Genomic DNA, 57671 nt, shown 5'->3' on the forward strand with positions numbered 1-57671 from the left:
TTCCTCCTTAGCTCAGCCGGTAGAGCATGCGGCTGTTAACCGCAGGGTCGTTGGTTCGAGTCCAACAGGGGGAGCCATTTGATGAAGGAACTACTTTTTGTAGTTCCTTTTTCGTTTATTTAGTAATACGAAAACTTAGATGCGATAAAAAAGAAGCGTTCGATGAGAAAACTCTCGGACGCTTTTTTTATACGATTGAGGAAGATGAAGCGGCCATTCGCTCCAATTATCCGGCCTTATTCCTCTTTGTTAACACAATCATATAGATGTTGATAGAGCTGATCAGACACCAGGCCCTTGATGTTGTTTGACCTAGCGACAAAAAAGAATTCTAAAGACATCTCTGGATCGTGGGGATACAGTACCTTTGTATTCGGAAAATGCAGCAACGAAAGTGCATGTTCCCCCAAAAAGCAGACACCGATATCCTGTGCGCATTGGTGCATTGCCGTGAAGGGAGAAAAGGTTCGGATTACTTTTGAGAAGGTCAATCCCCTTTTTGCCATACGTTTCAAAAATTTATCATATGTATTGAATAGGCGTTCGCTTATTATAATAGTTTGCCCTTTTAGGAGTGTCAGGTCAGGAGGGTTACTTTTGGTAATCGGCTGTTGTGCGCTGACGATCAATGCAAGATATTCCTTATAAAAAGGACGAATATACCATTTCCCAGAATTGACCAAATCGCTCACGATCGCAGCGTCGTAACTCCTTTTTTCCAAACCAGAAATCCATTCGTCTTCATCAACTTCTGTGTAGGAAATCGGCCGTCCGGCAAATTGATTCGGCAACCGGTTTGTGAAGATCGCACTTGCGCCATTTGGAACAGAGATTTGAATATCTTGAGATTCGGAATACTGTTTCAAATGATTTTGAGTTGTATCGATCAAATCAAGAATCTGATGTCCCTGTTGCAGAAGATATGTCCCCGCATCCGTCAATGTAACGCCTGAGTGTGAGCGTATAAATAATGTACACTGCAATTCATTTTCCAGGCTATTTATGGCTTTGCTAAGTCCCTGCTGAGAGATAAATAGCCTAGAGGCCGTTTTTGACATATTCATATCTTTACAGATTTCAAGAAAATAATAAAGCCATTTAAGTGTCAAAATTAGATCCTCCCCCATAAAGATATATATAAGTTTACAGTATTTGTATCGTATCACAAAATAATTGCCTGTGTCAAATGCAAGCCGCTATGACCATTGGCAATAATAGACAAAATGACACTGCTATTTTTCTGTATAAAACAAGACTTTGCATGGATCAAGGTATAGAATGAAGGATATGTAAAGATTTATCAACATGCATCCCATTGAAGGCCAGCCGGGGGATTTTTCAGGAAATTTGGAAACCGGAAATGGAATTTTAGGTGTATGAAAGAGTATATGTATTATTTAAAAGCGCGACAATATTATCAGAGTGAAATTACTTTTTAAATATTGGGGATAAATTATTTTTAAGAAAAAATATTCGCGAGACAGTGAGAGAAGCATGTGGCTCTCAGAAAGGAAGAAAAAATACATAGAAAGACTTAGCGAAAATGTCCTATTCCCAATACATTCCATATTTTTATTAGTCCAATTGAAAAACATAACATTATAGAAGAAATTGTACAAATCTTTACGATAGCGGAATAGAAGCATGAAAAGGCAAGGAATCGTTTGAAAGATTCATAATGAAGAAAGAACTTCGATGGAACAAGGGGGATTTTTTTGACTTCCAAGTTGTTAGAGAATATAAAGATAAGATTTATACAATTTATACAATATCATTGTTTGAATAATCTTGTCATTTTTGTTACCAAGTGGAAGTTGTAATTAAAATTCCTATTTGTAATAAATTTAGAAGCCAGTTCAAGAGCTTTTAAAAGAAAATTCCTAATTGAAACAAATTATAAGGATATGATTGCTATAAAACAGATGAAATTGTACTATAGAAATCACATGTTTTATATAATATAGATAAAAAGAAACTGCTTGTTTTATATTCCACAATTTTGTGTCCAGAAGCAACAAATAACAATTGTTTTACAAATTTTTGGAATACTTCTATAATGAAAGAAACTTTGTAACGACAAACACCGAGGCCGCTCAGTTGTGTGAATTTTTAACTGCGGTTTGTTGAGATCAAAACAAGAATCAGTCATTAGGCAGGCTTTATGATGCTGTTTAGGTGTCAAAAGCTTTTGTCTAGTGATGTTTTGTTTTGATCTAATTTCACACATCGGGTGAGATGGGAAAGGAGGAAATGGATTCAGAGAGTATGCGTTTGTTCCAAAGTGACATAAGAAGGTAAATTTTTTGAAAAGAGAAGGAATGTTATTCAAGCGCATCATGGGCGGCGTATTGAGCCTGACCATGACGCTTTCCATGGTAACAAGTACCATGGGGACAGCATTCGCGGCTGAAAAGAGTGAAGAAGACGGCTACCAAATCTATCCGCAGGTGCATTACGCGGGTTACGGTACGGATACCCTGTCGCTCTTGGATGGCGTCAATGTGGTCTTGGAAGATGATTTGGATTCTTACACGGTATCCAAGGCGGAAACCGTATTGGAGGAGCACGGCATAGATGCCACCTTCTCCGAAGTGGCTTCCGAGGATCAGGTAAATCTCTTCGTGGGCGTACATAACGACGAAGGCGAAGACGATGCCTATCTGGATGGAAAATACGATGCCAGCAATTCGGTTGACCAGATTGATGGCTATGTATTGTCCGTCAATAGTGCAGACCAGACCATCGCTATCACGGGTGCGACAAGCGACGCCGCATTCTATGGCCTGGTAACGCTGGACCAGATTTTGAACCAGGCGGACGGCGAGGTCCGCGATCTGTTGATTGAAGACTATGCGAGCATTGCGTTCCGCGGCTTCATCGAAGGCTTTTATGGCACGTGGAGCCATGAAAACCGTAAGAGCATCATGGAGTACTGCGGACAGTTCAAGATGAACTCCTATCTCTACGGCCCCAAGAATGATCCGTATCACAGAGGGCAGTGGAAAGATCCCTATCCGGATGACAAGCTGGCGGAGCTCCAGGAGCTGGTTGAACTGGGCCGTGAGACCAAGGTGCAGTTCGTCTGGGCAGCCCATCCGGGCGGGAGCATTGACCTGGGATCGGAAGAAGACCTCCAGGCGCTGCTTGACAAATTTGACCAGCTGTATAGCATCGGCGTGCGTCAGTTCGGCTTGTTCTTCGACGATTCTTCGACGGATTTCACAAACCTGGCCACATTTGCAGCCGGTGTTCAAGCGTATATTGAAGAGAAGGGCGACGTGAAGCCGTTGATCTTCTGCCCGCAGGTCTACCGGAAAGACGACGGGACGACCGGCACGCAGAATCATCTGAAGATGTTGGACGAAGCGCTTCCTGAGGATGTACAAATTATGTGGACGGGCGACTGGGTTGTTTCGCAGGTTGACCAGGGGATGATCGACTGGTTCTGTGAATATGCCAACCGCCCGGTGTATGTCTGGTGGAACTATCCGGTAAACGATCTGGGCCGCGCAGGTTACGCCCATATGGGGCCGTCCAATGGCCTGTATCCGGATGTGGAAAACATCTCCGGTTTGGTTTCTAACCCGATGAACCAGGCACAGATTTCCAAGGTTTCCCTGTTTAGCGTAGCGGACTATACCTGGAATACCCACGATTATGATTCCGACGCCAGCTGGCAGGCATCTTTTGATTGGGTGATCCCGGATGATCCGGAAGCGGCAGAGGCACTGCGGATCTTCTCCCAGAATTCCACTTACGGCTGGAATCCGTTTAATGCACCGGAATCGGCCTATATTCTGGAGGATATGGAAGCCTTTGAGCAGGCGTATGCGAACGGCGAGGATTGCACGGAATCCGGTGAAATCCTTGTGGATCGCTTCCAGGAGCTTGCCGATGCGGTGGAAACGCTCAAGGCTTATGAGGGGACAAACGGGATTTCAGAAGAGCTCAGACCCTGGCTGGACAAGATGGGCAATATTGCAGTAGCTGCACGGGATACCGTACAGGGCCTGATGGATTTGGATCTGGTTCCCCTCGACAATCCGGATGCAATTGCCATGGCGCAGCAAGCGTTGACAGACCTGCGTGCGCAATACCAGAGCGCAACCGGAACAAACAGCAAGGTTGCCGCATCGAAAGAGATCATGCCGTTTATCGAGAACATCCAGTATCTGCTGGAATGCAGAATCCAGTTGGCCCAGGGAGAGGAACCTGTGCCGCGTGGATTCGGCAGTTTCGCCATCAATTACGCTCCCATGCTCGACGGCAGCCTCTCTACGGCAACGGGCACCGATAAATTCAGCCCGGCCGCAAAGGGCGCGTATTTTGGCGTCAACCTGGGGCAGATGACGGACATTACGGACGTCGTCATTACGATGGATGGCACGCATTATTTCAAGAAGGGCCTGTTGGAATGGTCTGCCGACGGCAAAACTTGGAATGAGATCGGCGAATACGACACGAATATTGTCTCGGTTGAAGGATTGGAGATCCAGGCGCAGTATCTGCGCTATACCGCTACGGACGAGTTTGTGGACGAATTTACCGGTTCGCCCAACCGTTGGATCAATATCAAGGAATTTGCGATCAACAAGTTGAGCGAACAGCCTGACACCAGTAAAAACCTTGCGCTGCACAAGCCAGTGACGGTTTCGACCGATAAGCCGGGCTTCACCCCTGCAGACGCTATGACGGACGGCGATATGAGCACTCGTTGGGGCGCGTCTTCTGGCGCATACGATCCTGTGCAGTATGCGATCGTTGACCTGGGTGAGGTATACGACATCGCAAGCTTTACGTCCTATTTCTATGGCGAAACCTCCCGCGCGTACTTGTATAAAATTTACACAAGCATCGACGGCAATAGCTACGAGCTTTGTGTCGATCGGAGCAATAACACCACGCGCGGCAAGGTGGAAGACGAAGCTCCTGAAGGGACACAGGCACGCTATGTCAAGATGGAAGTCAGCCAGTCCAATCCGCAGGGATATAACGCATCCCTCTATGAGTTTGAGGTGTATGCGCCGGAGGATAAGACGGTCAACTTGGCTCTGAACTGCAACGCGTCTGCTTCGGCCGACAACTATGGCAACACGCCGGAGAAGGCGTTCGATGGGAGAGTCGCCAAGGATTCCCGCTGGGCGCATGAAAATGGCGGCGTCGGCGATTGGCTCCAGGCGGATCTCGGAAAGGTCTGCAAGATCGATTCGGTAAAGATCTTCTGGGAAGGCATCACCAACTATCAGGTGGGCTATAAGGTGCAGCTGTCAAACGACGGCAGCGAATGGACCGACGTAGCGACTGTCCCGATCGCTGAGCACGAAGAGACAAAGGAACTGGTATTCGACCAGCAGCAGGAAGCACGCTATGTGCGTGTGCTGTGCACCGAGCACACCGGTTATCCCTCCGTCTCGATCTATGAACTGGAAGTTTATGGACCGGACCCGGATGAGGAGCCGGTAGATGAGGACGTCAACCTGGCGCTCGGACGTTTTGCAACAGCTTCTAACGACAACTATGGCAATACGCCGGATAAGGCGGTCGACGGAAAGGTTGGCAAGAGTAACCGCTGGGCCGTTGAAGGCGGCGGCGTTGGCGATTGGCTCCAGGTGGATCTCCGGCAGGTCTGCAAGATCAATTCTGTGAAGATCTTCTGGGAAGGCTTCGGTTCCATTGATGTGGGCTACAAGGTACAGCTCTCCAACGACGGCAAGCAGTGGACCGATGCGGCGACTGTCCCGATCAGCGAACATGAAGCGACCAAGACGATTACGTTTGAAGAGCAGCAGGAAGCGCGCTATGTGCGTATCCTGTGCACCGAACACAGCGGTTATCCCTCTGTTTCGATTTATGAGCTTGAGGTTTATGGGCCGAAGCCGGAGCCTTTGCCCGGTGATTACCACCTGGATCCTGCCAACTTTGCATTTGGAAAGACGATGACAGTGTCCGGTGAAGAAATCAGCAAAGGCAACGTAGCGGCCAATATGACGGACGGCGACCTGGAAACCCGTTGGGCAGCGGCAGACGGCAGCTACCCGCAGTGGGCGATGATTGACCTCGGAAAAGAAGAGGAAATCTCCCAGATTGATACGCTGTTCTATGGCACAGAGGAGAGAGCTTATCAGTACACGATTTCCACCAGCACGGACGGCGACACATTTACGCCGTGCATCGACCGCAGCGAAAATGCGGATAGCCAGTGGGTCACGGATGTGGTTCCGGAAGGGACAACAGCCCGGTATGTCCAGTACACCGTCACCGGCCTGACGGGTGTCAGCAGCGGAAACGCCTCCATCTACGAGGTGCGCATTTGGGCGCCGGATGTCTCCAATATCAATAAGGCGGAGAACCGCTTTGCCGAGGCATCCCAGACCACGCCGGAGAGCAGCGCCGACTATGCGGTGGACGGCGACCTCTCCACCTATTGGGCGAGCGGAAACGTTGAGGATACTGCTTCTCTGGAAGTTACGCTTCCCGCAGCAGTCCCGTTCAACCGTCTGAAGCTTCAGTGGAACAACACGGACGCACGTGTGGATTTCCATATTGAGCTTTCCGACAATGGCACGGATTGGAAGTCGATCTATTCTGTAGGCGAACGTGAGATGCAAGCGGAAGAGGAGTTCATCCTGGACGAACAGTATACGTCCAAGTATGTCAAATTGGTGATTGACGCCGTAGAAGGCGGAAATGGCGTAGAACTCTGCGAGTTTGGCCTGTATCAGGACCTGGACTTCGTCGGCAAGATTGACCAGGCGAAGAACCTTCTGAGCTCCATCGAATTGACGGACGAGGATACCAAGCTGGAGATCCCGGAGATGCCGGAAGGCGTTGAAGTGACCTATGGCGGTACCGATTATGAGCAAGTTATCGATGCGAACCGCAATATCCTCAAGCCGTTGGTGGATACCGACGTGATGGTTGAGTACAAACTCGTCAGCGCAACCAACCCGGATGAAACCATTCTGTATGAAGTACCTATGACGGTCCCCGGCCAGTACGACGCGGCTCTCTCGCAGAATGCAAAGCCGAAGGTGCTGCCAGAGCTGCAGCAGTGGTTTGGCCACACGGGTGACTTTGAAATCACCGAAAACAGCCGCATCCTGCTCGATCCTGCATTGGATGAATCGTACAAGGATATGGCGGACCGCTTTGCGGAGGACTATCTGGATATCACCGGCAACCCCATCCAGGTGGAAATCGGCCAAGATTCAGCCGCCGGTGATTTCTACTTCAAGCCGAGCGATATCGAGCTGGAAAAAGAGACCTATGACATGGAGATCGGCGATGCCGTCACCATCCGTATGAGCACGGAGACAGCGGCCTTCTGGTCGACACGTTCCATTCTTCAGATCCTCAAGCAGACTGGCACAACGATCCCGAAGGGCCTGGTGCGCGATTATCCGAAGTACAAGGTCCGTGGGTTCATGTTCGACGTGGCCCGTAAGCCTGTCTCGATGGATTACCTGGAGATGTGGGTCAAGCAGATGTCCTGGTACAAGATGAACGACCTGAACCTGCATCTGTCGGACAACTCGTTTGACTGCACGTATGCCGGATTCCGTTTGGAATCGGACGTACCGGGCTTGTCCAGCACAGATCTCCATTACAAGAAGGATGAATTCCGGAACTTCCTGTTGGATTCCAAGGCGCAGGGCGTGAATATTGTGCCGGAATTTGACACCCCCGGACATTCCCTGGCGTTTGTTTGGGCGCGCCCAGACCTGGGACGCGACGGGCCGAACAGTAGTTACCTGGATGTCAGTAACCCAGAAACAATTGAATTTATCAAGTCCGTATGGGCAGAATACATGCAAGAGGAGGATCCGGTCTTCCTGGAGGATACCGTAGTCAATATTGGTACCGACGAGTACAAGGGTTCTAATCAGGAAGGCAAGGAAGCGTTCCGGAAATATCAGGACGACCTGTTGCGCTTCATTCGCGACGAAATGAACCATACGCCGCGGCTCTGGGGCTCTCAGACGGAGAACGACGGCGTGACGCCGATCACGGCGGAGAACGTACAGATGTACATGTGGTACGTCGGCTACGCGGATGCCCAGGAGATGTACGACAAGGGCTATCAGATGATCAACATCAACGATGGCGATGTCTATATCGTACCTGGCGCGGGCTATTATTGGGACTATCTGTCTAAGAGCCATATCCTCAATACGTACGACCCGACCAAGATCTATGGCGGCAAACTGGTCGTTCCGGCGGGCGATCCGCAGATGCTCGGCGGTTCCTATGCACTCTGGAACGATAAGACCGGTGGATCGGATAATGGCACCACGGATGTTGAGCTGTTTGACCGTATGTTTGACATTCTCCCAACCTTTGGCGAGAAGCTGTGGAGCAGCTGCGAAGACTATGATGTGGCGGCGATCGACGCTTTGACGGAAGAAGTGCTGTATGCGCCGAACACCAACCCGACTTATGAAGTCGAGAGCAATACGCAGACGGTCCTGCGCTATGACTTCGAAGACGGCGTAGAAACACGCGATTCCTCTGCAAACGCATACAACCTGCTGGGCGAAGGCGTGAACGTATCCTATACGGACGGCCGCGACGGCAAAGCACTGACGTTGGCAGGCGGCGAGAGCTATGTAGAGACGCCGATTTCGGATGCGCGCATCAATACCACGCTGGACTTCTGGGTCAAGCGCGATGCCGATAGCGACGACAGCGAACAGATCCTGTTCGAGTCCCCGATCGGTGCGATCAAGGCCGTACAGAAAGAGACAGGAAAGTTTGGTTTCTCGCGCGACTTCCGTGACTATTCGTTTGACTACACATTGCCCAAGGGCGAGTGGGTACATATTACGATGGTCATGGAATTCACAAAAACCACCCTGTATGTCAATGGAGAAAAGGTTCATACCTTGGAGAATACGGCGACCGGCGGAAACCAGTGGGCGTCTTTGATCACCCCGCTGAACCGGATTGGCAGCACGACGGCAGCCTTTAAGGGCCAGATTGACGATGTGGCATTCTACACCTATGCATCAGCTGCTGATCAGCTGAATGCACTGCCGGTTGACCTGCTGGATGCAGCGACAGGCGTCACCGTCCATGGCGATAGCGGCGTTTTGCCGGCAGACAGCGAACTGTTTGTCGAAGACTTGTCCTCCGGGGCAGCCGTGGACGCACTGAAGAATTCCCTCGCAGGAACGCAGGAGCGCTTCAAGGCGTATGCCGTGGATGTACAGTCCGGCGGCGCAACAGTAACACCCAATGGCGTCGCAACGATTTCCGCACCGGTTCCGGCCCAGCTGAATCCGGATACCCTGCGTGTTGTCGAAGTATCCAATGACGGCGTGATCCGGAATGTGGATTGCACCGTGAAGAACGGCGTTGTTGTATGGCAGAGCGACCACTTCAATGCAGACAGCGCCTTTGCAGTGGTGGGAACCGTGGCATCTAGTTCCGTGGTAATCACCTATAACAGCAAAGACGTCACGCTGAAAGTGAATGGCGAGCCGCAGAAGATTGCCGACCTGCTCGGAAAATACGTCATAGAAGACATGACGGATGATATGCAGGTAGAGTTGACGTTTGAACCGCGCAGAGAGGGCGAGCAGTTCCGTGCTGTGACGGTCAACGGCAAGACCGAAAATATCACCGGAAGCTCCTACACGTACACTGTGACGGCAAAAGACGTGGGAACCGAAAGCGATTTCCTGTTTGATGTCACAAACAAGACGATTCTGGAGCAGCTTTATGCATACGCCAAGACTTATGTCGATGATGGCACAGTGGATAAGCTGATCCCGAGCGTAAAAGAAGCGTTCATGAAGGCTTACGATGCTGCTGGAAAGATTATCGAAGACCCGGCGGCAACGCAGGCAGAGATCGACCAGGCGTGGAGCGACTTGCTGGATGTCATCCATTATTTGGACTTCCAGCCGGGCGATAAGAGCGCCTTGCAAGACCTGTACGATATTTTGAAGAACTTGTCCGAGAGCGATTATACCAGCACAAGCTGGGCGCCGTTCGCGGAAGCCCTGCAACAAGCAGCGGATGTCCTGGCGGACAACGAAGCGCTGGAAAACGACATCACCGCGGCATATGATGCCCTGCTGAATGCGGCTCAGGCCCTGGTAAAAGTTGCGGACCGCACTTCCTTGGATGCTGCGCTTGCAAAAGCAGAGACCGTGGCAAAAGATATCGAGGCTGGAAAGTACTTGCCGGATGGCCAGGAAGAATTCCAAACCGCTTATGCAGCGGCAAAAGCTTTGGATCAGAATGCCACGCAGTCTGCGATTGACGAAGCAGCCCAGGCATTGGTGAAAGCCATGCTGAACCTGCGGAAGATCCCGTCGAGAGAAGAATTGAAAGCATATATTGCAGAAATGGAACGCGTAGACCTGGACGCTTATACAGCGAGCAGTGCCGCAACGTTCCGGAGTGCGCTGGCTGCGGCAAAGGCGGTAGCAGCGGACGAAGAAGCGGATGGACAGATGCTGGCGACAGCGTTCTATCAGCTGCAAGATGCTGAACAGGGCCTGGAAAAGGCGGAGACACCCGCTCCGAATCCTGGAAACGGATCGAAGGGTAGCACTTCCCAGAATTCCTCCAACGCATACGGCGCGGCAGGCGTAGTCTCTGCAGGCCAGAGCGTTGCAGCAGCCGGCGCATATGTGCGCAGCGATACGACCGTAAACTTTACGATGAAGCGTGGGCAGGCATACTGCTTTAAGATGACAGTTTGCAACGGTGATAACACCATGGTCCCGAGCTTTACCGTGGGAGACGGCAGCGTGTTTAAGACGCAGTTCGTTGCACGGATTGGAAACGATTTCTACTATCGCATTTGGGCGGTGGGCGAGAGTGGCCAGTCCTCTGGCATCTATACCACCCTGCCGAATGGCGCACCGCAGAAGCACTGTGTGGTGACCATCGGAGCGTAAGCAATTTTCCTTAGATGCGGAATCAGGCAACAGCCTGGCCGCTACTAGGCAACTATTTGTGTTCCTTTTCTAAATCGTCGCCGTCCGGGCAACCTCACCCCGGATGGCGGACGGGAATCCATAAGCGTTTTTTCTTCTTCCTTCCAAAATATAAAAGGAGCCCGGCTTGTGCCGGGCTCCTTCCTTATATTTAAAGAAAACCACGTGATAGTCGCGTGGTTCAAAAGAAGGCTCGTGCCGATGATATAGAAAGAAAAACTCCTTCTGAATAAGTTTGCGGTCTGGAAACTGTAAGAAACAACAGAAGGAGGACATTCAAAAATAAATGACAAGCCGAGTTTCGCACATACAACATGGAATTGCAACCATCACATCGGATTGTCTATCGTAATTTAAACAAATCAGGCCCATGGATTTATCAAAACGGGAAAATCATGTTTCATATGAGCTTGCCTCATGATGAAGTGTGTGATCTGATCGCCATGGCATCCGCGTTGAAGGATAGGAGGAACGTATTCTACAAAGAAAAAAGCGAGAAGTCAGATGGACTCCCTTGGGATTAAAAGGAGGCAACCATTCGAAAACCCTTTGCAGAACAGGGGAAGTACGGCATGGCATAAGGCCAATGAAAGGGAAAGGAATATGAACACCTTTGGAAGGGCAGACGGTAATGGGAATCCCTCTTCAAAGGCTGCAAAAAATAACGGCAAATAAGTCTCCCCGCCTGGACATAGCTACCGGCCAGCGCCTTACGGCGCTGGCCGGTAGCTATGGGCTTTTAGCCCTGTGTAAACCACACATTCGACAGGTGGTTTTGATGGTCTATCATAAATATGGATTTCAAGCGGTTGGAGTGATCGGTCCTGTTTCCTCAGTGGAATCCCCTATGTACTCTCCCTCAGCGGAAGCCACCGGGCCGCCGCCAATCTGCATGGTGGGCCCTGTCACGGTGACGGTGCAGCTCACAGATTGGCCCGTTGGAGTAGTAGCCGAAATTACTGTATCGCCAGCACTCATACCCAATACGAAGCCACCTTGGTCAACGGATGCAACCGCCGGGTTGCTGGAGCGCCAAGTCAAGGTTGGAACTGCCTGGCCGGTTGTAGAAGAGACATTTAAAATAATGGCAGTACCTGTGGAAAGGTTTGCAAAAATACGGTTCATAGAAAGGCCCGCAGCGACCGAAGTACCGGAACTCCCCTGCGCATATGCGTTCACCGCGTCCGCTAAACTTTTAGCCATGGTGTTGATATTGCTCTTAATCCATGTGACGTCCTGCGCGTTATCGTGGAAAGCAGTTTCAATCAATGCATGGGGCATCGTAGGCAGGTACATCTCCATCAGCGCGTCGTTGTAGGCGAGCTTGATGTTGGATTTGTCTGGATAATTAAAATTCGATTGCAAAACTTTTGCAAAACGTAGGCTTTCCGAGCTCTTTGTATAATAGTAAATACGCGTGCCGCGGGTATTGCCGTTGGCGGCGTTGGAGTGGATCGCCAAATAGAGGTCGCATCCGGTATTTTTGGCTTCGTTCGCACGGTTGGTCAGGAAAGCTTTTTGGGTGGAAGAGGACCCCGTTTGCGCACCTGGCAGGACGTAGTCAATGCCGTAACTCTGCAAGTAGGGGATCATAGCGGTGGCAACCTGCCGCATATAGTATTCCTCGCTGCCGCTGCCGTCGCAATAGGGATTCCAAGGCTGGGCAGACGGGCTTAGGTAGACCTTAAAGCGGCCGTTGGGACCATCGTATTGCTGGGTTGCGATGGTACGCTCCTGTGTAGGCTCTGCTGCCGCGGCCGCAGCGCTGCACAAAGATGCGGAAAACAGGCAGACGGTCAGGCCCAGGGCAACTGCGGAAACAAGTTTTTTCAGTATTCGGTTCATCTTTCTTTCGCTCCATCCTCTCTTTAACACATCGGGTTGTTGAACAGTTCCAATTATATTACAAAAATTCTTTCAATACAACAGAAATTTTGTGATTATGTAAAGCAATTGCATTTCCAACGCCAATCAGGTATACTGTAAAAAAATGGATTTTCAGACGGTTTTTTCCGAAGAAAACCGGTCTGTATTTTTGAGAATGGTGGGATGAATGATGATCGGTATTATTGGTGCAATGGCGATTGAAGTAGAAGAAATTCTTGCAAAACTGGAACATCCACAGACGGAAACCATCAGTGGAATGGACTTTGTGCGCGGCGCCATCCAAGGGGTAGAGTGCGTTGTAGCGCGCTGTAATGTTGGGAAGGTCAATGCGGCGATCTGTGCGCAGACGATGATCCTGCGCTATGCGCCCAGCCGGATTATCAACAGCGGCGTTGCCGGCGGAATCGGCGCGGATGTCAAGATCGGGGACCTGGTCCTAGCGGACGGTGCCATTCAGCACGATGTGGATACCACCCAGATCGGCGACCAGATTGGCATGGTATCCGGAATCAACTTGGTTGTCATCCCCACCTCCTCTGAAATGAATCGGGTGCTTGCCGAGGCTGCGAGACGCTGCGCGTACCAGGGAAACGTCCACATTGGGCGGATCGCCTCCGGGGACCAATTTATCAGCAGTGCAGAAAAACTTCATTGGATCGCCTCCACCTTTGGGGCGGTTGCCTGTGAGATGGAGAGCGGAAGTATTGCGCAGGTGTGCTATATCAATGGAACCAAATACACAGCGGTGCGCTGTATTTCCGACAATGCGGATAGCAACGCGGGCGTGGACTATGAGCAATTTTCCACCTTTGCCGCGCATCAGACAACCGAATTGCTTTGCACGGCGCTGCCAATGTTGGAAAATATATAGGAATCGAGCAAGCAGAAATCCCCTACCCATAAAACAAAAGAAACGGACCAGATCTTTCAAAAGATTTCAAAAGATTACAAAAAGTGACAGGGAAAAGGAGGCGGCAGGATATGAAGGTCATCGACATTTCGCGGGAGCTATTTTCTACACCGGTTTATCCGGGGGACCCGGAGCCTCGCCGTGAACTGGTGCGGCGCATGGAGCTGGGGGATTCATACAATCTCTCCGGGTTCTATACCGGGTGCCATTCTGCCACCCACGTGGATGCCCCCCGCCATTTTATCAACGACGGAAAGACGGTGGACGAGCTGGACCTGTCCCGGTTTATGGGGCGCTGCACAGTTGTGTCAGCACACGGGATTGTCACGGGGGCCGACATCGACCGTATCATGCCCTATTGCGAAAAGATCCTATTGTTCAAGGGCGGAGGGGAGGCTTACCTCTCCACAAGCGCTGCATTTGCCTTAGCTGCCGCCGGCGTGACGTTGGTTGGGACGGATGCCTGGAGCATCGGCGCGCCGCATGAGGAGGCGGGGCCGCATGTTGAACTCCTGGGTGCAGATATTCCCATTTTGGAGGGGTTGTGCCTGTCCCATGTGAAGGAGGGTACCTATACGTTGGTGGCGTTCCCACTCTACTTGAAGGGGGCGGAAGCCTCCCCTCTCCGGGCAGTGTTGTTGGCGGAAGACGGCGAAGCGGATTAAATTTTGAAAATCAAACGGCGCGGCTCTGCTAAAAGCAGGGCCGCGCCAGTCTGTTTATAGGGGATGTTTGCTCATTTATAATAGCGGATGCTTGCGACGACTTTTCCGATCACGGTGACGTCGGTCGCATAGATGGGTTCATACTCCGGGTTATCGGGCTGCAAGCGGATGCGGTCGGGCTCCCGATACAGATATTTGACCGTCGCCTCATCCTCGATCAGGGCGACGACCATCTCCCCGTCCTCCGCTGTGGATACTTTGCGGGCAATCACAAGGTCCCCGTCCAGGATGCCGGCGCATTTCATGCTTTCCCCGCGCACGCGCAGTGCAAAGTAGTCGTCGGCATTTTGGTTGGGCGGGCAGAAGGGGACATAACCCTCCACCTCTTCCACTGCGAGGATGGGCTGCCCCGCAGCCACACGGCCAACGACCGGCACCTGTACAGTGGGCTGCTCCCCCACAAGATGGATGGCGCGGTTGAGGCCGGCGTCGCGGCTGATATATCCCTCGCGTTCCAGTGTCTTCAGGTGCGCGTGGACGCTGGACGTGGATTTCAGGCCGGTCGCTTTGCAGATTTCCCGAACGGTCGGAGGAAGGCCGCCCTGTGCCCGGCTTTTTAAATAGTCGTATACTTTCTTTTGGCTTTCTGTCAACATATCGCATCCTCACTTTCCTGGTGGTGGTTTTCGATCCATTTCCGGAGCCATTCGGAAGAGCATGTTAGAAAAATAGATGGGCGCCTGCGAAGGCTTCTATCCATTGCCCCTTTATTATAGAGAAAGGCGGTACACATCTATGAAAATGGTTATTTTAATAATTCCATTATAACACAGGCGGTCAAAAAATGTAAACGTTTGTTTGTGAAACTTTCGAGGGATTTCTTCCCAAAGCGTCCCTTTTTGGCAATTTCTACGGAAATTCGTTCAAAAAATCTACTGAAATAGTTTAAAGAATATTCATAGCATCGTAACAACTCAAATCGGTAAAGTGAGTATAATAAGAACCGTAATCAAGCAATGGAGCCGCACCAGAACTTGATACATGTTCTACCCTCCTCAATATACCCCTCAAGCTAAGAAGAAAGACCGAATCCGTAAGGGTTCGGTCTTTTTTCATTTGTTGTGTACGGTTCCTATTTTTGCAGCTGCCGCATATTCCCCGAAATAGGTGGCAAAAATAGACTCGGAGGTGCAACGAATGACTAACAACCACTATCAGAAGAACCATTCATCCGGAGGGGCTTCCAAAGGCTTTTACATTGCTCTGGGCGTCTGTTTAATTGCAATCGGTGTGGCCGCCTGGACGACGTATGATAGCGTTATCAACTATGCGACGCCGGAGGAGGAACCATCCAGCAGCCAAACAACGGCCTATCCAGCGAATGAAGCGGTGAGCGGCGTGTTGGAGGTCCCTGGAAGCAGCTCGCCGGGCACAACATCTTCCACACCATCCGCACCGCCGAGCACATCCCCCAGCAGCCAGGCGCCGCAATCCAAAGCGCCGGTTTCCTCGGAAGAGCCCGCCGTAAAGACCACGACGGTTCCATTGTCTTTTTCGTATCCGGTCGATGGAACGGTTGTGCAAAAATTTAGCATCGACAATCTAATCTATTCTAAAACGATGAAAGACTGGCGCGCGCATGCGGGGGTGGATTTCGCTGCGGAATTGGGCACGGAAGTGAAAGCGATCGCCGATGGGACCGTGAAAAACGCTTACCACGACGACCTATTTGGGAATGTCGTGTATATCGAGCACGGCGAGACCGGCGGATGCTACTGTGGCCTGGAAACGATGGACGTGAAAGCCGGCGATACGGTCAAGGCCGGTCAAAAAATCGGGACGGTTGGGACAACCCCTTGTGAGAGCGCTGACGACCCACATCTACATTTTGCGGTTAAGAAGTCCGGCAAGTGGATTGACCCCCTCACAATCTTTGAATAGGCGCCCTCGGCAACGTTTAGGGGCATAAAAAGCAGAGTCAAGAGAGGAATCTTTTGACTCTGCTTTTTTGATCTCTGCCTGTAAAGTTTAGAATATATTCATAAAAATTACAAGAATGTTGCTGGAAATATTATTAATTTCGTGGTACACTATATACGAAATGAAAAGGCCCCTTCTTTTCGGTGAAGTGCGTTTCAATTGATGTAACGGGGTGGAGATTAAATTGGATGCGAGTTGTCCGTTCGGGTGAATCCTTAACAGTTTATTCATGAAATAGACACCGAACGTTACCATACCCAGCGGAAATTTTACTATACTTAAATAGACGGGGAAAGAGAACAGACAGGTTTGTATAGCCCGGTTCCCCACGGGCATACGGAATGAGACTGGTAGAAAGGAGGTACATTCGTGAACAGCAGAGGAGCGGTTCTGGTTTGTGTTACAGGCCAGCGCGATTGTGACAGATTGATTAAAGCAGGGAAGCGGATTGCAGAAGAGCGGTCGGTTCCACTGCATGTATTGTGTGTACAGCCGACTTCGGCGGGGTTCGATGCCGACTGTGAGGAGTTGGAGTATCTGCGGCAGACATCGCGCGACGTGCAGGCAGAAATGTCCGTCTATTTTCATGATGACGCAGCGTTGTTGGCAGTCGGGTTTGTAAAACAAATAGGAGCGACTCATATTGTGACGGGAATGGCGGAAGCCCCCGTTAATGGATTTGTGGAAGTCCTTCATAAGCTTTTGCCCCAAATCCCCATTTCCATGGTGGCAAAAGACGGCATCATATATAATATCTGCCCGACAAACAGAAAGGCAGTGCCCGCCAGAATGATGAATGCATAAGCTGGCGGCTGTTCCAGGGGTCCTGGCCTTGTGCCAGGACCCCTTTTTGCTCCCTCTAGATGGCAATTTACATCTCTTAAATTAGCAAGATGGAATTTTGCTTGTCTGCTTGCCATTTCATGGCCAATGCCGTACAATAGACACATCCCTGTGAAATCCGAAGAAAGGAGGGGGATACACAGATGCTCAAAGAAAACCAACGGATTTTTAATGTGACCATGGTGGTGCTGGATGCATGCATCTGCCTGATTTCTATGGTCCTGGCCTTTGTGATCCGTTTTAACGTGTTGGATGGTGGCCATGACCGCATTGGAATCGTCTACTATTTGAGGCTGATGGTCCTGGTAATCCCGTTTTATTTTTTATTGTATCAATATTTTGGCCTGCACGATTCCTTCCGAAGCAAAGCGCTTGTGTCGGAGATCGGAAAAATTGTTCAGGCGAATATGGTTGGTTCGGTCTTTATCTTTGTGTTGGTCTTCTTTTTGAAGGAGGTCAACGTTTCCCGAATGGTCGTTGTGCTGTTCGCGGGGATGAATACCCTGTTCGGCTCCATCGAACGGGTGGCGATCCGGAAAATCCTGCGGCGCTTGCGCGAAAAGGGATATAACCTGAAGCAGCTCCTGATCGTCGGCTGGAACCAGGCGTCCGGAGAATTTTACGATAAGATCATGCTGAACCGCAGTCTGGGATACGACGTCTGCGGCTATCTGAGCGGGCAACCGGAAAATGTGGGGAAACGCAACCTTCCCTATCGGGGGACGTTCCAGGACCTTTCCAACCTTTTGGAAAATAAGGAGATCGACGAGGTGGTTATCTCGCTCGATTACGATGAATTCCCGGAGTTGGAGGAGATCATCGATACCTGCGAAAGGGAAGGGGTCAAATCCAGCCTGCTCCCCTTCTATACGAAATTCTTGCCCACCAGGCCGTATATCGACGTGGTGGAAGGCATGCCGCTCATCAACTTGCGCCGCGTGCCATTGGACAATTTGGTAAACGGCTTTTTAAAGCGGAGCTTTGATATTGTGGCTTCACTTTTGGGCCTGGTCCTTCTGTCCCCCGTCTTTTTGGGGGTGGCGATCGGCGTGAAATGTTCGTCCCCCGGTCCGGTGATCTACCGCCAGACACGCATCGGCCGCCGCAAGAGGGAATTTACTATGTATAAGTTCCGTTCCATGAGTACGGAGAACAATGCGGATATGACCACATGGGGAACCCGCAACGACGGACGCCGGACCGGGTTTGGGGCCTTTTTGCGCAAGTACAGCCTGGACGAGCTGCCGCAGCTCTGGAATGTGCTAAAAGGGGATATGAGCCTAGTAGGGCCGAGGCCCGAACGCCCGTATTTTGTAGAAAAGTTCCGGGAGGAGATCCCCCTGTATATGATGAAGCACCTTGTCCGTCCCGGGATTACGGGATGGGCCCAGGTCAATGGCTGGCGTGGGGATACCTCCATTGAAGAACGGATCAAATGTGACATTTATTACATTGAAAACTGGACCTTCCTTTTGGATATCAAGATCTTGTTCCTAACCATATTTAAAGGAATTGTGAACAAAAGCGAAGATCTCTGAAAAGGAAGGGATTCTGTGCTATAATGATTCCATAAATGCCTGTGAAAACGAAGATTTCCGCGTGGATAGAGCGTTGCGGCTACCCCAAAGCAGCGGGGACTGCCGTATTGCCGTTTGGCGGAAGGGTGTGGAAATAGGGAGGAGACAGCTTTGCTGCCGTATGTTTTGCTGTTGCTGTTTCTTGTTGTGTCTGGATTCCTCTTATGCGAACGGAATCCAAGCAGGAGGAAAGACGCGATTTACTTGGGGATCGCTTCCTTGGGGTTGATTCTCTTTGCTGCATTCCGCGGGGAGACGGTTGGCATTGACTATCCGATGTATCAGACATACTTTGAACAGATGCATCGGGAGGGATGGCAATTTTTGACCGGGCCACAGAATGAATACCGCATGGAGTTCGGCTTTAGCTTTCTCAACTTTGCGATTTCCCGGTTTACCGGGGATGTCCACGTCTTTATGGCGGTTGCGGCAACGATCCTGGTGCTATTGGCGGCCATTGCCATCTATCGGGATTGTTCCATTCCCTGGGTGGGGATGTTTATCTTTGTAAGTTTCCATTTTTTCGGCAATTCCATGAGTTTTATCCGGCAGTCCTTCGCCATTGGGATTTTCTTATTCGCCATTCGCTATCTCAAGGAAAAGCGTTTTGTGCCATATCTGTTGATCGTATTGCTGGCGGCGACGTTCCACAAGTCCATCCTGCTGCTGATTCCCTTCTATTTTTTGGCGCAGGTTCCCATTTGTTGGAAAACCCTTGCGGTGTATGGGACAGGGACGATTCTAATTATGGCCTTCTTCTGGCCGATTTTCGAATTTATCACCCAATTTGTTTACCAGTTCTATGCAACGGAGGAAGGGCTTTATTTCCTGCGTGGGCGCGATTGGCAGACCGCGTTTATCCCCGTATCCTTGGCGGTTGTGGCCCTTTTGTTGAAAGGCCGCCTACTGCGGCAGAACCCACAGAATGGGGCGCTGGTCCATCTGACGGTATGCACGGGTTTGCTCTTTATTTTAACTTGCCAACATTATATTTTTCAGCGGATTGGAAATATTTTCTTTGCCGGCGCGATTTTTTTGCTCCCCGAGCTCCTTAAAGGGATCCGGATCGAACCCGCTGCGGACGAGGACTTGGAGCAGCGGAGGTTCCAGATGCGGTCCGAACGGAAGCAGCAGATGCGGGAGCGCCGGAAGAGGAAGAGTGTGGAGAACTGGCACCGGCAATATTATTATTACAGCCTCGGCGTTACGCTCTTTTTTGGCACCCTATATTATATCTGGTTCCTGCTGCAGAACCGCATCAATCTGATTCCCTATGTGACCTTTTTTTAAAGGGGATATTTGTGCTTAGAGGCGCAATATAAAACGATAAGAAAGAGGGCGACTATATGTGGGCATATGCCATCATTGTATTTAGCATCTTAATTCTTGGCCTGCTTTTGGGGGAATGGAAACCGAGCCGGAAAAAGGAGATTTTATACCTTTGTATTTCCTCGGTGATCCTAATTGTTTTTTCTTCTATCCGGGCGACCAACGTGGGGATTGATTATTTCCAGTTTTATGTGCCGTTTTTTGAGAATGTCCACAGCGGCGGTTGGGGGTATTTAATCAGCGATGCGAACACCTACCGGTCTGAATTTGGGTTCAGCCTGTTGACATATCTGATTTCCTTTGTTACGGGAAACCCCTTTGTTTATGCGGCGGTGATCGCTGTTTTTATGGTCGGCCTGACCGCGCTAGTGCTCTATCGGGACTGCCCGAAACCGTGGGTTGGGATGTTCATTTTTGTCGCCTTCAACTTCTTTGGGAACACGCTGAGCTATCTCCGCCAGTCTTTGGCAATCGCTATTTTCCTATTTGCCATTCGCTATATCAAGGAAAAGCGGATCGTCCCATACATGTTGCTGGTTTTGTTGGCGGCGAGCTTTCACAATTCCCTGCTGCTGATGATCCCCATCTATTTCCTGGCGCAGATTCCGGTCAACCGGGTTTCTATGGGCGTCTATGCGGGCGTTACGGTTCTGGTACTGATCTTTTCCTGGCAGCTCTTTGACCTGGTCACGCAGTTTGTCTATCAATATTATGCGACTGAGCAGAACCTCTACTTTATGAATGGCCGCGACTTCATGACGGGATTTGTGCCAGTTTTGGCCATGGTGATGATCATCGGCTTCAAAAAACTGTTGCTCAAACAAAATCCAAGGAATGTGGTTTTGGTCAATCTTGCCATGTATACAGGGATCTTTTTCATCTTGACCTGGAAGCATTTCCTGTTCCAGCGGATTGGCAATATCTTCTTTACCGCTGCGATTTTGTATATCCCGGAGCTGTTGGCTGCCTTGCAATCCACCGCCACCGAAGAAGAGAAAGAAAAACGCTTTCTGGCGGGCAAAGGTAGCTGGCGCAATTATGGTTATTACTATGGTTTGGCGGCTGTCATGGCCTTTGGGTTGATCTATTACTTCTGGTTCATCCAGCAAAACCGCATCAACCTCTTGCCGTTCTATACCGTCTTCCAGGAGATCCAGGTGAGCGCTCTGCGCGTACAGGCGATTACGACGACCATCCTGAATACTTTGGTGCAAACCTTTGGATAATAAGAAGGAGACGCTCTTTTTACAGAACGTCTCCCGTTTCTTCTATGGACTTCTCAACCGAGCGCTACGTCTAAAATCATCATCACCAGGAAACCAAGCATGACGCCCGCCGTCCCTGGGTGGGAATGTTCGCCGAGGTGTGCTTCCGGAATAAGTTCCTCCACCACAACATAGATCATCGCGCCTGCGGCAAAGGAAAGGAACCAGGGCATCAATGGCGTCACCGAACCAGCGATTAAAACCGCCAATAGGCCGCCAATCGGTTCGACAATCCCGGAGAGCGCCCCGTATGCGAACGACCGGGTGGCCGACAAGCCTTCTTGCCGCAAGGGAAGGGAAATTGCTGCGCCCTCTGGAAAATTTTGAAGGCCCATTCCGAGGGCCAATGCCATTGCAGCCGCCAACGTCACCGGCGCGCCTTCCTGTGCGACAAGCGCAAAGGACAGGCCGACTGCCATGCCTTCGGGGATATTGTGCAGCGTCACGGCAAACACCAACATGGTCGTACGCTTTAGTGAGGAAGAAATCCCCTCCGGTTGGTCGCTGCCCGGGTGCAGATGGGGAAGGAGCCGGTCGAGCAGCATTAAAAACAGGCCCCCCAAGACAAAACCACCCGCTGCGGGAATCCATCCGATTTGCCCCTGCTCCTCTGCCATTTCAATCGAAGGGATCAGCAGGGACCATACGGAAGCGGCAATCATGACGCCGGCGGCAAATCCTAAGAAAATGCGCTGTAGATTTGCCTTTACCCCTTTGCGGAATAAAAAAACCATAGCTGCGCCCATAGCGGTACAGAGGAAGGTGAATCCCGTCCCGATCAAGGCCAGCCATGCGGGATGCAATCCTTGCATGGACGTCCTCCTTTTCCGACTCCCGATATATGGATTATAATCACGAGAATCGTTATTATGATTATAGAGGAGGAACGTTTGAAATGCAATGGAATTTTTCGCAGGCCCTCCCATCTGGTTCCATCGGAGGGAGGTTTCTACTTTTACCGGTTGGAATTGGGCACAGCGGCCAAGGAACCCTTTTTGTATTTCATCCTGGTGGCCATGCCGCCGCGGATATGCCGCTGCGCTTTGTTTACCTCTAGCACATTTTTTACTTCCCGATAGAGCTGTGGATCGACATATTTTAAACGCTGGGCGACATCTTTATGTACCGTGCTTTTGCTGACGCCAAACTTTTTGGCTGCTTTTCGGACTGTGGCCTTGTTTTCGATGATATATTCGCCGAGCTCGACAGCGCGCTCTTCAACGATGCCTTTCATGGTACGCCCCCCTGTTCTAGTTAGGGCATGTTCAGATTGCAAGCTCAAGACATGGAAAACGGTGCGGTTTTCGCTTGAACGCGCCCTATGCTACCAAATATATGTGGGGGGACCCGAGAATATGAAGGGGCCGTCCTCTGGCGGTTGTTCTGGGGTGCGGCCTATGATATAATTCTAAAGAATGAGCTTTACTGTTGGAGGGACAAAGAATGGATGCCCCAAAGGTCAGTGTGATTGTACCGGTTTACAACTGTGAGGACTATATTGCAAGGTGCATACAGTCCCTATTGGCGCAGACATTACGCGAAATAGAAATTATCGCGATCGACGATGGGTCAACGGACAAATCGGGTGCGATATTGGATCGATATGCTGAAAAAGACCAACGCCTTCGCGTATTTCATCAGAAAAACGGTGGGGTGTCCGCAGCACGGAATAAGGGGCTTCAATACGCGCAAGGAACCTATATCGGTTTTGTGGATGGGGACGACTATGTAGAACCTGATATGTACCAAGAGCTCTTGGCCGCTGTCGATCATCGGGCAGAAGTCGCGATATGTGGTTACGACCTGCAATTTGTTGGACATCGGGAAACTCGGCCATGTCAAGGGGCGCCCCTGATCCGAATCACATCTCCATCGGATTTTTATATGCAATATTTTTGGAAGTCTCCAAATCTGTGGGATAAAATTTATTGCAGGCAGATGATCGAGCAAAGGCGGGTATCTTTTTCCGGTGATGTTGGAGAGGATCTTTTGTTTAACCTGGAACTGCTCCCCCATTTAAAGACCGCAGCGATTGTACAAAAGGTTTTATATCACTATGTACAGAGAAAAAACTCTATTATTCACAGAGGTAATTGGAAAATCCTGCGGCAAGGAGATCTTTTCGAAAACTATCTTGTGAAGTTCTGTGGGAAAGCATCTATGGAGGAGGAGCAGAGCCCTCTACTTTATATTTCTTTCTTCTCGGTGTTAACGGGTTATTTGTGCTCTGCGAAGACAGCTTCGAGGCCATTTGGCTCTCTAAAACATCATATTTATAAATTGACTCGGGACACACAATTATGTGCGATTTGCGAAAAAGCCATGCAGAGTGGGGGGTTGTATAAACTGAGAAAGAAATGTTTGATCACGCCAGCGTTTTACCAGATCGAAAAGTGGCTTTGTTTTTTGCTGAAGCACCGGATGGTCCGTGCTTCTTCAGCGGTTATTTGGATGATAAGCCGGTTGTATGTAAAAAGTCACTTGGAGGATGAAACAACACTTTTCGCATAGTGATCAAAAGGACTCGGTTGACGGCAAAGACCGATTTACCTCAAGCGTATGCTTCATTTCGGAATGGCAAAATTGATAGGGATTGGTAAATTATGGGTCTGAAAGGAAGTGGCTATTCGCAGTGAAAACGTTATTATCTATTTGCAGATATTATGGTTTAAAGGGAACAGCCGCAAAAGTTTGGGAAAAATATGTTGTTGACCGAAAGCGTTTTCACACAGACGGGAAGACAGAAGTACCCACTTTTCCACCTTGTCCAGAGAGAGAACTTCCGGTTATAAAAGAGAGGGTTCAACCGTTCTGTATCTATTATTTGGTCCATTATTTTTATCCGAACCGGCAGGGCGGGACGGAGCGCTTTGTATTCAATATGGCGCGGGCCCAACAGGAAAAAGGGCACCGGGTAAAAGTTTTTACTCTGGGTACGGCAGATTGTAACGAGTACCCATTTTCAGTAGGAGATATCCTGTATCGGACCTTCCTCTTTGAAGGGCTTGAAGTGGTAGAGTTTCGCTATCGCAAGACACCTTATGGGTTGTTTTATAAACGCATCGATCCGAATGATCGATCCATGCATCGTTTTGCCATGTATTTTCTGAAGCAGGATTGTCCGGACATGGTGCATTGTGCCTATCCGCAGCCGATGGCGGCGTTTTTGCAGGCGTGTACAGAGCGTGAGATTCCCTATGTTGTGACATTGACGGACTTCAATATTTTCTGCCACTATGCTACAATGGTAGACCGGCAGGGACATTTTTGCCCCGGCTGTAAACAGGGACGGCGATGCGCAGCGGTATGCAAAACGAATACGGTTCCGGACTTTTCCCAGCGTTATAGATATGCAGCTCAACTTTTGCAAAAGGCTGCTGCTGTTTCCGTACCCTCCGAATTTGTGGCGTCCGTGGTTCATCAGGAATTTCCGGAGGTTGTGCCATATGTGATCCCGCATGGGATTGCACCCGAATTTTCTTTTTCCCGTGGGCCGGTCAATCGAGTCAAGGCTTTTGCGTATGTAGGCACCTTTTCGGAATTGAAAGGAATCCATATGCTCATTGCTGCTTTCCGACGCCTGTCTGGAGCTTATACATTGGAGCTGTATGGGACAGGAACGGATGCCTATGAACGGCAATTAAAGCAGCTAGCAGGAAACGATCAAAGGGTTCACTTTCGTGGGCCGGTTGCGTTTAAGCGCATGCCGGAGATTTACCGAACACACGATTGTATTGTTGTCCCCTCCCTGTGGTATGAGACGTATAATTTCGTGGTTCGTGAGGCAATCGCTACAGGATGCTTGGTGGTGGCTTCCCAGATGGGGGCAATGCCGGAAGCGATACAAGAGGGGAAGAATGGCTTTCTTTTTAAAGCAGGGGATGAAGACGCACTGCTGAATGCCTTGGAATGCGCCGCTCATTTCTCCGGCGATGGTTTCCCGTCGAGGCAACCGTCTACGATAGAGGAAGCAAGCAAGTATGAAGCGATCTACAGGCAATATGTTCCTATAAAATAATGTATGAGAGATTTGGTGACGATCATGAAGCAAATTGAAAAGACTCTTTGACTAATGTATAATTCATAGGACTTAAAAGTAAGGTGTACAAAATTTCTATGATATACAATATATCTTAATAATCAGCCGTTTAATTGCGTCTATTCTTTTAGGGGATCTTGTCGCAATGAATTGCTTGTGCATTCTATGGCGTTTTTTATGGTTCACCGTAATGGGGGTTAGACGATGGATACACCAAAGATATCGGTTATCATTCCTGTCTATAATGCGGAGAAATATTTAGAAAAGTGTTTGGATAGTATTTTGCAGCAAACCTTTAGGGAGATAGAAGTGATCTGTGTAGATGATGGTTCTCAGGATGCTTCAAAACAAATACTTCGGAGATATGCTTCCCAAGATGCACGTGTAATTGTTGTTGAGCAGAAAAATATGTATGCAGGAGTAGCTCGGAACCGAGGGATGGAGCTTGCAAAGGGAAAATATTTGATCTTTTTGGATGCGGACGATTTCTTTCACCCAGATATGTTGAGGAGGGCTTACGCATGCAGTGAACAATACAGGGCAGACATTACGATATTTAATGTAAAATGTTTTTCCGACCAAACAAAGATTACTTTTAAAGGAAAGTGGTTATATAATAAAGATTTAATACCGCAAAAGCAGCCTTTTTCAATGCATGATATATATTCTCAAATTTTTCAAATCACAACAGCGGCGCCGTGGAACAAATTGTTTAATAGGGAATTCATACAAAGGGAACAAATCCTTTTTCAGGGGACACGTAGTACAAACGACGTATATTTTGTAAATTTGGCGTTGGCACTTGCAGAGCGGATTGTCACGATTGACCGCTCTTTATTGTATTACCGCGTAGATACAAAAAATAATTTGCAAAACACACAAGAACAATCCCCCCTTGACTTTTATACAGCATGTAGAGCTTTAAAGAAGTCTTTAGAGCAGAGAAAGGCCTTTCAGAATGTAGAGCAAAGCTTTGTAAATTTTGCTTTAAGCTGTACAATGAATGCTCTACGAAAGGTAAAGAACGAAGAGAGCTTTCGGGATATATGCGAATGTTTTCGGAGAGAGATTGCTATGGAATTAGGCATCCATTCTCATATAGAGGATCGTGATTATTTTTACAACGATGAAGATTATAGAATTTTGATCCATTTATGTAACGCATCCATTCCTAGCAATAAGGATTCTATTTTTAATTTAACAGGGTCTAACAACCTTGATAAGAAGCCGTTACCCGGATTACGGAAGTGGCGAGGAATTCTTTTGTGTTTCTATCATCACGGATTGTTCTATACTTTAAATGAAGTATTAAAAACGTTAAAAAATAGATTAGGGTGAACGAACATGTTACAAAAAATGCGGAAATACCAGTTCCTCTTTGAGGAGCTGGTAAAAAGAGATTTTAAGAAAAAGTACAAACGCACCGTATTGGGGATGTTTTGGAGCGTCCTATCCCCTTTGCTGATGTTGTTGGTCATGAGTTTGGTTTTTACGCAGTTCTTTGGGCGGTCTACGCCCCATTATACGATTTATCTTTTTAGTGGACAGCTGGTATTTTCCTATTTTACCGATGCGACAAATAGTGGTATGTCCTCGTTGATGGACAATTCCACAATATTTTCAAAAATTAATGTACCCAAATACATGTTTTTATTGTCGAAAAACGTCTCGTCCTTCATCAATTTTTGTTTGACATTAGTCGTGTTCCTTCTCTTTGTGGCGATCGATGGGATTCCATTCCGTTGGACCTTCCTTTTGCTGCTCTACCCAATCGGATGCCTGGTTGTGTTCAATATCGGCATGGGACTTATCCTATCTGCGCTGTATATGGTTTTCAAAGATGTCAAATATCTCTATACGGTGGTTACACAGGTCATTATGTATTTTTCTGCAATCTTCTATAACATAGAAGCGTTTTCTCTGCACATCCGCTATCTGTTCTATCTAAATCCTATTTTTGTTTATATCCGCTATTTCCGCAAGATTGTAATTGAAAACGATATCCCGGAGCCGAGTTTCCATCTATTGTGCGCCTTTTACGCGTTGGTTGTCTTATTGATCGGTGCATTCATCTATAAGAAATACAATTATAAGTTCCTGTATTATGTGTAAGGAGGCATTACGATGATCATAGAAGCGAAGGATGTCTCCATCCGCTATATCCTAGGGGACTTTAAAGACATCGGGATCAAGGAGTATGTGCTCCGCAAAATCAAGCGGAATTACCATGTGCGGGAATTCTGGGCCGTGGACGGCGTATCATTCACATTGGAACGCGGGGACATGCTTGGGATCATTGGCAGCAACGGCGCGGGCAAATCCACGCTCCTAAAGGCTGTCACCGGCATTATGGTGCCAACAAAGGGCTGGGTCAAGGTCAACGGGTCCATTGCCGCGTTGCTGGAATTGGCCAGTGGCTTTGACGGGGATTTGACCGTGCGCGAAAATACGTATCTGCGCGGGGCGATGCTCGGCTATACCCGCAAATTTATGAACGAAAAGTATGAGGAGATCATCGACTTTTCGGGCTTGCAAGAGTTTCAGGACCGTCCCTTCAAGCAGCTCTCCTCCGGTATGAAATCCCGGCTGGCATTTTCCATTGCCTGCTTGGTACGGCCGGATGTCTTGATTCTGGATGAGGTCCTCTCCGTAGGCGACGGCGCGTTCCGGAAAAAGAGCGAAGAAAAAATGATGGAGATCATCAATGGCGGCGCAACCACAATCTTAGTTTCCCATCTGTTGGAGCAGGTGCGAAGTATGTGCAACAAAGCCCTTTGGCTGGAGCGTGGGAAGCAGATTGCCTTTGGTGACGCCAACGAGCTCTGCGACCGCTATGAAGAATTCTTAAGCCAAAAAAAATAGGCGAATTTTTGGAAAAGTGGCATTAAGAGGCGCATTAGCCTCTTTACTTTATCTCGCTAATCTAGTATTATATTGGTATATCACCCCTCCACACTCCCGGCAGTGGTCCGGCGCGGCAGCGGAGGGGCTTTATCTGATTTTTGAGAGATTTAAGAAGGAGAGAGTACGCATGAAAAAACTGTGGGGAATTTTTCTGGCGGCGCTGATGGTCATCGGCTGCGTGGGATGTGGCAACGGAGCAACAGGGAATGGAGACGACGCTGCGGGATTGGCCACGAATGGCGATATGGCGTCGGAAACCGGAGGAGAGGCGGCTGACGAATCTTGGACAAAGGTCGAAAGCGCGGGCCAGCTCATACTGGGCTTGGACGATGCATTCCCGCCGATGGGCTTTGTCGATACGCAGACCGGCGAATTGGTTGGGTTTGATATCGATGTGGCAACCGAGGTGTGCAGCCGGCTGGGGATTGAGCTGGTCACACAGCCCATCGATTGGGATAGCAAATCCGCAGAGCTCAGCAATGGGAATGTCGACTGCCTCTGGAACGGCTTCAGTGAAACGCCGGAGCGCGCAGAGGAATTTAATCTCAGTATCCCTTATATGAAGAACGACCAGATCATCTTAGTGAAATCCGATTCCACCTATCAGGGTTTGAACGATCTGGCGGGAAAGATTGTCGGGGTGCAAGCGGATTCTTCTGCTGAGGTTGCGCTGAATGAGAACCCTGACTTCAAGGATACGCTTCAAGAAGTCGTACAGATCGACGACTATTCCAAGGCTGTTATGGAAATCCAGAATGGAACCATTGATGCGATTGCCATCGACGAAGTGGTGGCGCGCTACTATTTGCAGAACAACCCCGGCGCCTATACCATCTTGCAGGATGAAAACGGCGACGACGCTTCCCTGGCAGAGGAAAACTATGTCATCGGTTTCCGCAAGGGCGACGACGCTTTGAAGGAAAAAGTAGAGGGCGCTTTGAAAGAGATGTCGGCAGACGGCACGTTGGCGGAAATCTCCAACAAGTGGTTCGGGGAAGACGTCACAACGATTCCGGCGGAGGAATAAGAAGCAATTTCCATGAAAAGGGCTGAAAAGGAGGTGGTTGCAGCGTGAATTACCAGGTATTGCTGTCCCAGATGTTGGAAGGGACGCTGATGTCGCTGCGCATCTTTTTTTCCACGCTGCTTTTTTCCTTGCCACTGGGATTGTTGGTGGCGCTGGGACGTATGTCCAAAAATCCGATCATTAATTTGCCTGTGCGGTTCTACATACTGGTGATGCGCGGTACGCCGCTGATGCTGCAATTGCTGTTTATCTTTTATGGCTTAAAGCCCATTTTTGGTATTCAGCTCGACCGCGTGATTTCCGCGCAGGTGGCATTTGCCTTAAATTATGCCGCCTATTTTGCAGAGATTTTCCGTGGAGGAATCGAAGGAATCCCGCAGGGACAGCATGAGGCGGCAAAGGTGTTGGGCTTTACCAAGAAACAAACCTTCTTCCGAATTGTTTTGCCGCAGGTGGTCAAGCGGATCATCCCGCCGATGGGCAACGAGTTCATCACATTGGTCAAAGATACATCGCTGGCCCAGGCGATCGGCGTGGTCGAATTGCTGCGCATTACGGAAAATTGGGTGTCCTCGGCGGTCGACATGACCCCGTTCCTGATCGCGGGTATTTTCTATCTGGTGATGAATGGCATCGTGACGCGCTGCTTTACCGTGGCAGAAAAGCGCCTCAGCTATTACCGTTAGGAGGGGAAGGACCGTGGAGATATTACAGGCGGAACAAATTCGAAAGAGCTTTGATGGAAATGAAGTATTGAAAGGAATTTCTATTTCCGTGAATAAGGGCGAAGTGTTGGCGATCATCGGACCCTCCGGTTCCGGAAAGAGTACCTTCCTGCGCTGTGTCACCCAGTTGGAGACGGTCGATTCCGGCGCCATCACCCTATGTGGGGAGACGCTGGTCAAAAATGGGCCGGATGGGAAGGCGGTCTATGCGGATAAAGCGACATGCAGCCGCATTGGTCTGCGCATTGGCCTGGTGTTTCAGAATTTTAATCTGTTCCCGCATTTTTCTGTGCTGCGCAATATTACGGAAGCTCCGGTCCGTGTGCTGGGAAAGAAGCGGGAGGAGGCGGAGACAACCGCGCGCGAGCTATTGAAAAAAATGAACCTGGCGGACAAGGCGGACGCCTATCCCTATCAGCTTTCCGGAGGACAGCAGCAGCGGGTTTCCATTGCGCGCGCGTTGGCCATGGAACCGGAAATCCTGTTTTTTGACGAGCCAACTTCCGCGCTGGACCCTGAGTTGACTGGGGAGATCCTCAAGGTAATCCGGGAACTTGCCGCAGAGCATATGACCATGGTGGTTGTTACACACGAGATGAAGTTTGCCCACGACGTGGCCGACTATGTGGTGTTTATGGATGACGGCACGATTGTCGAACAGGGAAAACCGGAACAGCTCTTTGACAGTTCGACCAATGAACGCACCCGCGCATTTTTGGCGCGGTATCACGATATGTAAAAAAGACTCTACAATCACTATCCTAAGCTGTAGAATAGCGATTGTAGAGGATTATTTTTATGTACACATATGGCATCTAAAGTAAGCGATGACTTCTTTAGATGCCATTTTATTATTAAATGATATTAATTAAAAAATATTGACTAATAGTAAAAAATATAGTAAATTTATATCAGAAAGGGTGATTCCAATGAGAAAGATTGATTTATAAATTGTACATAGACAATACAAGGAGGTAATATTATGAAAAAGAGTATATTTACTTTATTGACGATCGCTTTGCTGTTTTGTTTTGTAATAAATACGCAGACAGTATTTGCAATTCCGCAACCTTTTATTAGAAAATTCTCTATAGAGTCGTTGCAGGGAATCCGTCCAAGTGAATATGTCAGTGCGAATGCCGCATCACTTGCAAAGGGGAAGATGTTGCTTCGTTCAAAAGGCAGAGGGGAAATATCCATAAAACGTTGGCAACAAAGCGGACAATCTTACAGCAATGACTTAATGCAGGTACAAAATGTTGATATAGGAACATATGGTTGTATGCTTACAAGTTTTACAATGGTTGCAGATTATCTGAGAAATTTAGATTATGATCCTGGACGGGTCAATAAGATTATTACAACGGCCGCTTGTCCTTTTCAATCTGTCGTCGCAGGTCAACGTTGTAGCTTATCAGTAGATGTGAATGAATTTAAAAACGTATCTGTAGCCGATACAGCGGCTTATGTCGCGGATGGAATCAGTCAAGGCTTGCCAGTGATTATTGGAATGGAAAACAGCTATACAACGCATTTTGTAGTCGCATATGCTTATAGCGGCGAATTAGTTTATATTAAGGATCCAGCATCCGACAATAAAGCAACTTTACAGGACTATACGAATAATGGATATTGGGTGAATCGAATTTTAAGGTATAGCTATTAATCATGCAAAAAGGAGCTTGTTATGAAGTGGACTTTCTTCTTTGGAGCGGTGGTTTTCTTATGCTTTGCGTTGCTTGCTTGCACAACGGCCCCAGGGCCCTCGGATGATCGTTTTGATAAGGGGAGTCCCCTTTCTTCTGCTGGGCCGTCGGAAATCCCTGTGGGAACATCAACGCCGGCAGAGCCGGACGCCATTCAGGAAATCCAAGGATACTCCCTGAAAGATGCCGGATTGACGATCACAGCGGATCAGGTTTTTTCCGACCCCAATACAGATCAAAAGCGCATTATATGGGACACATGGCACATGGAGGATGCGACACAGGAATGGTTTTCTGTAAAACGCGCAGATTATGGAGGAAATCTCACCTTTGTGACGGTTGAAACCACAGAAAGTGGAATCGATTATACCTCCCACGTGATGTTCCTTTTACAATGCTACCGCGGCGAAGATTTGGCAGATGGAAACACCATACAGATTCAAGGGGAACAAGTCCCAGTAGAGGAACTCCGCGAAAAAGAGGTCTGCGAAGTTGATGGGTGGATGGTGTGTGACCTGACCAGCTATGTACTGCCGGAAGGGTTTCCAGCGACTATGGAGAAATGGGAGCAGGAGAATCCAGGAGACTACGATTACCAATGGACATTCGAAGTCTATGATGCGTTTAAACAAAATCTTTCGAATTGGATACAAGTGGGCACCGCATCGGAACCGGCTATGACTTGATCTTTTGTCCGGCAATGTTTTAAGACCCTTCTAACGCTTTTTTCACTGGATACTACGGACATCAAACAGAAAAGCCATGGTGTCTAAAGTGTTTTATCGCTTTAGACACCATGGCTTTCCGTTTCTATAGAATGTTTCGCCGATCAACGGCCGTTGATCGCATCGATGATCGAGATGACATCATCCAAGCTGTCCACCTTGCGCAGACAAAGCTGCAAAACGTCCGGTTCCAATTTGCAGAGGTCGGGAATCAGGATGGAACGGAACCCTCCGTTGTGCGCAGCGCGGATTCCGGCGTTGGAGTCCTCCAAGACCAGGACATTTGCGGGCGGTTCCCCCAACTGTTCTGCCGTCAGCAGGAAAATTTCGGGATTCGGTTTGCTGGCGTGGACCTGGTGCCCGCTGACCACACAATCGAAACGGTGCTCCAAGCCGTGCTGTTTCAGCAGGAAATCGATTTTTTTGGGCTGGGACGAGGAGGCGACGGCTTTTTTTAAGCCGCGCTGTTCCAGTGCATCCAACAGGGGAAACAACCCTTTTTTCGCGGGGATCTGTTCCGTCTGCAACGCCTCAAAAAAGAGCGGCGTCTGGCGGTCGATGACCTTCTGGACAGGGAAATCCGGCCCATAGACGTCCAGCAAGATCTGTGCGGAATCGGCCTTGCTGCGGCCCATAATCAGGCTGTGAATTTCGCGTGTAAAAACCTTTCCCTGTTCCGATACCGCCTGGCCCCATGTGCGTTCATAGAGTTGTTCGGTGTCAAACATCAGACCGTCCATATCAAAAATAACCGCTGTAATCCGTTCCATGGTGATTCTCCTTCCGCTTTGGGGCAATGCGCAACTTCAGATGCTTTGCCGGTGCAATATCTCATGGCTGCCCTAAAGGTCCCGCACGATCGTGCGCTGTTTTTATGCCGGTGGGTCGGCTTTTCCGTATGTATTATACCAACCTGGGGCGTAAACCGCAACTGTGTTGGACGGCAAGACTTTGCGAGGGCGTTTGATCGAAAGGGCACTTGACCAAAAAGGATGCAGGCCAGTCTCCCGCGAAATCCAGGCCGGAGAAAGCATTCCGGCAGGATTTACAGGCGCATCATCCCGGACATAATGCATACGCCTGCCGCGCCGCAGGAAAGAACGCTTTGCATTTGCTCGGAATCAAGGGAGATGCCGCCGATCGCATAGACGGGCACGGACGCTGCGCGGCAGACCTCCCGCAGGAACGCCAACCCCCTGGGGGGAATCCCCGGCTTGCAGCCCGTTGCGAAGATATGGCCCGCGATGAGATACGAAGCCCCGAGTTGTCCGGCGCGGCGTGCATCCTCCACGGAATGCACCGATGCGCCGATACGGGAAAAGCTGTCCAACGGCCGGTTGGCGTCCGCGGCGGCCTCTTCCAGCTTCCACAGGGGGAGCTGGATTTGTTTTACACCGAGACGCTTTGCCACATCGAGGAAGCTGTGAAGGACACAGGGAACCCGGTGGCGGTTGCAGATCGCCAGGACGTCCGCCGCCAGCGCTTCATAGGCGCTTTCGTCCAGGTCCTTTTCGCGCAGGACCAGGGCGGCGGGCTGGAAGGCGCAGACCCGCTCCACCTGTTCGAGAAAGGGCCTGGTACAGAGTGCTCGGTTTGTAACCGCGACGACGGAGCGATTATACGTAGACATAGTCGTTCATCACCGGCTGTAGGCCGAGCTTTTGGAGGTCGTGGAATACTTCGTCCACGCTCCGCCCGTCGGAAATCTCGAATTGGTCGTCCCCCTTTGCTTCGATCTCGTCCGAGTGTTCGCCAATCCCCGTGCTGACACCTGCGGAGATTTTCGTCGCGGCGATCGAGACCAGATTGTCCCGCACGCGCGCGCATTCCCGCGTGGAGATGGTGATGCTGGCAAACGGCATCAGAAGGCGGTAAGCCATCACCACCTGCAAAAGCTGCGGTTCGTGGACATCCATGGGATTGATCTTGTCGTTGTTGATGATCGGGCGGAGACGTGGGCAGGAGAAGGCGATTTCCGCGTGCGGGTATTTGCGCTGAAGCAGCCAGGCGTGGCAGCCGGTGGCGAAGGCGTCCTTGCGGAAATCGTCCAGCCCCAGCAGCGCGCCGAACCCGACGCCGCGCATACCGCCCTTTAGGGCGCGCTCCTGCGCGTTCAGCCGGTACGGGAAAATCCGCTTATGGCCCTGTAGGTGGAGCGTCTCATATTTGTCGCTGTTGTACGTTTCCTGGAAGACCGTGACGTAGTCGGCGCCGCACTGGTGAAGATAGGCGTATTCGTCGGAGTTCATCGGATACACTTCCAGGCCGATCACCTTGAAATACTTGCGCGCAATTTTGCAGGCCTCGCCGATGTATGCAACCGTGGATTTGGAGCGGCTTTCTCCGGTTAGGATGAGGATCTCCTGTAGGCCGGTAGCGGCGATCGCCTCCATCTCCTTTTCGATCTGCTCGGCGTTCAGCTGCGCGCGGTGAATCTTATTGTGGCAGTTGAAGCCGCAGTAGATGCAGTAGTTTTCACAGTAATTGGCGATGTATAGCGGCGTAAACATGCAGACCGAATTGCCGAAATGCTTGCGGGTTTCCTGCTGGGCTACCTGTGCAATTTCCTCCAAAAGCGGAAGGGCAGCGGGGGAGAGCAGCGCGCCGAAATCCTCCAGAGTGCGGTTTTCATGCCGGAGAGCGCGGCGGACGTCTTCCGCGGTATAGCGGTTGTAATCGTAGGCGGCGGTGCGATCCAGAACTTGCTGGCCAATGTCGGAATCCAAAACCTCCATGCCCGGCAGGTATGTCATGTGATCGATGCGTTCCTTTTTCATATCCTGCCGCACTTCGTCGCTCAGGATGCTTTCGTTGATATGTTCATTCTGTGCCATGGCGCGATTCCCTCCTTATTCTCTCAAAAAGCCGGTCAAAGGGGAGGAAGCGCTTGCACCCTTTTCCAGAGTGCGGCCTAGGCCGGAGAGGTAAGCTTTGCGGCCCGCCTCAATCGCCTGCCGAAACGCTTCCGCCATGACGGGGATGTCGCCAGCGGTCGCGATGGCGGTGTTGGCCATCACAGCGGCAGCGCCCATCTCCATCGCCTCACACGCCTGCGAAGGACGGCCGATGCCGGCGTCCACAATGATCGGGAGGTCGATTTCGTCGATCAGGATCTGGATGAACTCCTTGGTGCAAAGGCCCTTGTTCGTGCCGATCGGCGCGCCAAGCGGCATGATGCAGGCCGCGCCCGCGTTGGCCAGATCCCTGGCGGCGTTCAGGTCGGGATACATGTAGGGCATGACGACATATCCCTCTTTTGCCAGGACCTCCGTCGCCTTGATGGTCTCGTAGTTGTCCGGCAGCAGGTATTTGGAGTCGTGGATCACTTCAATTTTGATAAAGTCGCCGCAGCCCAGTTCCCGCGCGAGATGGGCAATGCGGACCGCTTCGTCGGCATTGCGCGCGCCGGAGGTGTTGGGGAGCAGGGTGACGGTTTTGGGGATATAGTCGAGGATGTTGGCCAGGCCGCCCTCGTTTGCGCGGCGAAGCGCCAGTGTGACAATCTGCGCGCCCGCCTTTTCAATGGCAGCCTGGATGAGCTCCAGCGAATATTTGCCGGAACCAAGGATGAATCGGGAGGTAAAGGTATGCCCTCCGATGGTCAAAAGATCCTGTTGTGTATTCATGGTTCTTCTCCTTTTGTTGTACAGATGTATTGTGCGATGCAATTGGCCTCATGCGCTGCGCAGAGCGCTACGCGGGGAGCCATCAGGCCGTAGCCGGGCCCCGTCTGAGCTATCCCATCGCCGCAGAGGTAAAAATGATCGGTGATTTTGCGCGTCTGGATGCGGTTGCTGTCGCTGTATCCAGCCATTCCGGAGGCGGAGACCAGGAAGGCCTGCGGGAAATGCTCCAAGATGCCGTTCACCAGCATCGCCTTTGCCTCCGGGGAATCAAAGGCTTCACAGACAATCGGGTCCTCTGCAAAGAGCTCCGGAAGATTGCCTTCCGTCACGCGGATGCAGTCGGTCCGGATGTCCAGATAGGGGTTGATCTGCAGCAGTTCCTCCTTTAGGGCGTCGGTTTTGTACATGCCCAAATGCCGGAGGAAATACTGCTGGCGGTTTAAATTGGCGAGGTCCACGCGGTCAAAGTCGATCAGGTGCAGGTGCCCGACGCCGATGCGGGCCAGAGCAAACGCGACGTTGGAACCCAAACCGCCGAGCCCTGCGACAGCCACCCGCGCGTGGTCCAGCTTGTCCTGCACGCCTGCGGAATGGCGCTCCCGCAGCGCGCGTTGAATCTGTTCTTTGGTGATGGGGTTGCGCGGTTCCAAATCAGCCACCTCCTACAAAATGGACGATTTCCACTTGGTCGCCGTCCGCGAGGACGGTCGAAGGGTACGCAGCTTTTGGGACAATCGCGCCGTTCCGCTCAACGGCGACACGGGCCGGATTGTACTGGTTTTGGTCGAGGTAGTCCTGTAGGGTCGTCCCCTCCGCAAGTTCGACGGCGGTGCCATTGATCTGAATCATCATGCAGCTCCTTTCTGGAATCCGGCTGTAAGCAAAGAAAAAAGAGTTCACGAAAAAATACACCCGCGGTGGTGTACCCCTTCGTGAACTCTCGTTCACTCTCAACCGTTCCGATTCAATTGTCTTCTCCTGTTGGAGAACCTGTAAAATGTGCGCAGACGGGATGCATACAAAAACGGGAAATGCCAAGCATTTCCCGTAGGGTCCGTTCTTTCCCTACGTTGGCATTATCCAAGTCAGGTTATGGGTCGAAGTTCGCAACTTCCTCTCAGCCTATGTATAAGCTCCCCTGTTCCATTTACGGGTCTACTATACACGATCCACCGGAATTTGTCAAGTTTTGGATAGTGAGTTTCTTGCATGGAAGTGTGGGCAGGGGCTTTGAACAGGGGCATTGGCTGCCGCCCGTGCCGTGCGCCGGCCAGGAGAAAATCCCGGTTTCTCAGAAGATGGCCGCCTACTCCAAACGGAGCTGCATGTCCTTGAGGGAACGGACAGGCCGTTCCGTAATTTGATCCTGTGGCCCAACCGTTCCGCACAAAAGGGGCGCATGTTCCGCATAGAGCCGGACGGTGTCGGCGACTTTTTCCGGGCTGAAATTGGCGTAGCAATAGTTGCATCCGTTCCGGCAGGTGTGATAAGCGCCGATGTCGATGCTCTCGACACACCCGCACGCTGCGCGTTGGTTGCGGTCTTTGCCAGCGCGGAGAGGACAGCCGATGATCCGCTCGATCAGACGAGGGTCGATGCAGCTTCCGTGTTGGACGCCCACCGCCTGTAGGTCGCAGGACTCCGCGCAGCTCTCGATGGCCATGCCGTTCTCAGCGGCGATCTGGGCCATCTGCCCGGCCATATGGAACAGCGTGTCCCCCTCTGGGGGATACAGAGAAAGTCCCGCTGTATTGCGCTTCGTTTTCGCATAGAGGTCGATGAAGCTGATGACCACCCTTTCCGTATACCCGCGCAGGCGCCTGGCAATTTCCGAAAAGGAGGCCAAATGGTAGGAAACGGTGTACCGGCGGTTGAGAAAGATCGGATCGTACCGCCAGACGACCCGCTCTTTGCCGATTTTGGAAGAGAGGGCCTGAAAGGTGGGGATTAGGCGGTTCTTTTTGTCAGGCAGATTGGGTTCGATATCCCGGCCATAGCTGGTCAATGTAAATTGGACATAATAGGGATATGCCGCCAGCTCTCCCAGATGGGGGAGCATGTTCTCCGGATTTTTGGTCCAAAAGACGATGCAATCCACCACCGAAGGCGATAAAGAGATGCGGCTGATTTGATGTGGATTTATCGGGTTGCGGACATACACAAAACCCTCTTGGACGCGGTGCAGGAACCAATCTATATAGTAGTTGGGAATGTCCGTCCGGCGGCTGGCGCTGAGAATCATCGCTTCACATCCTTTTAGAAAGCGGTAAAACGGCGCTTCCTATTCGAGAAGTTGTATCTGGCTGTCCGGTAATAGGATTCAATCGTACGCTGCTAACAAGAATTATTTCCGATATTTATTGCTCCTGAGCATGCTCAAGAAAGCTTGGCGGTTTGTACAGTGGTGTAGCCAATCGTGCTTTTTGGCCTCGTTTCTTGCATTGTCAATGAGATCTAAATGATTATGTAGATTGTTTATGGAAACCGTTTTTCCTATCCATTGCATTGCGGATAGAAATATATTTGCAGGGTGAGAATCCTTCATAAGATGTTGCCTGACTTTCTTTTGAATAAGGTAACACATTCAACTTGCTATTCGTTGTCCAAACTGATATTCATATCTTCCTCGATGATAGGCAGCCGAAACTTGATAGATTTCAACCACTGGCCATTGGGCTGACGCTCCGGGTAAATCTGAATTTCAGAGATCAGTTCCTCAATCAACTGCCGTTTCTCTCTGTCGTTCATCTTTCCATAGAGTTGATCGAAGTAGATCAGGACCTTGTAGATATTATCGCCGGTCAGCTTTTCTGCCTCAATGGACTGTTTTTTGGCTCTGGTTGCAATCAGCAGGGATTCTAATTCTTCAATCTTATCATACATCCCATAGAGCCGATCATCAAGGTCTGATTTCCGCCTGCCGTAATGCCGATCATCCGGGTCAAGAGAGTCGATTTCTTCAATCAGCTTGGATTTGGTGGAATAAGCCTGACGAAGCTGCTTTTCATAGTTGCTGATTTCCTGCTCAATCGCCGTGGTGTCGACTTTCATGTTGATCTTTTCCTGCATCATCGCCGCAAATTTGGGATTGCTGACCAGCTTGCAGATTACCTCCGCCACAGCATCGTCCAGCAGCTCTTTCCGGATTTGCTTCTTGTAATCGCATTTATGCCCACGGGTCATAGAGCGATGTTTGCAGCCATAGTAGTAGAAATCCTTGTATTTGCTGCCGTCCGCTTTCCGTTTTACGCACTTATTACCATACATTCCAACACCGCATACGGGACATTTCACAATGCCGGACAACAGGTGTGTGCATTCGTTTTTCCCTTTGTTGACGTGTTCATACCGTTTGGCTTGAGCAGCCAACTTGACCTGTGCTGCCTGCCATATATCCTCCGGGATAATGGCCTCATGCAGACCATCCACCAACAAGAAGTTTTCCTGTTCTACCAAACGGTACTCGTTTCTAGTTCCATGTACCTTTTCGGTTTTTCGCCTGCCATAGGCAATCTTGCCGCAGTAAACCGGATTTTTCAGAATCATGCGGATCAGACGAGCATCAAAAAGAGGATTTTTCCCGTTCTGGCGCTGGACTTTGCTGATCCCATGATTTTCAAGATATTTTGCGATCCCATTTGCGCCGGAATCGGTTGTGACATACTGCTCATAGATGGTGCGAATCGCCGGAGCTTCCTCCTCGTTGATTTCCAGCTTGCCATCCACCAGTTTATATCCGTAGGGGGCAAAGCCGCCGTTCCACTTACCCTCTCTGGCCTTTTGGATACGACCTTCCATGGTTTGGACACGGATGTTTTCACGCTCAATTTCCGCCACTGCCGATAGGACGGAGATCATCAGCTTTCCCGCATCTTTGGAGGAATCAATACCATCCTCCACGCAGATCAAGTTGACGCCAAAATCCTGCATGACCTGTAAGGTGGAAAGGACATCCGCCGCATTTCTGCCAAAACGGGACAGCTTGAAGACCAGAACAAAGGAAACGCCATCCTTGCCGGTTTTGATGTCCTCCATCATCTGGTTAAATTGCGTACGGCCTTCAATCGATTTACCGGATTTTCCCGCATCCTCATATTCGTGAGCAATCTCATAATCATTAAATTCTGCAAAAGCTTTCATGCGAGATTTCTGGGCATCCAGCGAGTAGCCGTCAATCTGCATGGCGGTAGACACTCGCGTATAGGTATAAACTTTTATCTTTTCTTTCGCCATGGTCCTTCCTCGCTTATACTGCTCAACAGTTCCGTATGTGTTTTCCAAGGGAAGCATTTCTTCCCTTGGAAAATGTGTTTGGACACTTATCTCACGATTATTGTATCATGCTGCTTTTGACGTTTCAATATTTTCTTTGCAAACATTTTTATCTGTGCCGCAGTTTGTGATTTTATCCTCGGGGGACACCGGATCAGGCAAAGAATCTAAGTCCAGCTCCCCAGCATATTTTTCAATCATATTTGCCAGTAAAACGGCGAAGCCGTTCCACTCATCTATCATAGGCATTTATCCTCCATCTGTCCGATTTGTGCATGTACTCCGCCAGCACTTCTTTTGGGATACGATCCAGCACAGCAACGGCGTCTGCATAGTCCCGCCGCAGCTTGGCATCGGCCAGCTGCTTCAAAGTGCTTTCTTGGGTAGCTTTCTTCAGGGATTGCACCAGCTGAGCATTCTCTTGTTTCAGCTTTTTGTTCTCCACAGTGGTTTCCGTAAATGACACCTGATACTTCTTCATAGCCTCGAAAAATTCTGCATTATTGGGAAATGGTTATCTAGCACATAGAACTGCCGATCTTGCCCATCCTTCAAGAAGAATACTTGTTTATCCCGTGCTGAGCTATTTAGGCTCTCCCTATGTAAGCATACAAAATAGTCTAATGTCTTTTCTTCTGGAAGTCGTTCCTGGATATATCCTTTTGTACTTCTGTCATATTTATAACCGAACTCTTTATATAATCGTTGTTTTCCAATACGAGTTTTAAAAGCAAACATCGCTAATTTTATATGTTTTGTTTCATCATGCAATTGGAAAAATTTATTTTTTTCAATCGTTTCTGTTAAATCATCCAAGGTTGCATTTCCCTTGACTTCTATAACCATTATGCAATCATTTGGTTCAACCAGGAAAATGTCTCCGGCTAGTTGACGTCTATAAAAATTTTTCCTACATACGATGATGTCACATTGTGGGCTTTGATGATTGGCCCAAGCAATAAAGCCGGTAACAAATTCTAGCATTTGAAACCGTTCCTGGAGACATTTTTTGAGAATGTTTTCTCCACATCTACCCATCTCAGCATGATGTTTTAACTTTTCAGCTATAAAATATTTGCAAAACAGAAGTTCCTCCGAATATTCCTCATATATCTTTGTAACGTCTTCTTCCATAATAGACCTCTCACTTGCTTAAAACTTTTGTTTAGAAGTCTTTTTGAGCATTTGATAGCCTTCTGTTCCGCCAATTTCAAGCATCGAATATTTCTTTAGCATTTTCTCTAAACTTATACGAATTTGGACAGGGGTATAAGAAGTTAATGCCCCTTGGTTAATGATAGACTTCGTCCAATTTCTTTGCTGATTATAGAGGTTCCAAAAACGATTCATATCAAAATTGGGATTCTGTGCCGCTATTTGTTGCACCATTGCGTTAAGCGTATTTCGATCTGCTTCCGAAACGCCTTGCGGAATCATATTTCCCATAGCAGAAGTGATATTTTGCGCTGTAACTCCGGTGCAAGCATTATTAAGATCGGCCACAATAAACTGCGATTCTATATTTGCCAAAACATTTTGTGTTATCTGAAAAGAATTCTTTTGGAATGCCTTTCCTGCAATATGTAAGTTGCAAGGGCAAAGCTACCTACGATAATAAGCAAAATGTTTGCCCAGTTATCTTTTATAAACTCTAACATACTTTATATTCACCTCAGATACTGGCGTAGTATTTGACTCAAAACCATAACATTTGCTGCTCCAAATAACTCCTCTGCCAACATTTGCTGCTGTTGAGGGGATAATTTTTGAATTGATCTCATTGCCTGAATCAAATCCTGCTTTGCTTTTTTATAATCGTCTGTGGGCTCTATCCCCAGTGTTAATTTATATTCTTCCATTTTATTACCTCACCCAAAGTATTCCTGCATCAGTGCCTTTTTCAACGTTTCCAGCTTTTCGAGGCTGCGGTTAATGTTGGCTTTTGTTTTTTCGGTTTTCTTTACAAACACGGAAAATTGATTCTGTAGTTCTAGTGGTGGGAAGGGAAAGGCCATTTCTGATAGTTGTCCCTTGCTTAGTATCCCTTTAAGTGCCATATTTATGGTGCTATGTATTGCAGGCTTTGATAGTAGCATAAGCCAATATAAATACAGCACATCATCTTGCTTTGGAACAATAGCATTAATTTGCTGATTAAATGCCACCCGACGATCAGTTACTGCTACATTGCCTATACAGTTAATGCTTCCAGCGATACAAGTCATAAGCAAGCTGCCCGCCTCTACAAATCTACACTTATGAAAACCTGTCTCCGATAAGTATTCCTGTGCCTCTGTGAGCAATACAGCAGGGGTATTGATATTATCTGATTTAATCCATTCAATAAAATTCCCATAATTCTCGGGATCAGCACGCGAGGGCGTGTTTCCGGTAACTATATCACATCGTTTTCCCAGTGCAATTTTCTCCCACCCCATAGGGTTTCCCACCGGGTCTCCAAACATCTCCACAAACTTTGCCTTGACTATCTCATCCAGCTTGTCCAGCTGCTGGCGGCGTTTGGCAATCAGGCCGCTGACCTTGTCCAGCACCGCTGCAATTTTGCGCTGTTCGTCAATGGGTGGAAGGGGAATTTCTGTTTCAGAAAGAGTTTTTTTATTGATGGCCTTGAATGTACTTCCAGTACCCTTGGAATTTAGTTCGTCAACCTTACCTGATAACACATGCCATAAATATTCCTGAGCACAAATATCCTCGTTTACCGTTAAAGCGGCTAACCCTCGGCCTATACAGCATTCACAATTTGCGATATTCAACGCACCAATAGGTGCACGAACAGAGATTAAAATATCTTTTTCTCGTGCTATTTTGGTTGGCTCAGAGCACCACATACGAACCGCAGGATAAATCTCTCCAAAATCTGCATTTCCCTGAAAAAACGGAAGGCCGTTACCATCTTCGTTGTATGTAGAAGAATCCGGAGACTGTCCCATATTTATCGCACAAATTTCTTCTAACCTCGCCATTATAGCATTTCCTCCAACTCTGCCAGCCCTGCGGTGATCTCCAGTTCCAGCTCATGCAGGTCTGCCATCAGTTCCGCGGTAGAGGGGTACTCCACCGGCACATACTCCACCTTTTTGTACTTGTTGATGGACAGGTCATAGTCATTGTCCGCAATTTCCTGTTTCGGCACAAAAAAACTCTGCTCAGTGCGCTTGCGGTCAGCTTCCTGGTCTAGATGATGGAACCGCTCGATGATGTCGGGGATGTCATTCTCCGCCACCTCGCTGCGCTTATCGTCCAGGGAAAAGCCGTCGGCCTTCATATCATAAAACCACACGTTTTCCGTACCGCCCGCGCCGGTTTTGGTGAACACCAGCACCGCCGTGGACACGCCCGCGTAAGGCTTGAACACGCCGGAGGGCATAGAGATCACCGCCCGCAGCTGATGCTTCTCCACCAGTTCTTTGCGAATAGCTTTGTGCGCCTTGGAGGAGCCGAAAAGCACGCCGTCCGGCACGATGCAGGCGCACTGACCACCCTTTTTCAGCATCCGCAGGAAAAGGGCCAGAAACAACAGCTCGGTCTTTTTGGTGTTGGTCACGGCTTTCAGGTTGTCGTTGATGCTTTCCGCGTCCACGGTGCCCTTGAAAGGCGGGTTTGCCAGGCACATGGTAAACTTGTCGCTGATCTGGTTCTGCTTGGATACGCTGTCCTTATAGTCGATTTCCGGGTGGCTGATGGAGTGGAGCATCAGGTTCATGGCGGAAATCCGCAACATGGTGCGGTCGGTGTCAAAGCCGGTGAAGGCGTCCCCGGCAAAGTGCTCCCACTGCTCGTTGGTCATGGTGTCCTCGTAGTGGTTGCGAATGTACTCCGCGGCGGAGACCAGAAAGCCTGCCGTGCCGCAGGCCGGGTCCGTTGCCGCACCGAAATTGATACAATGTAACGATGAACCGGATACCCCATTAACGATGAACACGCCACCCTATTAACGATAGTGAACCGGTGCATGGAGTGCGCCTGCCAAAAACAGTCCTAAAAAAGTGCAAATGACTCTCTATCATTTGTACTTATCCATCCCCAAATTTCTAAGCGGAGCGGCGGGCAACGACACCGGGAATAACATAGAAAAACGCCCGGACAGCAGAAAGCTATTCGAGCGCAAAAAATACGGTATTCAGTTACATTGTGACAATTTTCGCACTGGCCGCCAGACGGGGCCTGTTCGGTGGCCGGGCTTTTTTTGACGATAGTGCAAATATCGTCTGAATTTGTCGGCGGTCAGTGTGCTTCATGGCGGCTCCCTCCTAAAGCCGCCGTGTCAGCGTATAGGCGTCACTCCTTTGTCGAGGGCATAAGGAACGGCGGCCTTGATTTTGTCAAAGCCGCCGTAAGTGTGATTAGGGCATGATGATTGCCTGCTGAACGACGGCTTTTTTTCTTTTGCCGTCGTCCGGCAGATTTGTGTATCTGTTATGAAAGTATCATGCGTAGTTGCGCATAACTTTTGATCGAAGTACAAAGAAAATAGCAATCTGAATTATCAGCACCAAACCGCACACACAACCAACTAATTGCATTGTTTCACCAATGTAAATAACGCCGGACACCAGCATAATGCGGTATGTAGTAAAGGCTCCAATGATACAGCCAAGTACGGTGGGAATAAAATAGACGAATAGCATTTGTTTTGTAATAAGTTCTTTAATCTTTTTGCGCTTCATTCCCAATCGCCGTAGATCATTATAGACTTCTGCGTCGTCCCATATCGTGCTAATAAGTTTTAGTCCGATAACCATGACTGCGGACACAAAGGCAACAATGGCGATAAATAACATAAGCATAAGGTAGGTGGCAAAGGCTTCAAACTGCGTAGTCGTGCTGCTTAACTTTGAAAGCGGATATAACGACCACAACCGGGCAATTTTAGTTTCGTTGCCATCAAAGGGAAGATACTCCGCTTGACTTCCTGTTTTCTCGAATGTCGCGCTGTTGTGCCAATTTGTAAAGATTAGCCCGTTGTTGTCAGAGATAACGGCTTCCAGAATATTGTTCTGAAAATCCATCGTGTCTTTCCAATTTTCCACATTTACCATATAGGAAACAGCTCTATATTCGTCGGCAAGTGTAGCCGCAATCGTGCGGTAATCGTCATTGTTCAAAATCAGAAAAGAAGAAAATACAGACCGTGTATTAAAAAGCCCATCGTAGCATATCGGCTCGTTTTGTATGAAGTAAAACTCTTGTTCAGTAGTTGGGTTGTAAAAAAGGCTGCTTTCTGCCGAAAAAGCGTTTAGCTTATATTCCATGCTGCTGTCATAGTAAACCGTGTAGCTTCCCTTTGGTACGGATATTGCCGCGCCGGATAAGATATTAAAGTTATCTTCGCTTACGACGATACGCGAACCCCAATCACGCTCACCGTTTTTATAATTGTTCTGCACACCGAGCAATAGACAGTCTATATGCTTTATGCTGGTAATGACCGTATTGTTTTCCTCGGCTATTTCTTCAATACGGCTTTCGGTCATGGGGTGTTCATAGGTCGCATTGATCGTGTAATCGTATGGCTCGTTCAGAGCGACGTTATAACCGTCAATAAATCCTGCCGCTATAAAGCCAATCCCAAATACGGTAAAGGTAATGAGAAGCGTCGCCACAAATATAGACCGGGTATATTGCCGGATTTTCTGTTTCAGAAGATTGTAAAAGACAATGTTCTTATAATATGCTTTGTCATTGTACTTTTTCAGAATATCCCCGATAGACGCGCATTGAATAATCAACAGATAAACGCCTAAAACCGCTCCTGCCAAGCCTACAAAGGCCAACAAAGTATTGAGAAAACCGCCGATATTCTGCAAGGTGAAAAAGGCAACGATCCCGGCAGGGACAAGTAATGCGCCTAAAATCAACAAGAATAAATTTCCGCTTTTTGCCGTTTCGTTTTCATCAGAGGTCTTAATGATTTTCAAAATATCAACATTTTTGATGTACCTGCGGTTGATCGTCCGCAAAATAAACCAATTAAGCAAGGAAAACAGTACCGCAATGATTAACCCCACCCAGCCGATACTGAATGCTGTTTCCTGTGTTTCCAAAAACAAATTGAGAAGCGACCAGCACAGGTAAGCAAGCGGAACCGACAAAAGCAGGCCAACTAATACAGCAAATTGAAAAAGAAGTGTGTATTCTTTCACAACAATTTTTTGAACGCTGCGCCGGTCTATGCCGAGGGACAGAAAAATTCCGATCTCTCGCGACTTATATTTTAGGAAAATACTGTCTGCATACACAAGAAAGACAATGATACCCAACATGGAGCCGAAAAACATAGCTTGTGAAATAGTTTGTGTTGAACCGCCATCAACCAGGACGTTTGTGACAGTAGGGCTGTATTGCAAAACGCCGTATGCCCCTGTCATTGCTATGGAAAAAACAACAGAGAAGAAGAAAAGCCCGTATTGCTTTCGGCTATTCTTAAAAAGTTTTCTGCTAATATCGTTAAGCGTCATACCCATCACCGTTTACCTTTCTTGTGAAGTCCAGCAATTCGTCAAGAAAATCTCTGGGCTGTCCGTGACGCACCAATTCACCAAAAACGATACCGTCTTTTAAGGCAATCACTTTGTCGGCATAAGAAGCCGCAAACGCATCATGTGTAACCATAAAAATTGTTGCACCGATTTTTTCTTTCGCGTTCAAAAATGCTTCTATGACAGCAGTACTCGATTTTGAATCGAGATTTCCCGTGGGTTCATCTGCCAAGATAATGGACGGATTATTAGACAATGCTCTCGCTATGGACGCCCGTTGTTTTTGTCCCCCGGATACTTCAGCAGGATATTTTTCCGCAATTTCTACAATGCTGAAAACCTCTAACAGAGTATGGGTGTTCTGCTCCATTTGGCTTTTCGGTTTTCCGGCTATGATCTGTGGTAAAAAAATGTTTTCCCGGATAGTCAGCCCGTTCAGCAGCATAAAATCTTGAAAAACAAAACCAAGTTTATGCTGCCTTATTTCTGCAAGTTCATTTTCTTCGCCGGTTAGAATGTCCTGCCCATCAAGAATGACCTTCCCGCCGTCCGCACTTATAAAGCCAGAAATCACATTGAGCAGCGTCGTTTTCCCGCTGCCGGACGGCCCCATAATGGCGACAAATTCCCCGTCGTGAATAGTTGCGGTGATCTCTTTCAAAACAGGATAGTCTATGCCTTTTGAATGATACGTTTTAGAAACCTTTTCAATCTGTAACATAACCTTCACCTTTCTTTTCTGTTAGATTTTGTTTACAAGTTCATTCTAAAAGGCAATTTTCAAATATCTATCAAACGAAAAAATCCCCCTGTAAAAATACAGGGAGATTGCAGAAAGTAATTTATTATTCTATCATTCCAAAGCGGACGGTTACAGACGCGCCCGTTTCTATACCATTCGACAAAATGATATTTCCATTATGCCGCTCACATAGGATTTTGCAGATGTTGAGGCCGAGGCCTAAATGTTGCCCGGTGTCAGACTTTTTCTCTGTTGTATAAAACGGGTTTGTTGCAAATTTCAAAGTGGTATCATCAAAGCCCGCCCCGTCGTCTGTTACAGTGATTGAAAAGGTATCATTTGTGGCGGTGTATTGTATGGATATGGCAGATTTCGCATAACGGGCGGCGTTGGATAATAAGTTTTCAAAAACCTGCAAGACAATTTCCGGGTCAACACAAAGGCTTGTGGCAACGGTTTTATCCGATATAGATAGGTTCTTGTTCTTACAGATTATTTCCGCAGTATCATTAAGCCTTGCGGTAAAATCGCTGGCTGCAAGCTGTTTTCTCACAATCGGTACATCTTCAAGCCGCTGTAATGTATTCATGGAAGAAGCATAGTTTTTCAGCCGTTCAATCTGTCGGGCCATTGCCGCGTAGGTCTGCATAACATCGTCAGCACTTAATTTCCCCTGCGGCGTGTATTTTTGCAAAATGCCTAAATGCCCCTCCATGACCGTAAGGGGGGTTCGCAGATCGTGGGAAAAAGCGGCGTTTAGCTTTTGGCGCTCATTCATCTGCCGCCACATTTCCCGATTGTTACTTTCCAGCGCAGAGCGCATTTTCTCAAACGCTTTGCAGAGCAAGCCCATTTCATCGTTCCTGTCATATACAATCGAAAAATCCAAATCATTTTCGGCTATTCTGTTTGCAGATGTAGTTAAGAACAGTAGAGGCCTTCTAATTTTACTCCTGTAAAAAACAAATCCCGCCAAAATGAAACAGGCAAGATAAGTAAAGGGGGGCAACGTCCACATCCCCATTTCGTACAGCCACATCATTCTCCCATCATGTTCTGAAAGCAAATATACCGATTGATTTCCCCATACCTTTTCAGAATTAAATCCCTCGACCACATCTGAATACTGAAAGGCAATATCTCTCTGTGCATTTGTGAGCAAAGTCCTTTCCACTTCTACCAGCAGCATTGCAAGAAGAAGAAAAACAACTGCAAGTAAAACAAATGTAGAAAGGATTGATAGATCATTCAATTTACGCTTGCTTTTTCCCATTTATATCCCACCCCCCAAACGGTTTCAATGTATTGTTTGGCTCCAACGGCAGCAAACTTTGCGCGGATTTTCCTAATATGTTCTGCTACAACAGAGTTATTCCCCAAACCGTCCAATCCCCATGCCGCTTCGTAAAGCCGTTCTTTATCAAAAACCTGTCCGGGGTTTTGTGAAAGCACTTCGAGTATGTCAAACTCCTTTTTCAAAAGTGGGATTTCTTTTCCGTCCCAATATACTGTTCGCTCTAAATAATCAACCGCTAATTGTCCATCGAACAAAACGCGAGACTTTGTTTTACTGCGATTTTCGCGGCGTAAATGTGCAGATACTCGCGCTCCCAGTTCGTCAACAGAAAAAGGTTTTATAATATAATCGTCCCCACCAGCACCAAAGCCTTTGATTTTGTCGCTGTTCTCAGTATTCGCAGTCAGAAAGAGGATTGGACAGGTAACAAAGTCCCGTATGCTTTTGCAGAGCGAAAGCCCGTCTATATCCGGCATATTGATGTCAAGCAGGATAAGATCGGGTTGCTTTGATAACTTCTGTAAAGCCTCTTTACCTCCGGCAGCCGTAATTACATGGTAGCCCTCAAGGGAAAAATAGCGTTTCAACATATCTAAGATCTCTATTTCATCATCTATTATCATAATCGTCTGCGTCATTTCAACACCTCCAAGAATGATTTTAGCAATCATTTTTCAAATCTCTATCAACTTTACGCCGCTCGTCAATCGCCTTCTCCGCGTCTTTGGGTATCAGCCAAACACCGGCTATCTTCACAGCGCCAGGGATACGATCCTCAACGCAGTAATAGTTGACTTGACGGGACAAAATGCCCCATTTTTCGCTTGCTTCTTTAAGTGTCATGTAGTCCATATTTGTACCTCTGACAACATTTTTTATTATATTTCATTTGCTTAAAGGACACAAGGCAGAAGATATGTCGAAAGCGTAAAAACAAACAGAGGCCGCAAAATAGCAGCCTCCGCTTGTAAAAGAGCTATTGATAAATCAGCTCTGTAAGAACAATTTCCTCCGCCTGCGCTTTCAGCGTATTCATCAGCCCCACCCAGCGCATGGGGTCACGGGCTTTCAGTTCCTCGGTGACGCCCGCCGCCTCCATCATGCGGGGCAGCATGGCATCCATCCGTTCACGCGCCGCCCGGTCAATCTCCAACAGGTGCGGGTACAGCTTTTCGCTCAAAATCATGCTGCTGTAAAGGCCGGGCCGGTGTTCCTTCAGGTAGCGTAGACGTCAACAACCTTTAAACCTGTATCTCCGTCCCATCCTTAAAGGTCACTCGGATGCCCTTCTCGCTGTACACCGTTACGAAATCCACCAAACTCGACCACAGCCGTTCATCAAACTCCGTGACTGGCGCTTGACCCTCAACTGTGTGAAGGAACTGCTCCAGCAACTTTTTGCGGTCAGCTTTGTCGGCGACCGCCTGAGTGACCTCATCAAACTGTGCCTTGACCGCTTCATATCTGCTGACCAGACCATTGTAACGCTGCGTATACTCGTCCTGGTCGAGGGCAACACGGGCGTTCTCCGTCACGCACCGCTCCACCAGTCCAACCACAACCTCCAGTTCTTCCTTCAGTTCTGTCTGTCGCTTTTCCAGTTCTGCACTGTCGCACAGCATGGCGATGACCATCTGCACATTGACAGATAATTCTTCCTTCTCGGAGAGCAGGATGTTGACTGCTCGGACAAATGCGTCCTTGACCTGATCTTCCGTGACATGGGGCGTACTGCAGGGCTTTCCGCCTTTGTACTTGTGATTGCACTGGTAGATGACCCGGCGGTATTTATCTGTGGAGTGCCATACCTTTGAGCCGTACCAACATCCGCATTCGCCGCATTTGATCTTGGAGGAAAACATACTCACGCCGCTGTAGCGGTGCTTATCCTTCATCCGCCGCGCCATCTCCGCCTGGACATAGTCGAAGGTGGCAGGATCGATGATGGCTTCGTGGTTGCCCTCCACATAGTACTGCGGGACCTCGCCCTCGTTCTTTTTTGTTTTCTTCTGGAGGAAGTCCACCGTGAACTCCTTCTGCAGGAGCGCATCGCCTTTGTACTTTTCATTAGTAAGGATGCTGCGGACGGTGCTTTGGCTCCAGACTGCCTTGCCGCCCGGAGTCGGCAGTTTCCGCTCCGTCAGCTCCTTTGCGATGGCGTGGCAGGTCAGGCCATCCAGAAATAACTTGTAAATCAGCTTGACGGTCTTTGCCTGTTCCTGATTGACCACAAAGCCGCCGTTGGGACCCCGGTCGTACCCCAGGAACCGCTTGTAAGCCACGCTTGCCTTGCCATCGGCGAACCGCTTCCGCTGACCCCAGGTGGTGTTCTCCGAAATGCTCCGGCTCTCCTCCTGGGCAAGGCTGGACATGATTGTGATGAGCAGTTCTCCCTTGGCATCCAGCGTCCAGATGTTTTCCTTCTCAAAGTAGATTTCCACACCCTTTTCCTTCAGCGTCCGCACGGTGGTCAGGCTGTCCACTGTATTTCTGGCAAATCGGCTGACACTTTTTGTTACTATGAGGTCGATCTTCCCGGCAAGGGCATCCGCCACCATCGCCTTGAAGCCCTCGCGCCGCTTGGTATTGGTCGCAGAAATCCCTTCGTCCGTGTAGATAGCAACAAACTCCCAATCGTCCCGCCCCTTGATGTAATTCGTGTAATAGTCCACCTGCGCTTCGTAGCTGGTGACCTGGTCTTCGTGGTCGGTGGAGACGCGGGCATAACCGGCGACACGGCGTTTCCGCTTGCTGCCAATAGGAACGGCAGTATATTTGGTGATGGTCGCCGGGATCGCCGTTACTTTTCTCTGCGCCATTTGTCTCCACGCTCCTTCCGTAATTGCTTCATGTGTTCGCTCATCTGCCGGCGCCGCTCTGGCGTATAGGCGCCCTTAATGGATTCCTTAAATTTTGCCCTCTGCTCCTCAGTCCAAGGCCGCCCCACACGTTCCGGCGGCTGCCAGTTGCGGCTTACGGTTCTGCCATCCTTAAAACAGAAGCGGAGTTCTGAAGAGGAAAGCACCTCAACTCGGTCGATCTTCTCACGAAAAGCGGCGGCGTCAAACGCATCCAGCCCAAGTACCTCTGCGGCCATCTGTTCCAGCAAATCCTCCCGCAGGCTGGGGGAATCGCAACCGTTATGCTCTGCGCACCGCCAGTGGCTGACCTTGCTGCCATCTTTGCAGTTCCGTGTTGCCTTGCGGAAATTACAGCCGCAGGATACGCACTTTATCTTCCCCGTGAAGCAGGATGCACCGATGGGATTCGTGCCGTTCTTGCGCCGTTTCATGGACACTTCAGCACGCCGCTCCGGTGTCCAGCAGTCCCGATGCCCCGTGTTCAGGCAGTCCTTTGTTACCACATTGCCGTCCGCCATGTGAAACTCCAGCGTATAGCGTTCTGGCACATCGATATGGTCCACCTTTTCCAAAAAGATGGCTTCATCAAATTCATCAAGCCCCAGAACTTCCGTACAGACTTTAACCATGTTTTTGTGGTTGATGGTGCCGCCCACAGGACAGCCGGTTCCTTTCTTCTTTTTCTTCTTACTGCCACAGTTCCAGAACTCCATATCGCCACGGTCTGTCCGCTTGTTGTGCATATAGCTCTGACCGCAGTATGGGCATTTGATTTTTCCTGTAAAGCAGGATGTGTTCAGACTCTTATTTGCCAGTGCGCCAAGTTCCCTGCGCCTTGCCATCTCCTCCTGCACAAAGTCAAAAGTGGCCTTGTCGATAATGGCAGGATGGGTGTCCTCCACATAGTACTGGGGAAGTTCCCCTCGGTTCTTTTTCCGCTGCTTGGAGATAGGGTCGGAGATAAACTCCTTTTGCAGGAGCAGGTTTCCTGTGTAGGTCACATTGGTCAGCACCACCTTGATGTTGGAATCCCCCCAGCGGCAGCCGTCCCTGGTTGTGATGCCCTCGTCGGCAAGCTCCCGCTCGGTTTCCAGCCTGGATTTCCCGTCCAGGAAGTTCCGGAAGATTCTCTTTACAACCTCCGCTTCCTCTGGCACGATGACCAGTTCATCGCCCTCCCATCGATAACCGTAGATGCGGAAGTGGCCGTTTGGGATGCCGTTTTGCATCCTTTTTCGGATGCCCCATTTCACATTGTCGGAAATGCTGCGGCTTTCCTCCTGGGCAAAGGAGGCCAAGATGGTCAACATCAACTCGCCGTCCCCGTCCATAGAGCGGATGCGCTCCTTCTCGAACCGCACCTCGACACCTAAGTCCTTCAAATGCCGCACCGTTTCCAGAAGGTCCACCGTGTTCCTGGCAAACCGCGAGATACTCTTTGTCAGGATGATGTCAATCTTGCCGGCCTCGCAGTCCGCAAGCATCCGCTTGAACTCATCACGCTTTACTGTGTTGGTTCCGGAAATAAAATCGTCTGCATAGACCCCGGCATACTCCCAGTCCGAGTTCTTCTGGATTAGCCCGCTGTAGTAACTCACCTGTGCGGAAAGGGAGTGGAGCATCCGTTCCGACTGCATGGACACTCTGGCATAAGCGGCCACCTTTTTCTTTTCCCGGATTGCGGGAACTGCCGCTTCGATTTTTCTTAAATTCGGCATGAAATCACGCTCCTTTCCGCTACCATACATCACTCTAAAAGGCTGTAAAGTCAACAGATTTCGGAGAATAATGTGCCGAAAAGAGGGTGGTATTTTTCCAGGAACATTGTATCAATCTGACGGTACTCTTCCTCGGTGATAAGCCCCTCCGCAAGCATCTTTCTGACCATGCTCATGGTCACTTGGTAGAGCTTTTCCTGTCTCATCTGCTCCTTACTCATCCGCGCTGCCTCCGAACCGGTGCCGGATGTAGCACACATGACTGCAGTACTTCCTCGCCGCCTGTCCATAAACCGAAAAAGTCTTACCGCATCCGGCGCAGGTGACCTCCCGAATCACCCTGCGGTCAACCTTATCCAGATGGGCGTTCCACCATTTGTTCCTGCACTTGTCAGAGCAGAACTTCTTTTCCTTCCGGCCGGCGTTCTGCGCCACAGGCGTTCCGCAGCAAAGGCACTGATGCTCGCCCGCACCAGTGACCGGCTTATCCTCTTTCTGTGCGTTCCTGCGGCAGAAGGATTTTACTGTATTTTCTGAGATCCCGACTTTCCGGGCGATTGCGCCGTAGCCCATGCCCTGCGCCCGGAGAGCGGATACGATCATTCTCTGTTCATTCGTCACCGCTGTCCCTCCAATCTGTAACTTTCTACCTCTGAAAGGACAGAAGCCGGGGATTTCAGCGGATAAAAAAAGACCCGTGCGCAGCCGACCATAGAGAGCCGATTGCACACGGGTTTTCTTGTTTCCTTATTCGGTTTTTACTGCATAGTCCAGAGAAATCCAGCCAGCGCCGGACTTCAGCCGTCCCCAGCCAGCAGAGGCCCCCTGGCCGGACTGGACCTCCACGATGGTAAACACGCCTTTGCCGGTAAACTTCCCGGTTTTGGCATAGTCCGTCCCCGGCCCTTTGCGGATGTTCAGATCGGAGATGCTGACCTTGACGGTAAACGGCACATCCGGTGCCGCCTTCGTTGATGTGTTCGGTGTGTAGATGTTTACACCGTTATTATCGAACACGCTATATCCCGGATTGGCATCAGCGCACTTCTTGGCATTAGAGAGGATCTTGTATGCGCCTTTCTGCGATTTACTGTCAGACCATGCCTTACGGACACGGTAATAGCCCTCTGTCAGCTTTTCAGGATACTCAGTCTCGGTGCCCTCGGATGCCCCGTCGCCAAGCTGTGCTGTGACCTTTGCGGCAAGATCACCCATCCGGGCATACATCCAACTGCCCGGACAGGACTTGTTGGCAAACCAGCGATGGACAGTCAGCACCATCTCATCAGACTTCGGCTCATAACTGAGTGTCTTATCCTTATCACCCAGCCAGAGGAGCTTTTTCTTGCCGTTGCGCTTGCAGATATCCACGCAGAGCTTAATGAGCGTCTGGTAGACCACATCCTTAAAGGCATACGGCTCTGTGGTATCGGACGCGCACTCGATGGTGACCGCCCGCTGGTCGTTGGCGCTGGAGGAGGAACACCAGGAGCGGTTTTTCTCCTCCACATACATTCCCACACGACCGTCCACGCCGATGCCGTAGTTACAGCTTGCCTGTCTGGAAGTCGGCAAGAAGATATTGCCCAGCGTCTCCACCGAGCATTGCCCCACCACGCAGTGGGGCGTAATGCGGTCGATGCTGTGCGTCCGCTGCCCGGAGTGGTTTGGGCTGAGTTTCGTATAAGATACCAATGAACTGTTTGTGTAAGTCACTTAATTTTCCTCCTTTTCCGCTCTGTCATGGAGCTGTGCCAGGATGTCCTTCATCTTCTCCGGCACAGGAAGCCCCAGGTGCGCCGCGTTCTCCAAAAGGCTCACACCCTCGTTGGAGAGGTAAAAGAAGATGACCGCCGTGCGAAGGACGCTGCCTGTGCCAATCACCTGCACATCCAGGATGTTGGCGATCCCAACCAGCAGGAAGATCAGCACCTTCCGGCAGATGCCCTTAAAGCCCACCTCGCTGGACAGCTTCTTATCCGAGATGGCGCACATCACGCCCGTGACATAATCCACTGCCACGAACACCACCAGGGCGATGAGCAGCCCGTCGCAGCCGCCCAGGAAGTAGCCCAGCCACCCGCCGATGGCCGCAAAGATCACCTGCGCCGTGTTCCAAAGTTCCTTCATGTTGATACCTCCGTTTCTTGAAATGGTTTTGTGTATGAAAAAAGCGGCCGCCCCGCAGGGCAGTCGCCAGTTCCCGTAAGTTATTCTGTTTGCTTCGGCAGCCATTCCCACAGCCGCATATCCTCCTGACCCAAAGACCACATACACATCCCCCGGAGCTTCCAGCGGTACGCCGCCTGGTTTGCCCAGTAGACCAGGGAATCCACGTCCTGGTAGTAGAGGATGGAAAAGCCGTCCGCGTCTCCAAGGAACAGCCGGGATATCCAGATGTTGATGTCCTTCGGTATGACCTTTGCCGTGTAGTTCCCGCCGCAGGAAATCTCCAGCAGGTCGGAGTGAAAGAAATCATAATCCAGGGAGATGTCCTCGCTCCGGGTGGAGGTTTCCTCCACATCGGAGGTCAGCGTGAATACCTGGAACTCCTCATCCCAGGTGCAGTTCGTGCGGGATATCCTTCCGTAGCTTTTAAAGCTGCCGTCCGGCATCTCCACATCAAACCGCTCATACGGCTCGTAGGTCCAGGCGTCCCCCAGACGCAGAAGTTCGCAGACCGTGGTGTTGTCCGAGCGGTACCCAGCGTATCCGCCGGAAAAGCCGCTGGCTGTCGCCGTGAAGCGCAGGGTGTAGGAAGAACCGGAATACACCCGCACCCGGTTCCCACGGACGCGCATCTCCACCGTGTACATGGTAGGATTGCCCCGCAGGTCCTCCGAGGAAGTCCTTGTGATCTCCTGGCTGTAGCTGCCAAGAAGCGTGGAGCCGTTGTACAGCTCCACCGCCTGGGTGTCGTAGTTTAAGCAGCAGAACAGGCTGCCGCAGAATACGCCGGCCCGTCCGCTCCCGTTTGCCGGGAAGGCCAGCCTTGCCCGCAGATGCAGCTCCGAAAAGCCGTCATACTGCCACGCAAGCTCCCCATGCCCTTCAAGCTGGGAGTAGACACGCTCCATCGAATATTCATCCGACCGCCACACCTCGAAGGAGCCGGAACGCACCGTCCAGTAGTCCGTCTCCAGCACGCCGTAATCCTGGAAATCCTCATACCAGATGAGCGCCGAATCCGGCTTCCTTCGGAGCATCTCCAGCGTCAGCTTGAAGCCTTTGTCAGGGACAGCCATATTGCCGTCCACATCCTTAAAGCTCCTGGGCGCAAGGGCGAAAGTGGCCTCCCCGGCGGTGGGTTCCTCGGAAAAAGCCGAGCAGACGCGGAAGCCGTAAAACTGGACGCCTTTGGCATCCACTGAAATGGTAATGGTGTGTGTCCCGGCCGAAAGCGTTACGCCGCTTGCGAGGGACGCCCAGAAGGTACTCCGCCAGTACGGCCACCACAGGCGGCTTTCCGTGAAGTGCTTTGTGCTGCCGTCCAGCGCCGCATAGATGCCGTTCTTGTCCCAGAAGGGGTAGCAGAGCCGCACCGCCACATCGTAAGTTCCCGCTGCGTCCACCGTAAAACTGTAGGTCACCGAGCCGTTATCGCCCAGGGTTGCGATGCCGTTTTCAATGGAGACAATGCCGGACGCGCTGGAGTAGCCGTCAGCGTCCCGGTCGATGAAAATAGTTCCGAACTCGGTTTTCTGCTCCTTGCCGTAGGCAGTCAGGTAGCGCCTGCGGTTGTATGTGTCCGCAAGCTGAGGGTACTCGCGGGAAACTGCGTCCGCTCCTTCCATGTAATCGTAGACATGGGGAAAGGCGTAAGGCACCTTGTCATAATCATCCCAATAGGCTACGATAGGGAGAAAGGGCTGGGGCGGCGCGTCACCTGTGAAGTTGTACGCTCCCGTCATCCAGTACCTCGCGGCGTAGTAGGTGTTGGAAACGCCCCGGTAGGTTTCGCCCAGGTTCTCCGGCGTGTCATAGATCTGCCAGTTCCAGCCGTAGGCCGGCATCCCCAGGAAAATCTTGTCCGGGTCCATGACCCGGGTGGCGTAATCGTAAATGCCCTCCAGCCAGCTTCTCGGAGAAACCGGCCCCGGCGCGGAGCCTGCCCAGGCCAT

General features: G+C 49.7%; 49 protein-coding genes, 1 tRNA gene and 2 pseudogenes (1 of these 52 running past the window's edge). 19 read left to right on the plus strand and 33 right to left on the minus strand.

Features of this window, described 5'->3' with window-relative positions:
- Position 1: 1 nt before the first annotated feature.
- A tRNA-Asn gene (locus B5F54_RS10640) sits at positions 2-77 on the plus strand.
- Between the two features lie 159 nt (positions 78-236).
- On the opposite strand, the gene B5F54_RS10645 is transcribed toward B5F54_RS10640, so the two are convergent.
- Positions 237-1109 (minus strand): LysR family transcriptional regulator, encoded by an 873-nt coding sequence (locus tag B5F54_RS10645; protein WP_172749693.1) that lies wholly within the window; start codon positions 1107-1109, stop codon positions 237-239.
- 1194 nt (positions 1110-2303) lie between these two features.
- Here B5F54_RS10645 and B5F54_RS10650 point away from each other — a divergent pair.
- Positions 2304-10910: a discoidin domain-containing protein gene (locus B5F54_RS10650; RefSeq protein ID WP_140400362.1), complete on the plus strand. Its 8607-nt coding sequence runs from the start codon at positions 2304-2306 to the stop codon at positions 10908-10910.
- Positions 10911-11750: 840 nt separating this feature from the next.
- Here B5F54_RS10650 and B5F54_RS10655 read toward each other — a convergent pair.
- Positions 11751-12794 carry an N-acetylmuramoyl-L-alanine amidase gene (locus tag B5F54_RS10655; RefSeq protein ID WP_087234019.1) on the minus strand — a complete coding sequence of 348 codons (1044 nt, stop codon included), beginning with the start codon at positions 12792-12794 and terminating at the stop codon, positions 11751-11753.
- Between the two features lie 208 nt (positions 12795-13002).
- Here B5F54_RS10655 and B5F54_RS10660 point away from each other — a divergent pair, with 208 nt between their 5' ends.
- Both B5F54_RS10660 and B5F54_RS10665 read left to right on the plus strand, forming a co-directional pair.
- Complete coding sequence (locus tag B5F54_RS10660) at positions 13003-13707, plus strand: 5'-methylthioadenosine/adenosylhomocysteine nucleosidase (protein WP_242969682.1); 705 nt, start codon at positions 13003-13005, stop codon at positions 13705-13707.
- Between the two features lie 110 nt (positions 13708-13817).
- A complete protein-coding gene (locus B5F54_RS10665; RefSeq protein WP_087234023.1) occupies positions 13818-14411 on the plus strand; it encodes a cyclase family protein in 594 nt (197 codons plus the stop codon).
- A 71-nt stretch (positions 14412-14482) separates the two neighbouring features.
- Here B5F54_RS10665 and lexA read toward each other — a convergent pair whose 3' ends face one another.
- A complete protein-coding gene (gene lexA, locus B5F54_RS10670) occupies positions 14483-15067 on the minus strand; it encodes a transcriptional repressor LexA (protein ID WP_087234025.1) in 585 nt (194 codons plus the stop codon).
- A gap of 541 nt (positions 15068-15608) precedes the next feature.
- On the opposite strand from lexA, the gene B5F54_RS10675 reads away from it, so the two are divergent.
- The 5 genes from B5F54_RS10675 (at position 15609) to B5F54_RS10695 (ending at position 21366) form a co-directional block, all read left to right on the plus strand.
- Positions 15609-16352 (plus strand): M23 family metallopeptidase, encoded by a 744-nt coding sequence (locus tag B5F54_RS10675; RefSeq protein WP_087234027.1) that lies wholly within the window; start codon positions 15609-15611, stop codon positions 16350-16352.
- A gap of 408 nt (positions 16353-16760) precedes the next feature.
- Positions 16761-17195 carry a hypothetical protein gene (locus B5F54_RS10680; RefSeq protein WP_087234029.1) on the plus strand — a complete coding sequence of 145 codons (435 nt, stop codon included), beginning with the start codon at positions 16761-16763 and terminating at the stop codon, positions 17193-17195.
- Positions 17196-17377: 182 nt separating this feature from the next.
- Positions 17378-18772: an undecaprenyl-phosphate glucose phosphotransferase gene (locus B5F54_RS10685; protein WP_087234031.1), complete on the plus strand. Its 1395-nt coding sequence runs from the start codon at positions 17378-17380 to the stop codon at positions 18770-18772.
- 150 nt (positions 18773-18922) lie between these two features.
- Positions 18923-20101: an EpsG family protein gene (locus B5F54_RS10690; RefSeq protein ID WP_172749695.1), complete on the plus strand. Its 1179-nt coding sequence runs from the start codon at positions 18923-18925 to the stop codon at positions 20099-20101.
- A gap of 56 nt (positions 20102-20157) precedes the next feature.
- Positions 20158-21366, plus strand: a complete 1209-nt coding sequence (locus B5F54_RS10695; protein WP_087234035.1) for an EpsG family protein — start codon at positions 20158-20160, stop codon at positions 21364-21366.
- A 53-nt stretch (positions 21367-21419) separates the two neighbouring features.
- On the opposite strand, the gene B5F54_RS10700 is transcribed toward B5F54_RS10695, so the two are convergent.
- Positions 21420-22217, minus strand: coding sequence for a ZIP family metal transporter (locus B5F54_RS10700; protein WP_087234037.1), 798 nt, complete (start codon positions 22215-22217; stop codon positions 21420-21422).
- 143 nt (positions 22218-22360) lie between these two features.
- Positions 22361-22639: a sporulation transcriptional regulator SpoIIID gene (gene spoIIID / locus B5F54_RS10705; RefSeq protein WP_087234039.1), complete on the minus strand. Its 279-nt coding sequence runs from the start codon at positions 22637-22639 to the stop codon at positions 22361-22363.
- 209 nt (positions 22640-22848) lie between these two features.
- On the opposite strand from spoIIID, the gene B5F54_RS10710 reads away from it, so the two are divergent.
- The 10 genes from B5F54_RS10710 to B5F54_RS10755 all read left to right on the plus strand — a co-directional run bounded on the left by B5F54_RS10710 (position 22849) and on the right by B5F54_RS10755 (position 32492).
- Complete coding sequence (locus tag B5F54_RS10710) at positions 22849-23916, plus strand: glycosyltransferase family 2 protein (RefSeq protein WP_087234041.1); 1068 nt, start codon at positions 22849-22851, stop codon at positions 23914-23916.
- A gap of 121 nt (positions 23917-24037) precedes the next feature.
- On the plus strand, positions 24038-25423 hold the full coding sequence (locus tag B5F54_RS10715; RefSeq protein ID WP_195560108.1) for a glycosyltransferase: 1386 nt from the start codon (positions 24038-24040) through the stop codon (positions 25421-25423).
- Between the two features lie 225 nt (positions 25424-25648).
- The gene (locus tag B5F54_RS10720; RefSeq protein WP_087234045.1) at positions 25649-26782 is read left to right on the plus strand and encodes a glycosyltransferase family 2 protein; all 1134 of its coding nucleotides are present in this window, start codon (positions 25649-25651) and stop codon (positions 26780-26782) included.
- A 6-nt stretch (positions 26783-26788) separates the two neighbouring features.
- On the plus strand, positions 26789-27556 hold the full coding sequence (locus B5F54_RS10725) for an ABC transporter permease (protein ID WP_087234047.1): 768 nt from the start codon (positions 26789-26791) through the stop codon (positions 27554-27556).
- 12 nt (positions 27557-27568) lie between these two features.
- Positions 27569-28306 carry an ABC transporter ATP-binding protein gene (locus B5F54_RS10730; protein ID WP_087234048.1) on the plus strand — a complete coding sequence of 246 codons (738 nt, stop codon included), beginning with the start codon at positions 27569-27571 and terminating at the stop codon, positions 28304-28306.
- Between the two features lie 169 nt (positions 28307-28475).
- On the plus strand, positions 28476-29375 hold the full coding sequence (locus tag B5F54_RS10735) for an amino acid ABC transporter substrate-binding protein (protein WP_237966203.1): 900 nt from the start codon (positions 28476-28478) through the stop codon (positions 29373-29375).
- Positions 29376-29419: 44 nt separating this feature from the next.
- Entirely contained in the window at positions 29420-30061 is a 642-nt protein-coding gene (locus tag B5F54_RS10740) for an amino acid ABC transporter permease (RefSeq protein ID WP_087234050.1), read from the plus strand.
- Between the two features lie 13 nt (positions 30062-30074).
- A complete protein-coding gene (locus B5F54_RS10745) occupies positions 30075-30839 on the plus strand; it encodes an amino acid ABC transporter ATP-binding protein (RefSeq protein WP_087234052.1) in 765 nt (254 codons plus the stop codon).
- A gap of 243 nt (positions 30840-31082) precedes the next feature.
- A complete protein-coding gene (locus B5F54_RS10750; protein ID WP_087234054.1) occupies positions 31083-31766 on the plus strand; it encodes a C39 family peptidase in 684 nt (227 codons plus the stop codon).
- Between the two features lie 159 nt (positions 31767-31925).
- Positions 31926-32492, plus strand: a complete 567-nt coding sequence (locus B5F54_RS10755; RefSeq protein ID WP_140400364.1) for a hypothetical protein — start codon at positions 31926-31928, stop codon at positions 32490-32492.
- 143 nt (positions 32493-32635) lie between these two features.
- On the opposite strand, the gene B5F54_RS10760 is transcribed toward B5F54_RS10755, so the two are convergent.
- The 28 genes and pseudogenes from B5F54_RS10760 to B5F54_RS10890 form a co-directional block, all read right to left on the minus strand.
- On the minus strand, positions 32636-33301 hold the full coding sequence (locus B5F54_RS10760; RefSeq protein WP_087234057.1) for an HAD family hydrolase: 666 nt from the start codon (positions 33299-33301) through the stop codon (positions 32636-32638).
- Positions 33302-33576: 275 nt separating this feature from the next.
- Entirely contained in the window at positions 33577-34161 is a 585-nt protein-coding gene (locus B5F54_RS10765) for a thiamine phosphate synthase (RefSeq protein ID WP_087234059.1), read from the minus strand.
- Positions 34148-35308, minus strand: a complete 1161-nt coding sequence (thiH, locus tag B5F54_RS10770; RefSeq protein WP_442856121.1) for a 2-iminoacetate synthase ThiH — start codon at positions 35306-35308, stop codon at positions 34148-34150. The genes B5F54_RS10765 and thiH overlap by 14 nt, the downstream gene beginning before the upstream one ends.
- A gap of 72 nt (positions 35309-35380) precedes the next feature.
- Positions 35381-36157 carry a thiazole synthase gene (locus tag B5F54_RS10775; protein WP_087234063.1) on the minus strand — a complete coding sequence of 259 codons (777 nt, stop codon included), beginning with the start codon at positions 36155-36157 and terminating at the stop codon, positions 35381-35383.
- Positions 36154-36807: a sulfur carrier protein ThiS adenylyltransferase ThiF gene (gene thiF, locus B5F54_RS10780; protein WP_087234065.1), complete on the minus strand. Its 654-nt coding sequence runs from the start codon at positions 36805-36807 to the stop codon at positions 36154-36156. Before thiF ends, B5F54_RS10775 begins: the two co-directional genes overlap by 4 nt.
- Position 36808: 1 nt before the next feature.
- Positions 36809-37006, minus strand: a complete 198-nt coding sequence (gene thiS, locus B5F54_RS10785; protein WP_087234067.1) for a sulfur carrier protein ThiS — start codon at positions 37004-37006, stop codon at positions 36809-36811.
- Positions 37007-37463: 457 nt separating this feature from the next.
- Positions 37464-38399 carry a DUF1848 domain-containing protein gene (locus B5F54_RS10790; protein ID WP_087234069.1) on the minus strand — a complete coding sequence of 312 codons (936 nt, stop codon included), beginning with the start codon at positions 38397-38399 and terminating at the stop codon, positions 37464-37466.
- A gap of 350 nt (positions 38400-38749) precedes the next feature.
- On the minus strand, positions 38750-40390 hold the full coding sequence (locus tag B5F54_RS10795; protein ID WP_087234070.1) for a recombinase family protein: 1641 nt from the start codon (positions 40388-40390) through the stop codon (positions 38750-38752).
- A gap of 105 nt (positions 40391-40495) precedes the next feature.
- A complete protein-coding gene (locus B5F54_RS17650) occupies positions 40496-40672 on the minus strand; it encodes a hypothetical protein (protein ID WP_172749698.1) in 177 nt (58 codons plus the stop codon).
- The gene (locus B5F54_RS10800) at positions 40662-40910 is read right to left on the minus strand and encodes a hypothetical protein (RefSeq protein WP_087234073.1); all 249 of its coding nucleotides are present in this window, start codon (positions 40908-40910) and stop codon (positions 40662-40664) included. The genes B5F54_RS17650 and B5F54_RS10800 overlap by 11 nt, the downstream gene beginning before the upstream one ends.
- Positions 40907-41563: a DUF6602 domain-containing protein gene (locus B5F54_RS10805; protein WP_087234075.1), complete on the minus strand. Its 657-nt coding sequence runs from the start codon at positions 41561-41563 to the stop codon at positions 40907-40909. Before B5F54_RS10805 ends, B5F54_RS10800 begins: the two co-directional genes overlap by 4 nt.
- Positions 41564-41581: 18 nt before the next feature.
- Complete coding sequence (locus tag B5F54_RS10810) at positions 41582-41932, minus strand: hypothetical protein (RefSeq protein ID WP_140400365.1); 351 nt, start codon at positions 41930-41932, stop codon at positions 41582-41584.
- 164 nt (positions 41933-42096) lie between these two features.
- A complete protein-coding gene (locus B5F54_RS10815) occupies positions 42097-42288 on the minus strand; it encodes a hypothetical protein (RefSeq protein WP_087234079.1) in 192 nt (63 codons plus the stop codon).
- A 9-nt stretch (positions 42289-42297) separates the two neighbouring features.
- A complete protein-coding gene (locus B5F54_RS10820; RefSeq protein ID WP_087234081.1) occupies positions 42298-43416 on the minus strand; it encodes a restriction endonuclease subunit S in 1119 nt (372 codons plus the stop codon).
- Positions 43416-44312 (minus strand): annotated as a pseudogene (locus B5F54_RS10825) (HsdM family class I SAM-dependent methyltransferase); the annotation flags it as partial. The gene B5F54_RS10820 and the pseudogene B5F54_RS10825, both read right to left, overlap by 1 nt.
- A gap of 568 nt (positions 44313-44880) precedes the next feature.
- Positions 44881-46911 (minus strand): FtsX-like permease family protein, encoded by a 2031-nt coding sequence (locus B5F54_RS10835; protein ID WP_172749700.1) that lies wholly within the window; start codon positions 46909-46911, stop codon positions 44881-44883.
- Complete coding sequence (locus B5F54_RS10840; protein ID WP_087234085.1) at positions 46901-47653, minus strand: ABC transporter ATP-binding protein; 753 nt, start codon at positions 47651-47653, stop codon at positions 46901-46903. The genes B5F54_RS10835 and B5F54_RS10840 overlap by 11 nt, the downstream gene beginning before the upstream one ends.
- A 124-nt stretch (positions 47654-47777) precedes the next feature.
- Positions 47778-48947 carry a HAMP domain-containing sensor histidine kinase gene (locus B5F54_RS10845; protein WP_087234087.1) on the minus strand — a complete coding sequence of 390 codons (1170 nt, stop codon included), beginning with the start codon at positions 48945-48947 and terminating at the stop codon, positions 47778-47780.
- Positions 48923-49609, minus strand: coding sequence for a response regulator transcription factor (locus B5F54_RS10850; RefSeq protein WP_087234089.1), 687 nt, complete (start codon positions 49607-49609; stop codon positions 48923-48925). The genes B5F54_RS10845 and B5F54_RS10850 overlap by 25 nt, the downstream gene beginning before the upstream one ends.
- A 22-nt stretch (positions 49610-49631) precedes the next feature.
- Positions 49632-49823 carry a DNA-binding protein gene (locus tag B5F54_RS10855; RefSeq protein WP_087234091.1) on the minus strand — a complete coding sequence of 64 codons (192 nt, stop codon included), beginning with the start codon at positions 49821-49823 and terminating at the stop codon, positions 49632-49634.
- Between the two features lie 124 nt (positions 49824-49947).
- Positions 49948-50202, minus strand: a pseudogene (locus B5F54_RS10860) (TnpV protein); the annotation flags it as partial.
- 10 nt (positions 50203-50212) lie between these two features.
- Positions 50213-51790 (minus strand): recombinase family protein, encoded by a 1578-nt coding sequence (locus B5F54_RS10865; protein ID WP_087234093.1) that lies wholly within the window; start codon positions 51788-51790, stop codon positions 50213-50215.
- A complete protein-coding gene (locus tag B5F54_RS10870; protein WP_087234095.1) occupies positions 51772-53550 on the minus strand; it encodes a recombinase family protein in 1779 nt (592 codons plus the stop codon). Before B5F54_RS10870 ends, B5F54_RS10865 begins: the two co-directional genes overlap by 19 nt.
- Before the next feature lie 50 nt (positions 53551-53600).
- A complete protein-coding gene (locus B5F54_RS17655; protein WP_172749701.1) occupies positions 53601-53771 on the minus strand; it encodes an SHOCT domain-containing protein in 171 nt (56 codons plus the stop codon).
- Positions 53764-54171 (minus strand): sigma factor-like helix-turn-helix DNA-binding protein, encoded by a 408-nt coding sequence (locus B5F54_RS10875; protein WP_087234097.1) that lies wholly within the window; start codon positions 54169-54171, stop codon positions 53764-53766. The genes B5F54_RS17655 and B5F54_RS10875 overlap by 8 nt, the downstream gene beginning before the upstream one ends.
- Positions 54172-54297: 126 nt before the next feature.
- Positions 54298-55266 (minus strand): N-acetylmuramoyl-L-alanine amidase, encoded by a 969-nt coding sequence (locus tag B5F54_RS10880; protein ID WP_087234098.1) that lies wholly within the window; start codon positions 55264-55266, stop codon positions 54298-54300.
- Entirely contained in the window at positions 55267-55680 is a 414-nt protein-coding gene (locus tag B5F54_RS10885; protein ID WP_009269243.1) for a phage holin family protein, read from the minus strand. It abuts the gene before it with no gap.
- Positions 55681-55760: 80 nt separating this feature from the next.
- Positions 55761-57671, minus strand: the 3' portion of a protein-coding gene (locus B5F54_RS10890) for a glycosyl hydrolase family 18 protein (RefSeq protein ID WP_442856122.1). Its footprint extends 564 nt past the window's final position; the window shows 1911 of its 2475 coding nt (coding positions 565-2475); its start codon lies beyond the right edge, outside the window; the stop codon is at positions 55761-55763.

It is taken from the genome of Anaeromassilibacillus sp. An250 (assembly GCF_002159845.1).
GTDB lineage: Bacteria > Bacillota > Clostridia > Oscillospirales > Acutalibacteraceae > Anaeromassilibacillus > Anaeromassilibacillus stercoravium.

What these genes read in the sequence shown, in the direction of transcription:
- B5F54_RS10655 (WP_087234019.1), bottom strand. Translation starts at nt 12,794, where the DNA reads ATGAACCGAATACTGAAAAAACTTGTTTCCGCAGTTGCCCTGGGCCTG.
- B5F54_RS10660 (WP_242969682.1), top strand. Translation starts at nt 13,003, where the DNA reads ATGATGATCGGTATTATTGGTGCAATGGCGATTGAAGTAGAAGAAATT.
- B5F54_RS10665 (WP_087234023.1), top strand. Translation starts at nt 13,818, where the DNA reads ATGAAGGTCATCGACATTTCGCGGGAGCTATTTTCTACACCGGTTTAT.
- lexA (WP_087234025.1), bottom strand. Translation starts at nt 15,067, where the DNA reads ATGTTGACAGAAAGCCAAAAGAAAGTATACGACTATTTAAAAAGCCGG.
- B5F54_RS10675 (WP_087234027.1), top strand. Translation starts at nt 15,609, where the DNA reads ATGACTAACAACCACTATCAGAAGAACCATTCATCCGGAGGGGCTTCC.
- B5F54_RS10685 (WP_087234031.1), top strand. Translation starts at nt 17,378, where the DNA reads ATGCTCAAAGAAAACCAACGGATTTTTAATGTGACCATGGTGGTGCTG.
- B5F54_RS10695 (WP_087234035.1), top strand. Translation starts at nt 20,158, where the DNA reads ATGTGGGCATATGCCATCATTGTATTTAGCATCTTAATTCTTGGCCTG.
- B5F54_RS10700 (WP_087234037.1), bottom strand. Translation starts at nt 22,217, where the DNA reads ATGCAAGGATTGCATCCCGCATGGCTGGCCTTGATCGGGACGGGATTC.
- spoIIID (WP_087234039.1), bottom strand. Translation starts at nt 22,639, where the DNA reads ATGAAAGGCATCGTTGAAGAGCGCGCTGTCGAGCTCGGCGAATATATC.
- B5F54_RS10710 (WP_087234041.1), top strand. Translation starts at nt 22,849, where the DNA reads ATGGATGCCCCAAAGGTCAGTGTGATTGTACCGGTTTACAACTGTGAG.
- B5F54_RS10720 (WP_087234045.1), top strand. Translation starts at nt 25,649, where the DNA reads ATGGATACACCAAAGATATCGGTTATCATTCCTGTCTATAATGCGGAG.
- B5F54_RS10725 (WP_087234047.1), top strand. Translation starts at nt 26,789, where the DNA reads ATGTTACAAAAAATGCGGAAATACCAGTTCCTCTTTGAGGAGCTGGTA.
- B5F54_RS10730 (WP_087234048.1), top strand. Translation starts at nt 27,569, where the DNA reads ATGATCATAGAAGCGAAGGATGTCTCCATCCGCTATATCCTAGGGGAC.
- B5F54_RS10735 (WP_237966203.1), top strand. Translation starts at nt 28,476, where the DNA reads ATGAAAAAACTGTGGGGAATTTTTCTGGCGGCGCTGATGGTCATCGGC.
- B5F54_RS10750 (WP_087234054.1), top strand. Translation starts at nt 31,083, where the DNA reads ATGAAAAAGAGTATATTTACTTTATTGACGATCGCTTTGCTGTTTTGT.
- B5F54_RS10760 (WP_087234057.1), bottom strand. Translation starts at nt 33,301, where the DNA reads ATGGAACGGATTACAGCGGTTATTTTTGATATGGACGGTCTGATGTTT.
- B5F54_RS10765 (WP_087234059.1), bottom strand. Translation starts at nt 34,161, where the DNA reads ATGTCTACGTATAATCGCTCCGTCGTCGCGGTTACAAACCGAGCACTC.
- thiH (WP_442856121.1), bottom strand. Translation starts at nt 35,308, where the DNA reads ATGAAAAAGGAACGCATCGATCACATGACATACCTGCCGGGCATGGAG.
- B5F54_RS10775 (WP_087234063.1), bottom strand. Translation starts at nt 36,157, where the DNA reads ATGAATACACAACAGGATCTTTTGACCATCGGAGGGCATACCTTTACC.
- thiS (WP_087234067.1), bottom strand. Translation starts at nt 37,006, where the DNA reads ATGATTCAGATCAATGGCACCGCCGTCGAACTTGCGGAGGGGACGACC.
- B5F54_RS10790 (WP_087234069.1), bottom strand. Translation starts at nt 38,399, where the DNA reads ATGATTCTCAGCGCCAGCCGCCGGACGGACATTCCCAACTACTATATA.
- B5F54_RS10795 (WP_087234070.1), bottom strand. Translation starts at nt 40,390, where the DNA reads ATGGCGAAAGAAAAGATAAAAGTTTATACCTATACGCGAGTGTCTACC.
- B5F54_RS17650 (WP_172749698.1), bottom strand. Translation starts at nt 40,672, where the DNA reads ATGATAGATGAGTGGAACGGCTTCGCCGTTTTACTGGCAAATATGATT.
- B5F54_RS10800 (WP_087234073.1), bottom strand. Translation starts at nt 40,910, where the DNA reads ATGAAGAAGTATCAGGTGTCATTTACGGAAACCACTGTGGAGAACAAA.
- B5F54_RS10805 (WP_087234075.1), bottom strand. Translation starts at nt 41,563, where the DNA reads ATGGAAGAAGACGTTACAAAGATATATGAGGAATATTCGGAGGAACTT.
- B5F54_RS10815 (WP_087234079.1), bottom strand. Translation starts at nt 42,288, where the DNA reads ATGGAAGAATATAAATTAACACTGGGGATAGAGCCCACAGACGATTAT.
- B5F54_RS10820 (WP_087234081.1), bottom strand. Translation starts at nt 43,416, where the DNA reads ATGGCGAGGTTAGAAGAAATTTGTGCGATAAATATGGGACAGTCTCCG.
- B5F54_RS10835 (WP_172749700.1), bottom strand. Translation starts at nt 46,911, where the DNA reads ATGACGCTTAACGATATTAGCAGAAAACTTTTTAAGAATAGCCGAAAG.
- B5F54_RS10840 (WP_087234085.1), bottom strand. Translation starts at nt 47,653, where the DNA reads ATGTTACAGATTGAAAAGGTTTCTAAAACGTATCATTCAAAAGGCATA.
- B5F54_RS10845 (WP_087234087.1), bottom strand. Translation starts at nt 48,947, where the DNA reads ATGGGAAAAAGCAAGCGTAAATTGAATGATCTATCAATCCTTTCTACA.
- B5F54_RS10850 (WP_087234089.1), bottom strand. Translation starts at nt 49,609, where the DNA reads ATGACGCAGACGATTATGATAATAGATGATGAAATAGAGATCTTAGAT.
- B5F54_RS10855 (WP_087234091.1), bottom strand. Translation starts at nt 49,823, where the DNA reads ATGGACTACATGACACTTAAAGAAGCAAGCGAAAAATGGGGCATTTTG.
- B5F54_RS10865 (WP_087234093.1), bottom strand. Translation starts at nt 51,790, where the DNA reads ATGGCGCAGAGAAAAGTAACGGCGATCCCGGCGACCATCACCAAATAT.
- B5F54_RS10870 (WP_087234095.1), bottom strand. Translation starts at nt 53,550, where the DNA reads ATGCCGAATTTAAGAAAAATCGAAGCGGCAGTTCCCGCAATCCGGGAA.
- B5F54_RS17655 (WP_172749701.1), bottom strand. Translation starts at nt 53,771, where the DNA reads ATGAGTAAGGAGCAGATGAGACAGGAAAAGCTCTACCAAGTGACCATG.
- B5F54_RS10885 (WP_009269243.1), bottom strand. Translation starts at nt 55,680, where the DNA reads ATGAAGGAACTTTGGAACACGGCGCAGGTGATCTTTGCGGCCATCGGC.